We start from the raw sequence: 56,939 nt of genomic DNA on the forward strand, positions 1-56,939 counted from the left end.
CTGTTCGTCGGAAAAACGCTTCTTCATGGGGATGTCCTCATGTGGCTTATGAAGACATTACTAACATCGGGGTGTACTAATCAACGGGGAGCAGGTCACACGCACAGAGTTACGCTCCATATGACTCATCTGCCTTTCAACCGCATCCCTCGACCACAATCCCGATTCTATCAATGAACTACATGCCATGGTCCTGAAACCATGCCCACAAACCTCTACCTTTGTGTCATAACCCATAACGCGCAGCGCCTTGTTCACCGTATTTTCACTCATCGGTTTACGATGGTCGTGATCGCCAATGAAAACAAAATCGCGATCCCCACTAAGTTTGTGTACCTGTTTAAGGATTGCTAACGCCTGACGAGATAACGGCACCAAATGAGGTGTACGCATTTTTGAGCCGCGCTGGGAGTGCTTTATCCCTTCAATAGCCTCGCGCTCTGCGGGTATGGTCCACATTGATGTTTCAAAATCGATCTCAGACCAACGAGCAAAACGCAATTCGCTGGAGCGGATGAAGACAAGAAGAGTTAGCTCAACGGCGAGACGAGTCAAAGGCCTGCCGGTATAGCTATCAATGCGCTGAAGCAGTTCGGGAGTACGTCTCAACTCTAACGCAGGCCTATGCTGCCGGTTACTTGAAGCAACGGCACCGGCCATCTCCTGTGCTGGGTTGTAATCAAGCAAACCACTCTGTACCGCATAGCGCATAATTGCGGTAGTACGCTGCTGTAAGCGGGATGCCACCTCAAGTCGCCCCGACATCTCTACCGCTTTGATTGGGGTCAGCAGGTCTCTAGTTTTAAGGTCAGCAATATTCCGCTTACCAATGGCGGGAAAGAGATTGTCCTCCAGGCTTTTCAGCACCCGACGACTATGTTCTTCCGACCACTTTTTATTTGTGGCATGCCACTCAATAGCAAGTTGTTCGAAAGTACGTGCTTCTTCCTGCTCAACTTTATCATTTTTCTTTTTATCTCCCGGATCAATGCTGTTTGCCAAAAGCTTACGAGCTTCATCACGGCGAGCCCTTGCATCAGCGAGAGACACATCAGGGTAAACACCCAGAGCCAGCATCTTTTGCTTTCCGCTAAATCGGTACTGCAAACGCCAGTACTTAGAGCCATTTGGATGAACAAGAAGGTGCATACCGTTGCCATCAGTCAGCTTATATTGCTTATCCGTTGGCCTAGCTGTTCTGACTTTGATATCTGTTAGAGCCATGCTTATCCCCTCCCTGTTGGTACAAGCATTATCGAACCGGAAATACCATCATCTGTACCAACATCTGTTGGTAGATGTACGTTGAAGTCGGTTGACCTTGGGAGAACTAATATAGCGGGAAAGGTAGGTAAATACTGGGTTTCAGGCACAAAAAAAGACGTCCGTTGACGTCTATTGATGTTCCGATGGTGCCGAAGGCCGGACTCGAACCGGCACGTATTTCTACGGTTGATTTTGAATCAACTGCGTCTACCGATTTCGCCACTTCGGCACTGAAGGGGATGCGGAAACGTTGTGGATTATACCTGTCGCGCGCCGCCATGCAAGCGACGACGCGCTAAACCCGCGCTAAGTGCCCAAAAAACCAGCGTCCTTCGTCACTCCAGCTCAGACACCGCCAGCCGAATCACTCCCGCCGCCTTCTGCTCCGGCAGCGCCAGCACCTTCGCCCACATCTCCTGAACCATATCGCAGGAGAGCTTCTCTTTGCCCGCCGCCTTCTCCGGCATCTGCAGCAGCTGGATGTCCTCGCCGTACTTATCGGCAAGTGCCTTCATAATCGGCCGCACGTCCTCGACAGCGGCCTCGCGTTCGGCCTGGGTCACGGTGTGGCGGTTTTTGCCGTAGGCCGCGCGCATCATGTCCGCGTCGGCCTGCATGCGCCGCGCCATCAGGTCTTTATCCAGCATGCGCATCGGGTTTACGCCGCCCTTCACCGTCGGGTAGAGGAAGCGGAAGCAGGCGTCGTCGCTCACCTTCTGGATGGCGGCGGTCTGCTCCATGTTGATGGTCATGTAGTTCACCACGTTGGCGTCCGGGGCGTTTTGCAGGCGCGACATCTGCAGATGCAGGATCTGCGGCTGAATGGTATCGATAATCTGCTGCTCCGGCTCGCCCGCTTTTTGCAGGGCGGCCATCTGGTCGAGGATGCGCTGATGCAGCGCGGGCTCCTGCTCCTTAATCACCTGCCAGGCGGGCATCGCGTTAAGGGCGGAATCCATCTGCCGTTCCGGAGCGCGCTGCCTGTCGAAGAACACCCAGAACGCCACGGCGGCGGCCACCACAACAACCATCACGGTACGGGTCCACGTTTTATTCATCTCGCATCCTTATCCTTGAGTTATGCCGGTTTACACCGGCACGCCGCTGTGGAAGCGAAACTCGTTGTCCGGTGTCGAGATAAGTGTGGCTTCAATTTCGCCAAAAAGCTTTATGCGCGGTGAGATATCGTCGTCGCTCACCTGCTGAGCCAGCGTCAGGTAGTCCTGATAGTGGCGCGCTTCCGAGCGCAGCAGCGAGAGATAGAACTTTTGTAAGTCGTCGTCGAGGAACGGGGCCAGCGCGGCGAAGCGTTCGCAGGAGCGGGCTTCGATGTAGGCGCCGCAGATGAGCTTGTCGATCAGCGTTAGCGGTTCGTGGGTGCGCACGTCCTTCAGCATCCCTTTGGCGTAGCGGCTGGCGGTGATTTTGACGTACGGAATGTCGCGGGCCAGCATCGCCTCGCGCACCTGCCAGAAGTGGTGCAGCTCCTCTTTAATCAGCAGCACCATGCTGTCGATCAGCGCCTGGCCCCACGGGTCGTCGGTTTTGGGCATCACGCTTTTGCCAATCTGCCTGTGCAGGGCGATGAAGTCCGGCTCCGGGCCGTCGCGGAAGGTGAACTGTTCGTAGGGCTTGAGCCAGTCGAGCAGCGCGTCGGCACCGCTTTCGTCGGCGACGTATTTACGCACCAGCAGCAGCGCGGTCTGGGCGGCCTTGAGCTCGCACACCATGTGGTCGGTGAGCAGCAGCGGCAGGTTCGCCGGATCGCGGGCTTTATCAATCCATGCTTGCGGGGTCGGGCACTGGAGGAAGTTGAGTACGGGGGCGAGTATCTGCGGGTAATCCATGGTTCTGCCTTGAAAAAGCGGTGGCGCGCGCCACCGCCTGAAACGCTTAGTGACGCACGCCGTCGTCGTCTTCGTCGACGTAATCTTCATCGTCGCCTTCTTCGCCGTCTTCACCGTTCGGATCTTCGAAGTAGGTTCCCCAGCCGTCGTATTCCACTTCAAACTTCTCCGCCAGGTTCATCAGCTGTTCTACCTGCGCGTCGATAAGCTCCGCCTTCAGCGCGCCTTCACTCAGGATGTCGCAGCAGATGACGGTGTCGCCCTCTTCCACTTCCAGCTCTTCCGGCTCGGTCACTTCGTAACCCAGCTTGAAGGCTTCAACGGCCAGTTTTTCCAGCGCGTCGAAATCATCCGCAGAGAAATGGTGCTCGATGGTGTACAGCGCGTCCGGATCGCTACCGTCTTCCAGCAGTTCTTCAATAATCAGACGCGTCTCTTCGCGTTGCTCTTCCAGGTGTTCCGGGTTTGCCATGGCTCAATCCTCTTTAAAGTGCGGCAGATACTTCTATTTTCACACACGGACGGGTTTGCCTCCACCTTTGTAAGAAAGATTTGTGAAACGGGGTTGCAAATGAATAATTACACATATAAAGTGAATTTTAATTCAATAGGTGGCGTTCGCCATGCGAGGATAAAATGTCCGATTTATACAAGAAACACTTTCTGAAACTGCTCGACTTTACCCCTGCACAGTTCACTTCTCTGCTGGCCCTTGCCGCACAGCTCAAAGCCGATAAAAAAAATGGCAAGGAAGTACAGAAGCTTACCGGTAAAAACATCGCGCTCATCTTCGAAAAAGACTCGACCCGTACACGTTGCTCTTTCGAAGTTGCCGCATTTGACCAGGGCGCGCGCGTCACCTATTTAGGGCCGAGCGGCAGCCAGATTGGGCATAAAGAGTCAATTAAGGACACCGCGCGGGTTCTCGGGCGGATGTACGACGGCATTCAGTATCGCGGCCACGGCCAGGAAGTCGTCGAAACGCTGGCGCAGTATGCGGGCGTGCCGGTGTGGAACGGGCTGACCAACGAGTTCCACCCGACGCAGCTGCTGGCGGACCTGCTGACCATGCAGGAGCACCTGCCGGGCAAGGCGTTTAACGAGATGACGCTGGTCTACGCGGGCGACGCGCGCAACAACATGGGCAACTCGATGCTGGAAGCGGCGGCGCTGACCGGGCTGGATCTGCGCCTGGTGGCCCCGAAAGCCTGCTGGCCGGAAGAGAGCCTGGTGGCGGAGTGCAGCGCGCTGGCGGAGAAGCACGGCGGGAAAATTACCCTGACGGAAGACGTGGCGGCGGGCGTGAAGGGCGCGGACTTTATCTATACCGACGTGTGGGTGTCGATGGGCGAAGCCAAAGAGAAGTGGGCGGAGCGGATTGCGCTGCTGCGCGGGTATCAGGTGAACGCGCAGATGATGACGCTGACCGGCAACCCAAACGTGAAGTTCCTGCACTGTCTGCCGGCGTTCCATGACGACCAGACCACGCTCGGCAAGCAGATGGCGAAGGAGTTCGATCTGCACGGCGGGATGGAAGTGACGGACGAGGTGTTTGAGTCGGCGGCGAGCATCGTGTTTGACCAGGCGGAAAACCGGATGCATACGATTAAGGCGGTGATGGTGGCGACGCTTGGGGAGTGATTGACTCCTCTGCGGTCTGGTGCCCTCACCCCGGCCCTCTCCCACGGGGAGAGGGAGAACACCCTAAAAACGACAACAGAGTTATCGTCAGGCAGAAAAATTCATTTTACTGACGCTTTCTCAGATACGCATTAACCATAATAGGTATTTATCTTTTTATTAACCATTATTTACTGAGTAGATAATGGTTAATATCAGGTCATTATCAATTACAAAACACCTTATATTATCGGCGTAATATTTCCTTATTGCTGCATTTCATTAATAAGGATTGTTTATGTCATGGAATAAACATGAAGCTGTGTCATACGCCCGTAGCCACGCACTAACCCATACTGGACACTATTGCGCTCGAGCAATCGCCGCCGCCATTCGAGCCGGAGGGCTTAAAATCGAAGGGGCAAACGCTAAGGATTTCTGGCGTTCTTTTGAAAAAGCAGGGTTCACAAAAGTCTATGGCCCCCCCATAGAGGGGGATATCGCGGTGATTGATGCCTTGCCCGGCCCGAATCAGTACGGGCATGTCTGTATTTATGATGGCGCTGGAACCTGGTATTCAGATTTTAAACAGAGAACACTGTACCCGGGGCCAACCTATCGCCAACTCCAGCCAGCCGTAACCTTATACAGGCATTATTAATATGAATAAGCTCATCTTAATTGTGTTATTCAGCACAGCCGCATTGGGGGCCGAAGATTTTCAGATACCGATGCAGCGCGCCCTTGAATTCAATCGCTGGTACGTCAAACAGGTGAACAACGATCGTTATCCCATCCAAGAGGGAAATGAAATCGATAAGTTCGTTACGGCCAGCACCATGAAAAAATTACGTCATGCAGACGATCCCCGTTATGCCGACGCTGAATTTTACGAGGCTGATTTTTTTATGAAATCGCAGTATATCGGCGAGGACTGGGCTGAGAATGTGGCTATTGATTCGTATGTTTCAGACCCGGTCTGTGTAAACGTGAATATCACGTTTGGCAAAAAGACCCAGCACACAGTCATTGATTGCATGGTTAAAGAAGATGGGGTCTGGAAAATCCAGTCTGTTGCCGCCCGGGATAATAATTGATGCCCCCCGCTAACAATAATGTAGCCGCCTTTGTTGCCGGGTGGCACTGCGCTTACCCGGCCTACACAACCCGTAGGCCCGTGCAAGCGTAGCGCCGCCGGGCAAATCAGGCAGCCCCTCTCCCACGGGCAGAGGGAGAACATCGGCGCCATTTCATTGATTTTTCACCCCGAAAAAGGTACGTTTTCGCCTTAATTCCAGCGTGGACATGCCAGCATTATGCCGATTATTCAGTCTGTTGAACGTGCGTTGCAGATCCTCGACCTGTTCAACGAGCAGGCCACCGAGCTTAAGATCACCGACATCAGCAAACTGATGGGGCTGAGCAAGAGTACCCTCCACTCGCTGCTGAAAACCCTGCAGCTTCACGGCTATATCGATCAGAACCCGGAGAACGGTAAGTATCGCCTCGGCATGAAGCTGGTCGAGCGCGGCCATTTTGTCGTGGGCTCCATCGATATTCGGCAGAAGGCAAAAGGCTGGCTGACGGAGCTGTCCCGGCGGACCGGGCAGACCACCCATCTGGGGATCCTGGACGGGCGTGAAGGGGTTTATATCGAGAAAATTGAAGGCAAGCTGGCTGCCATCGCCTATTCGCGCATTGGCCGCCGCCTGCCGGTTCACGCCACCGCTATCGGCAAGGTGCTGATTGCCTGGCTGGGCGAGACCGAGCTGAACGCCCTGCTGGAGGGCTATCAGTACACCACCTTTACGCCCGCGACCCTCGCCTCTCGCGAAGCCTTAGTGGCCGCCCTGGCGCAGACCCGCGAGCAAGGCTACGCCCTGGACAGCGAAGAGAACGAGCAGGGCGTGCGCTGCGTGGCGGTGCCGGTGTGGAACCACGAATCCCGCGTGATTGCAGCCCTGAGCCTGTCGACGCTGACCTCCCGCGTGGACGACGCCGAGCTGGCCCGCTTCCGCGAGCAGCTTCAGCAGGCCGGGCTCGAGCTGTCACGCGCGCTGGGCTACCCGGCCTGAGCCGTTAAACCGGCTCGTAGGTGAAGTAGTCGAAGTCTGCGTGGCAGCCATCTCCGCTGATGTCCTCGCAGTGCAGCCCCACAAACGCGCCGGTAAAGAAGCCGCGCCCGCCGATGTAGTCGTCCGACAGTTTCCACGCCTCATACGTTACCGGCACGGTGTGCCACGTCTCGCCGTCGAACGAGTAGCTGTAGCGGTAAACCAGCGTATCCACGTCCACCCGCAGCCAGACGCTCTCCGCATGTTCCGGCACCGGAATCGGCTGCTCGTGCAGCGGCCATGACGGTACGTTGTGGTCGAGCTGGATCACTTTGATGGTTCTCCCCTGCCCCTCCTCGTAGTCCACAAAGCAGTAGCTCCAGTTTTTGCTGTTGTAGTAGCAGGTCAGCCCCGCGCTCTGCTGGAAGTGGACCGGCGAAAATTGCATCCGCGTTTCTGAACGGAAGGCGAAGTGCTGCCAGCGGCGCGCCACGGTCGACTGGGTAAAGGTCGAGTTGAGCGAGTCGTTGCCGTAGAGCCGTAAATAGCCCGGGCGCGCGGTGAGCGAGCCGAGGGTGTCGTCGAACGGAATGCGCAGGGTCTGTAGTTCCGGGTCGAGCGAACTGGCGTCGAAATCGTCCCGCCAGCGGCCCTGAACGGCAGCGTGCTGCTCGGCAATTTGCGGGCCTTTCACGGTCAGCTGCGCGTGCTTGCCGCCTTCCACGTACGGCCAGCCGTCGCGCCATTCAATGCGGGCGATGCCGGTCTCGCGCCCCAGCGGGCAGTAGCCGCGCCCGCCGGAGGCCAGCAGCGGCACGCCAGGCAGGCGCAGCGGGCGGCTGGTGAGGTAGGCCATGTACCACTCCCCCGTGTGGGTCTGCAGCAGCGAGCCGTGGCCGCTCTTCTGCAGCGGGTTCTCCGGCAGGTGCCAGCTGGTCATCATCGTCACGTCCGGGTGCAGCTCGTACGGCCCGTCGATGGTTTTTGAACGCAGCACCACGACGGCGTGCTCGTAGCTGGTGCCGCCTTCGGCCACCATCAGGTAGTACCATCCCGCGTGGCGATAAAGATGCGCCCCCTCGGTGTAGCAGAGCGGCGTGCCGGTAAACAGGGTTTTGCGCTCGGGCGAGAGCGTGCCGGTCTGCGGGTCAAACTCCTGCATCACGATGGTGTTGTGTGGGTTGCTGTGGTGGCGCGGCCCCCACGGTCGGTAGAGGTAATATTTGCGGCCATCGTCGTCGTGGAACAGGGACGGGTCAAACCCGCCGTTGCCCATCGGGATCGGCTCGCTCCACGGCCCCTTGATGGAGGGCGCGGTGACGAGGAAGTTGCGGCCGTTTTTCCACGGCGAGTCGACAATCTTTACGTCGGTGTAGAGCAGCCAGAACCTGCCGTCGGCGTAGCTCAGGCACGGCGCCCAGATGCCGCCGGAGTCCGGGTTGCCCTTCATGTCCAGCATCGACACGCGGTCCAGCGGGGTGCTGACCAGCGACCAGTTTTTCAGGTCGCGGGAGTGGTAGATGCGCACGCCGGGGAACCACTCGAAGGTCGAGGTGGCGATGTAGTAGTCCTCGCCCTGGCGGCACAGGGACGGGTCCGGGTTGAAGCCGGTAAGTATCGGGTTGGTGATTTCCATATTGCCTCCGGTTAATGGGATGCGGCTGTCGCTGCGTCGGGAATGGCCTCGCCCTGCGCCGCGCGGTGCTTGATCAGCTGCTGGCTGATGGCCTCCACGCGGGCGTCGGTGAGCTTGTAGAACGACAGCATGATGAACATGCCCGCGTAGAGCACCACCGGCACCACGCAGAACAGAATTTTGATGGTGGTGAGCACCTCGACCGGCTGCACGCTGCTGCTGGCGGAGTAGTTCACATACGCCAGGATCCAGCCCACCACCGCCCCGCCAATCGCCAGGCCAATCTTCAGGCTGAACAGGTAGGTGGAGAACACCAGCCCGTCGAGGCGGCGACCGCTGCGGCTCTCCTCGTAGTCCACTACGTCAGAGGCCATCAGCCACTGCAGCGGCGTGGTGGTGTTGAAGACGAACAGGAACAGAATGTTGAGGGCAAAAATCAGCGCGATATGCTCGGCCGGGGTGACGAAAATCAGCAGGCTGATCAGCGAGTAGGCGACGATGATCCACTTGAAGGCGGTGACGCGGTCAAAGCGGCCCAGCAGGCGGGAAGAGCAGAGCGAGCCGAACATGGTGGCGAGGCTGCCGTAGAGTAAGAACTGGGTCGCCATCTCCGGATGATCCATCACGTATTTCACGAAGTAGAGCGTCGCCCCGCCGCGCACCACGTTGGAGCAGGTCGCCATCATCTTGAACGCGCACATGATCCGCCACTGGCCGTTGCCCAGCAGCAGCCTGAGATCTTTCGCCACCGACGAGCCCGGCTGCACCTCAAAGGTGTAGCGCTCTTTGGTGGTAAAGAAGCATACGTAAAGCAGCACCACGCCGCTCAGCCCCAGCACGCACATGGCGCCGAAGTAGCCCACCTGCTCGTCCCCTTTGCCGATGATGCTCACCAGCGGCAGCGCGATGCCGCTGATGGCGAGCGAGCCCGCCGCAGCCAGGAAGAAGCGCCAGGACTGCAGGGCGTGACGCTCTTTCGGGTCGGCGGTGATGACGCCCGGCATGGCGCAGTACGGCACGTTAACGAAGGTGTAGACCAGAGTCAGGAGAATGTAGGTCACGCAGGCGTAGATGATCTTGCCCTGCGCGGAGAAGTCCGGCGTGTAGAAGGTCAGCACGCAGACGATACCGAACGGGATGGCGCCCCACAGCAGGAACGGGCGGAACTGGCCGTGCCGCGTGCGGGTGCGGTCTACCAGCAGCCCCATCAGCGGGTCGGTGACGGCGTCGAGCACGCGGGAGACCAAAAACAGCGTGCCCATAATGCCCGCCGACAGGCCGAAGACGTCGGTGTAGAAGTAGGCCAGCAGGAACATCGTGGCCTGCCAGACGAAGCCGCAGGCGGTGTCACCCAGCCCGTAGCCAATTTTGTCTTTCATGGTTAATTGCGTCATCAGAATTACACCCTTATGTAGTGTGCTGAATTACAACATCGTGTTAATGGAGTGTAATGAGCTGTTCAATTAACCAGCAATGGTCATATCTTATTTCGGAATTACGTTATTTTGCTTTTGTGACGCCGACGATATATCTCAACCTATTGTTTATATTATTAAATAACAGAAATAGAAAAGCCGTCCGCGGAATATTTCCCGCAGACGGTTTTATCTCTGAAAATAATTAAATGCCGAGTGCTTTTTTACCGGCGTTAATTACCTCAATGATTTTATCGGTGTCATAAATACAGCCTTTCCAGGTGCCGCCGCTCACCGACTGCAGCGCAGCCCACAGCCGGGTATCGTCCGGCAAAAAGTCGTGGGCGTGCAGATCCGGGTGCGTCTGCCGCCGCGCCAGCTCGCGCGCGCCCTCTTCCGGCGTCAGCGGGTTGTCCGCGGTGCCGATAAAGTTCACGCAGCCCGTTAACGTCAGGCGGTCGACGGCGATCTCGATGATGTCGTTATCGCGCAGCTTGCCAATCGGCCCGCCCGCCAGCGCCTCCGGCGACACGTGGCCGAAGCAGGCGCCCGTCGACACGCCCGAGAAGCGCGCATCGGTGATTAACGACACCGTTTTGCCCCACGAAATATGCTTCAGCGCGGAGGTGAGCTGGTAGGTCTCTTCCATGCCGGTGCCGGACGGTCCGCCGCCGATGACCACCATGATATCGCCCTGCGCAATCTCTTCCCGCTTGATGGCCTTGATTGCCTGCGCTTCCGAGACAAACACCCGCACCCGGCCGGTGTGGCGGTACACGCCATCTTCGCCCACCACCGACGGGTCGATCGCCGTGGCCTTGATCACCGACCCTTCGGGCGCGATGTTGCCCGTCGGGAAGCAGACCGTCGAGGTCAGCCCTTTCGCTTTTGCCTTCTTCGGCGGCAGGATCACGTCATCCGGATCCACGCCGTCCTGCTCGTGCAGGCACTGGCGGAAGCGCGCCCGGCGCTCGGACGCCTGCCACCAGTCAAGGTTCTCGCCCACCGTCTGGCCAGTCACGGTCATGGCGTCCAGGTGCAGCAGGCCGAGATCGCGCAGGTGGAGCATTACCTCCGGCACGCCGCCCGCGAGGAAGGCGCGCACGGTCGGATGATAGTCCGGGCCGTTGGGCAGCACGCTCACCAGGCGCGGCACTTTACGGTTGACACGCGTCCAGTGCTCAACGTCCGGGATCGTGCAGCCCGCCGCGTGGGCGATGGCCGGAATGTGTAGCAGTAAGTTGGTGGAGCCGCCGAACGCCGCGTGGATCACCATCGCGTTTTCGATGGCTTTGTCGGTGAGGATATCGCGCGTGGTGATGCCGCGGTTATCCAGCTCGCTGACCGCGCGCGCCGACTGGCGGGCGATCTCCAGCCACACCGCCTGCCCGGACGGCGCCAGCGCGGAATGCGGCAGCGCCAGGCCCAGCGCCTCCGCGACCACCTGCGAGGTGCCCGCCGTGCCGAGGAACTGACACCCGCCGCCCGGCGAGGCGCAGGCGCGACAGCCCAGCTCGGCGGCCTCCTGCAGGGAGAGTTCGTGATTGGCGAAGCGCGCGCCGATGGTCTGCACCTTACCCGCGTCTTCCCCGACGGTCGGCGGCAGCGTCGCCCCGCCCGGCACCAGAATGGTCGGCAGGTCGTGCATCGAGGCCAGGGCAATCATGGTGGCGGGCAGTCCTTTATCACAGGTGGCGACGCCAATCACCGCCCGACGCGTCGGGAGGGAACGGATCAGGCGGCGAAACACGATCGCCGCGTCGTTGCGGTACGGCAGGGAATCGAACATGCCGTGCGTGCCCTGCGAGCGTCCGTCGCACGGATCGCTGACGAAGGCCGCAAACGGGATCCCGCCGCTGCGGGTGATCTCCTTCGCCGCCGCCTGCATCTGCATGCCAATCTCCCAGTGCCCGGTGTGGTAGCCCAGCGCGACCGGGCGTCCGTCCCCGGCGCGGATGCCGCCCTGGGTGCCGATGATCAGCACCTCTTTCCCGGTCAGCCTGTTGGCGTCCCAGCCCATCCCGGCGTTCTGCGTCATGCCGAACAGGTTGCCGCTGGGAGATTCCATCAGCATCTGCGGGGTCAGCGGCAGCGCGCCCTGCGGCCCCGCCGCGTGGGTGATCACCGCATAAAACGCGTCGTCCTGTGGGGTGAAAATTTTCTCAATGGTCATCGTTATCATCCGGCTCAGCAGAGCTTGAGCTGTTGCAGCAGGGTTTTCAGCTGCGCCTTGCGCGGCGCGTCCAGCGGGGAGGCGGGCGGCAGCACGTGCGTGGAGACAGGGCGACCGCAGAGCACGATCGCCTCTTTAATCACGTTAACAAACGGCGTATCCAGCTGATACATTTGCGGAATTTGCAGCAGGGTCTGATGATACTCAGCCGCTTTCGCCACGTCCCCGTCGCGCCAGGCTTTCAGAAGATTCACCGACACCTGCGGGGCAAAGTTACCGCTCGCCGAGATCGCCCCGTCGCCGCCGAGCAGCAGGGTATTAAAGAGGTGATCGTCGTAGCCGCAGAGCACCGTGAAGTGCGGATGGGCGCCTTTGACGGTATGGATCATGCTGCGCAGGTGGGCGACGGAGTCGATGGTGTCTTTGATGCCGATAATATTGTTGCGCGAGTCGGCAAGGGTTTTCACCAGCGCCGGGGTCAGATCCTGCCCGGTCAGCGCCGGGAAGTTATAGAGCATCACCGGCAGCGTGACGCTGTCGGCCACCTGCTCGAAATAGCGGATCAAGTTCGCTTCCGACACTTTCCAGTAGTAGGGGTTGATCACCACGATGCCGTCCGCGCCCGCCTGCTGCGCGTGCTGGCTCAGTTCAATGGTTTCCCGGGCGTTGGTGCCGCCGGTGCCGATCAGGACCGGCACGCGACGATCGACGTGATCGATAGCAAAGCGGGCAATTGCTTTACGCTCTTCGGCGCCGAGCTGGGAGAACTCGCCGCCGCTGCCCAGGAAGAACAGGCCGTCAACGCCTGCCGCGATCAGATCGTCGATCAGCGCGGCGGTGCCCTGCTTATCGAGCTGGCCATCGGCGGTAAAAATGGTGGAGACAGGGGGAATGATTCCCGTAAACAACGCGGACTGCGGCATGAGATCTCCTTGCTGAATCATTTTGTTCTACATTATAGAACAGCGTTCATTAAATTAACGATCATACTATGACGCAGGAAAAGCGCAGGTAAATGAGAGATGCAGAGGGAGTGCGGGAAGTTTAAGCTGGATCACATATTGCGTGGGTGCGGTCTGGTGCCCTCACCCCGGCCCTCACCCACGGGGAGAGGGTGTAAAAGTTCCCTCTCCCCGTGGGAGAGGGTTAGGGTGAGGGGTCAGGGTTACTCCACCAGCATTTTAACAACCACTTTCCTGACCTTCGCAGGCGCGCCCACCGCGCACAGCGGCTTGTGCACCTCACCCGGCCAGAACACCACAAAATCCCCTTCGCTAAGCACCACGGTTTTCTCCTGCTCGCCTTCCGGCAGGAACGCGATGTCTTTGTCCGCCAGCCAGTCGGTGTCGGGCGTACCGTGCGGCAGGGTGCTGAAGGTCATCCCCTCCTGGCCCTTCATGATTATCTGGATGTCCAGATAGCGCGCGTGGTACTCGGCGCGGCGCTCGGCGAACGGCTGGGTCATGTCTTCCGAGACCAGATAAAAGAGGCTGCTGCCGTTGATGTCGTGCTTGCCGAGCGGCGTGGCGTCGGTAACGTGGGCTTTAACGTGCTCGATGGCCTGACGCAGATCGTCAGGCAGCCAGGAGTGCAGATGGTGGATGTTGCCGATAATCATGTGAAATCTCTCTATGTAAAACAACGTTTCATTTTTATCTCTTATACGAGAGTTAAGGCTGCCATACCAGCGCTTTTTAGACGGGTTTTGCGCGAACGCATGTTTATCGGGAATGGTGTTAATTTGCTGTTAAGCCCTCGCAGGCATTTATGCAGTCATTATGCATATCTTCAGCTCTTCGTTATCACGCCCTTGCGCTAACTCATTGATCGCCAGGCCTTAACAACAAAACTCGCTACCGCTTCACATTTTATCACTTTGATAATTTGCTATTAAATTCAATAAATATTTATTGATTTTCCTTAAGCCAAAAATAGTTAATTAGCAATAATGCATAGTCATTCCACAAAAACTATAAAAACAATTAAAATCAATACCTTAACAAAATATTTCAAAGCATTAAATTCTACAAAACACTAACAAGTGAAAATAATGACAACGGATAGTGCTTAGCTATTCACCTCGCCAGAATAATCAATTAATCATTATCTGATGCGAATCATGCAAATGAAAACAAACCGCTTAATATCCATTTTCGCGTGAGCAATATCACAATACGGATTATTTAACCCCCTAGTATGAATCACGAAATCAATTGAGCTTAGCCGCCATGAAATTAAACACATCACATGGCGCATGCCCTTTTTATTCTGAAAAACAGTTAAAGGAATAATTATGGAAAAGCATTACGTCGGTTCTGAAATTGGTCAATTGCGTAGCGTTATGCTGCACCGTCCTAATTTAAGTCTGAAACGTTTAACGCCATCAAACTGTCAGGAGCTGCTTTTCGATGACGTGCTCTCGGTTGAGCGGGCGGGTGAGGAGCATGACATCTTCGCCAACACGCTGCGCGAGCAGGGTGTGGAAGTCCTGCTGTTGACCGACCTTCTGACGCAATCCCTTGATATTGCAGAAGCGAAAGCCTGGCTGCTGGATACCCAAATCTCCGACTATCGCCTCGGCCCAACCTTTGCCGGCGACGTGCGCGGCTGGCTGGCAGATATGCCGCACCGGGAACTGGCGCGCAGGCTGAGCGGCGGATTAACCTACGGCGAAATTCCGGCGGCCATTAAAAATATGGTGGTGGATACCCACACGGCGAATGATTTTATTATGAAGCCGCTGCCGAACCATTTATTTACCCGCGATACCTCATGCTGGATTTATAACGGCGTCTCCATTAACCCGATGGCCAAACCGGCCCGTCAGCGCGAAACCAATAACCTGCGGGCAATATATCGCTGGCACCCGGCGTTTGCCGACGGCGATTTTATTAAGTATTTCGGCGACGAGAATATTAATTACGACCACGCCACCTTAGAAGGCGGCGACGTACTGGTGATTGGCCGCGGGGCGGTACTGATCGGCATGTCCGAGCGCACGACGCCGCAGGGCGTGGAGTTCCTCGCTAACAGCCTGTTTAAGCACCGCCAGGCCGAGCGCGTGATTGCCGTTGAGCTGCCCAAACACCGCTCCTGTATGCACCTCGACACCGTCATGACCCACATCGACGTGGACACCTTCTCCGTCTACCCGGAAGTGGTGCGCAAGGACGCCCAGTGCTGGACGCTTACCCCGGACGGACGCGGCGGCCTGCTGCGCACTCAGGAAACCGACCTGCTGCACGCCATCGAGAAAGCGCTCGGCATTAACCAGGTGCGCCTGATCACCACCGGCGGCGACGCCTTTGAAGCCGAACGCGAGCAGTGGAACGACGCCAACAACGTGCTGACCATCCGCCCGGGCGTGGTGATTGGCTACGAGCGCAACGTCTGGACCAACGAGAAGTACGACAAAGCGGGCATCACCGTGCTGCCCATCCCTGGCGACGAGCTCGGACGCGGTCGCGGCGGCGCGCGCTGCATGAGCTGCCCGCTGGAACGCGACGGAATTTAAAGGAGCCATCATGGAACGAAAACCCACTCTGGTTGTGGCCCTTGGCGGCAACGCGCTGCTCAAGCGCGGCGAGCCGCTGGAAGCCGAAATCCAGCGCCAGAACATCGAGCAGGCCGCGCGCACCATCGCCGGATTAACAGAACAGTGGCGCGTGGTGCTGGTGCACGGCAACGGGCCGCAGGTCGGGCTGCTGGCGCTGCAGAACAGCGCCTACGACAAAGTCACACCCTACCCGCTGGACGTTCTCGGTGCCGAAAGCCAGGGAATGATCGGCTACATGCTCCAGCAGGCGCTGAAAAACAATCTGCCGCAGCGCGAGGTGAGCGTCCTGCTCACGCAGGTGGAAGTGGACGCCGCCGACCCGGCCTTCAGCAACCCCACCAAGTACATCGGCCCGGTGTACAGCGAAGCCCAGGCAAAAATGCTGGCCGCGGAAAAAGGCTGGGTATTTAAGGCCGACGGCAGCTACTTCCGCCGCGTGGTGCCGTCACCGCAGCCGAAGCGCATCGTCGAGAGCGACGCCATCACGGCGCTGATCCAGCGCGATCACCTGGTGATCTGCAACGGCGGAGGCGGCGTGCCGGTAGTGGAGAACGCCAACGGCTATCGCGGCATTGAGGCGGTGATCGACAAAGACCTCTCTGCCGCCCTGCTGGCGCGCCAGATCGAGGCCGATGCCCTGCTGATCCTGACCGATGCCGATGCGGTGTACCTCGACTGGGGCAAGCCGACCCAGCGCCCGCTGGCGCAGGTGACGCCGGAGCTGCTCAGAGGCATGCAGTTCGACGCCGGATCGATGGGGCCGAAAGTGGCCGCCTGCCGCGAGTTCGTCGAGGCCTGCAACGGTATTGCCGGGATCGGCGCGCTGGGCGACGGCGCGGAGATCCTCGCGGGCGAGAAAGGCACGTTGATTCGTAACTGAGTCGTTTTCCCCTCACCCTAACCCTCTCCCTAATGGAGAGGGGGACGATTACACCCTCTCCCCGTGGAAGAGGGCCGGGGTGAGGGCATCAAACAGCAAATTTTAAAAAGGATTTACCCATGACCATCAATCTGAAAAACCGTAACTTCCTGAAACTGCTGGACTACACTCCGGCGGAGATCCAGTACCTGATCGACCTCGCCATCGAGCTGAAGGCCGCCAAAAAAGCCGGACGTGAAAAGCAAACCCTGGTCGGGAAAAACATCGCCCTGATCTTTGAAAAAACCTCCACCCGCACCCGCTGCGCCTTCGAAGTGGGCGCGTTCGACCAAGGCGCGCAGGTGACCTACCTCGGCCCAAGCGGCTCGCAGATCGGCCATAAGGAGTCGATGAAAGACACCGCCCGCGTGCTGGGCCGCATGTATGACGGTATCGAATACCGCGGCTACGGCCAGGCCATCGTTGAGGAGCTGGGCGAGTACGCGGGCGTGCCGGTGTGGAACGGCCTGACCGACGAGTTTCACCCAACGCAGATCCTCGCCGACCTGATGACCATGCTGGAGCACGCGCCGGGCAAAACCCTGCCGGAGCTGAGCTTTGCCTATCTCGGCGACGCGCGCAACAACATGGGCAACTCGCTGATGGTCGGCGCGGCCAAGATGGGGATGGATATCCGCCTCGTCGCGCCGAAATCCTTCTGGCCGGAAGCCGGGCTGGTTGAGCAGTGCCGCGCCATCGCGAAAGAGACGGGCGCGCGCATCACCCTCACCGACGACGTGGAAGAAGGCGTGCGGGGGACCGATTTCCTCTACACCGATGTGTGGGTCTCCATGGGCGAGCCGAAGGAAGCCTGGGCCGAGCGCGTCAGCCTGATGAAGCCGTATCAAATCAACGCGGACGTGATGAAGGCCACAGGCAACCCGAACGTCAAGTTTATGCACTGCCTGCCGGCGTTCCATAACGAACACACCAAAGTGGGCCGCGAGATCGAGATGGCGTACGGCCTGAAGGGGCTGGAGGTGACGGAAGAGGTCTTCGAATCGCCGAACTCCATCGTCTTCGACGAAGCAGAGAACCGCATGCACACCATTAAAGCGGTCATGGTGGCGACACTCGGCGACTAATCACCGCCCGGCGCGCCAAGGGGTGCGCCGGGTTTAAGGAGAACATCATGGGCAAGTTTAAGTTTCCCTCCGCTTACACCATTCTCTTTTTCCTGATTGCCGTTGTGGCGGCGCTGAGCTGGGTCGTCCCCGCCGGTCAGTACCAGATGGCGATGAACGAAACCCTCGGTAAAGAAGTCCCGATTGCCGGAACGTACGCGCACGTGGCGGCACATCCGCAGGGGCTGGTTTCCGTCCTGATGGCGCCCATCGCCGGGCTGTACGATCCGGTCTCGGGCCAGGCCGGGGCGATCGACGTCGCGCTGTTTATCCTGATCATCGGCGGTTTTCTCGGGATCGTCACCAAAACCGGGGCGATTGATGCCGGGATCGAACGCGTCACTACGCGACTACGCGGGCGCGAGGAGTGGATGATCCCGATCCTGATGGCGCTGTTTGCCGCGGGCGGCACGATTTACGGCATGGCCGAAGAGTCGCTGCCGTTCTACACCCTGCTGGTGCCGGTGATGCTGGCCGCCCGGTTCGATCCGGTTGTCGCCGCCTCTACCGTGCTGCTCGGGGCGGGGATCGGCACGCTTGGCTCTACCATTAACCCGTTTGCCACGGTGATCGCCGCCAACGCCGCCGGGATCCCCTTCACTAACGGTATCGCCCTGCGCGTGGCGCTGCTGGTCATCGGCTGGATCATCTGCGTGGCGTGGGTGATGCGCTACGCCCGCAAGGTGCGCCAGGATCCGTCGCTGTCGATCGTTGCGGATAAGCAGGAAGAGAACCTCGCCCATTTCCTTGGCAATAAGGGTGAGCAGACCCTGGAATTCACCCTGGTGCGCAAAATCATCCTGGTGATTTTCGCCCTCGCCTTCGCGGTGATGATCTACGGCGTGGCGGTGCTGGGCTGGTGGATGGCGGAGATCTCGGCGGTGTTTCTCGCCAGCGCGATCATCGTCGGCCTGATTGCCCGCATGAGCGAAGAGGAGCTGACGTCGACGTTTATCAACGGCGCGCGAGATTTGCTGGGCGTCGCGCTGATTATCGGCATCGCGCGCGGTATCGTAGTCATCATGGATAAGGGCATGATTACCCACACCATTTTGCACAGCGCGGAAGGGCTGGTCAGCGGGTTGTCCACGGTAGCGTTTATCAACGTGATGTACTGGCTGGAGGTCGTGCTGTCGTTTCTTGTGCCTTCTTCATCCGGCCTGGCCGTTCTGACGATGCCGATCATGGCGCCGCTTGCCGATTTCGCTAACGTCAACCGCGACCTGGTGGTGACGGCTTACCAGTCGGCCTCCGGCATCGTTAACCTCGTCACGCCCACTTCTGCCGTCGTGATGGGCGGGCTGGCTATCGCCCGCGTGCCCTACGTGCGTTATCTGAAATGGGTGGCGCCGCTGCTGGGCATTTTAACGGTGGTGATTATGGTGGCGTTAAGTCTGGGTGCCTTGTTGTGATTTGCCGGATGGCGCTGCGCTTATCCGGCCTACGGTTCGGTGCGGTGCCACCGGTTATTTCAGGAACTGATATGGGAACTATGATGGATTACGAAGAGTACTCTCCCAAAGAGCAACTACAGCTGACGGTCTGCCAGCGCCTGATCGCAGAAAAGAGCTATCTTTCTCAGGAGGAGATCCGCCGGGATTTGCAGGAGCGTGGTTTTGAAACCATCAGCCAGTCCACCGTTTCACGTCTGCTTAAATTGCTCGGCGTCATAAAAATTCGAAATGCCAAAGGGCTTAAGATTTATTCGCTGAATCCCCAGCTGCGCCCTGCCCCCGACGCCGCGCGTACCGTGTCCGAAATGGTGGTCAGCGTCGAGCACAATAGCGAGTTTATCCTTGTTCATACCGTCGCCGGATATGGCCGCGCGGTGGCGCGTATTCTGGATTATCACCAGCTACCGGAAATTTTAGGCGTGGTGGCTGGCAGCAGTATCGTCTGGGTCGCTCCCCGGGTCGTGAAGCGCACCGCACTGGTGCATAAGCAAATTAATTATTTACTCAGAACGCATTAATATTCATAAAGAACCGTTTGCATTGAGTAAAGCGTGCATTAAATCGCTTGATCCGAAAAGCGAGCTGCGTATAATGCCCGACAATTTGCCGGGAGGAAGCATGGTCAAGCGTGTACGACATAACGTCTTACCGCGTCTGAAATCAGACGCTGGCCTGCCGTTTTTCTTCCCGTTGCTAAACCTATTCCCAGAGCCCCTCATTTGAGGGGCTTTTTTTTGCCCGGCGTCAGGAGATAAACATGAATCCGCTTTATCAAAAACACATCATTTCCATAAACGACCTCAGCCGCGAAGAGCTGGAACTGGTTCTGGAAACCGCGGCAAAACTGAAGGCCAATCCGCAACCGGAGCTGCTGAAGCACAAGGTGATTGCGAGCTGCTTCTTCGAAGCCTCGACCCGCACCCGCCTCTCCTTTGAAACCTCCATGCACCGCCTGGGCGCGAGCGTGGTGGGCTTCTCGGACAGCAGCAACACGTCGCTGGGTAAAAAAGGCGAGACCCTGGCGGATACCATTTCAGTGATTAGCACCTACGTCGACGCGATTGTGATGCGTCACCCGCAGGAGGGCGCGGCGCGCCTGGCGACCGAGTTTTCCGGCGGCATTCCGGTGCTGAACGCCGGTGACGGTGCCAACCAGCACCCGACGCAGACCCTGCTGGATCTGTTCACCATTCAGGAGACGCAGGGCAAGCTCGAGAACCTGAACATCGCCATGGTCGGCGACCTGAAATATGGCCGCACCGTCCACTCCCTGACCCAGGCGCTGGCGAAATTTAACGGCAACCGCTTCTTCTTCATCGCGCCGGACGCGCTGGCGATGCCGCAGTACATTCTCGACATGCTGGATGAGAAAGGCATTCAGTGGAGCCTGCACGCCAGCATCGAAGAGGTGATGAGCCACGTGGATATACTGTACATGACCCGCGTGCAGAAAGAGCGTCTGGATCCGTCCGAATACGCCAACGTGAAGGCACAGTTCGTGCTGCGCGCCAGCGACCTCGAGGGCGCACGCGACAACATGAAGGTCCTGCATCCGCTGCCGCGCATCGATGAGATCACCACAGACGTGGACAAAACGCCGCACGCCTGGTACTTCCAGCAGGCAGGAAACGGCATCTTCGCCCGCCAGGCGTTACTGGCACTGGTTCTGAATCGCGAATTAGCTCTGTAAGGGGAGACGACCATGACGCACGATAACAAACTCCAGGTTGAAGCCATCAAGCGTGGCACCGTGATTGACCACATCCCTGCGCAGGTGGGCTTTAAGCTGCTGACGCTGTTCAAACTGACCGAAACGGACCAGCGCATCACCATCGGCCTGAACCTGCCGTCCGGCGAGATGGGCCGCAAGGACCTGATTAAAATCGAGAACACGTTCCTGACCGACGAGCAGGTCAACCAGCTGTCGCTGTACGCGCCGGACGCCACCGTCAACCGCATCGACGAGTATGAAGTGGTCGGCAAATCCCGCCCGAGCCTGCCGGATCGCATCGAAAGCGTACTGGTCTGCCCGAACAGCAACTGCATCAGTCACGCTGAGCCGGTTTCTTCCAGCTTTGCAGTGAAAAAACGCGCCGATGACATCGCGCTCAAATGCAAATACTGCGAAAAAGAGTTTTCTCATTATGTGGTGCTGTCCAACTAATTGAGGTTGGTAATGAAATCCCGGCTGTTATAATGGCCGGGAACATTCTTAACGCTGTAATTCTGGAGAAAACATGAGCAAAGTACTCGCGACGGAAAATGCACCCGCGGCTATCGGCCCTTACGTTCAGGGCGTTGATCTGGGTAGTATGATCATCACTTCCGGTCAGATCCCGGTGAACCCAAAAACCGGCGCGGTGCCGGAAGACGTCGCGGCACAGGCGCGTCAGTCGCTGGAAAACGTGCAGGCTATCGTTGAATCTGCCGGTCTGAAAGTGGGCGATATCGTGAAAACCACCGTTTTCGTGAAGGATCTGAACGATTTCGCGACCGTTAACGCCACTTACGAAGCGTTCTTCACAGAGCACAACGCCACCTTCCCGGCGCGCTCCTGCGTGGAAGTGGCCCGTCTGCCAAAAGACGTGAAAATTGAAATCGAAGCGATTGCGGTACGTCGCTAATTCATTTTGGCGATAAAAAAGGCAGCCCGGGCTGCCTTTTTTGTTGCTTGCTACTGATTCCTCGTCGCCCTGAGCAGCGTCTCCAGCGGATAGACCGCCGCAATCACCACCTCGTCCTGAACCTTCGCCGCGTTATCCAGCTCGCTCTGAATCGAGGCTATCTCTTTATCATCCAGCGTGCCCTGGCGCGCCACCAGATCCGTCAGCCTCAGGCCAATGGAGGCCAGCTTATCCACCTCCTGGATCACCGGCTTCATCGCCTTCAGCTGATAGCTGTTTTCGCTTAACGCCAGCGCGTCGCTGGTGTTGCTCTGCCAGCGGTTAAAGACGTGGCGCAGGGCGTCGGCGCTTTCCGTGTCTTCCGCATCGCTCACCAGACGGTCCGCCCATTTGTGCATCTGGCGCACGGTGGCGCTTTCCGCGTTCAGCGCATCCGCAAAGCGGTTGAGCGGCTCGAACTGATGATAGTTTCCGGCCTGGAACTTCAGGTGCTGGCGGGTGTAATACTGAGCCGGTTCTATCGCCTGAGCGAGGATCTGCAACGGCAGGGTGTCGGCATTACCGGCGAGGCGCGTGAACTGCACCTGCTGCTGGGTATGCTGCTGCAGCCCGACCGACACCGTCGACCAGCTGTCCATCGCCTGCAGGCGAGTGTACATGTTATCGACGTCGTTGACGTCCTGCGCGGACCACAGCCTCTCCGCCACCGCGAAGGTGCGCGGCCACAGGCGGATATCCAGCACCGGCGCCCCCACGTTTTCCGCCCACAGCGCGGCTTCCCCGCCGAGCAGGTTGGCCTGATTCGCCACGTCCGGCACGACGGGAGGAATGCCTTTCGGCACCGCGTCCAGACGCGTGCCGCTGATTGGGTAACGCGTATTCCCCACCAGGAAATAGCCGGTAAGCTTGTCGTTATCAACGGAAACCACCGGGCGCGTCTCGCCCATCCACGTATCGACGGTAAAGGTCACCTGGCTGTCATTGCGCCATTCAATATCCTGCACCGCGCGGCGGGATTTCCCGGCAAAATCAATAAATCCGCGCCAGCCTGCGTCCCCTTTCACCAGCGTAAAGCTCCCCTCCACCGGCTTGCCCTTCAGGCGCGGCATGGAAAAGGCCCAGCTCTGGACGCTGTCGGTGTCTGCAATCACGTCCACGCCGTTCAGGCCCTGCGGGACAATTTCGTTGCGGTAGTGATAGGCGGTGGACTGGGGCTGGTCGAGATAGAAACCGGTGGAGAGAATGCCCTTGTAGCCGTTCTGCGCCACCTGCCCCAGCGCGTCCTGGCCCTGCCAGGACTGGATCAGAATGCTTTTCGGCAGGTCGGGATGGTAGATCTCGTCCCAGCCGACCATCTGCCGGTGATGCTTCTCAAGGATCGTCTCCAGTTTACGGTTGAAGTACGCCTGCAGCGCGTGGCTGTCCGCCAGCCTGTTGTCGCGCATGAAATTCTGGATCGCGGTATTCGCTTTCCACTGGCTGTCGTCGACCTCGTCACCGCCGATATGCAGATACGGATCGGGGAAGATCGCCGCCAGTTCGCTGACCATTGCGTCGGCAAAAGCGTAAGTTGCGTCTTTTGTCGGATCCAGCACCGGCTTCAGCACGCCCCAGTGGCGTTCCATGGCGTACGGTCCCGGCGCGCTCATCAGCTCCGGGTAGGCCACGGCAATCGCCGAGGCGTGGCCCGGCATGTCGATCTCCGGCACCACGCGAATGCCGCGCTCGGCGGCGTAACGCACCACCTCGCGCATCTGTTCAGGCGTGTAGTACAGCCCGTCGCTGGCAAGCTGCGTCAGCTTAGGGTAGCGCTTCGAGCTGAAGCGCCAGCCCTGATCGTCGGTCAGGTGCCAGTGCAGGACGTTGAGCTTCGCCGCGGCCATGCCGTCGATCTGGCGCTTGATATCCGGCAGCGGAATAAAGTGACGCGCCGAGTCGAGCAGCAGCCCGCGCCACGGGAAGCGCGGCGAATCTTCAATGGTGACCCACGGCAGCGAGGTGTTTTCCGCGCCGTTCTGCATCAGCTGGAGCAGCGTTTCCATGGCGCGCAGCGCGCCGAAGCGGGTGTTGGCGGAGATATCGACGCCGCTGGCGTCCACCGTCAGCCTGTAGCTTTCATCGCTGTCCGGCAGAGGCTGCGGCTTCACCTTTTTGGCAATCGCGATGCGGATGGTCGGTTTGTCTGGCTTTTCAGCCTGCGGCTGCAGCGTCCAGCCGGTTTGCAGGGCGATGCGCTGGCGCAGGCTGCTGACGGCATCACCGAGATCGTCCCCGCTGACGCTAATGGATACGTTGTTGCTGAGCACCAGCGCGCCCTGGGTCGTCGGGCGTTCGACCTTGGCAGGCCAGGGCATCAAAGGGAGATCGCCTGCCGGGGCGGCATACGCAGAGGCGCCGAGCATCAGCCCGGCGGTTAAGAGACTGTACCGTAACATGAATGTTCCTTATCTGACGGGCCAAATAAAGGCAAAACATTCTGTTAACATGCGCTCAATTTGTCGTCAAGCGAATGCGCCGACAGAGATCACAGGTTGTTGAATTTGGGAGGAAAGCCAGTCCCCTCTCCCCCAATGGGCGAGGGTGAAAGGCGGCACCGAGCGGTCCCCTCTCCCTTCTAGGGAGAGGGTTAGGGTGAGGGTATCTTTTTACTGCCATCCATACCGACGCGCATAGAATCCTTTCACCATCTGCGTCAGCACCATGTAGCCCGCGAGGATAGCCACCAGCCACGGGAAGTAGCCCAGCGGCAGCGCCTGAAGCTGCAGGTAGCCTGCCAGCGGCGAGAACGGCAGCGCGATGCCGAGCGCCATCACAATCCCCGTCATCACAATCAGCGGCCATGCGGCACAGCTCTGGATGAACGGAATGCGGCGGGTGCGGATCATATGAACAATCAGCGTCTGCGACAGCAGACCTACCACAAACCAGCCGGACTGGAACAGCGTCTGGTGTTCCGGGGTGTTGGCGTGGAACACAAACCACATCAGGCAGAAGGTCAGGATGTCGAAGATGGAGCTGATCGGCCCAAAGAACAGCATAAAGCGCCCGAGATCCGCCGGGTTCCAGTGCTGCGGCTTCTGGATCTGCTCGTCGTCCACGTTATCAAACGGGATCGCCACCTGAGACACGTCGTACATCAGGTTCTGGATCAGCAGGTGCAGCGGCAGCATCGGCAGGAACGGCAGAAACGCGCTCGCCACCAGCACGCTGAAGACGTTACCGAAGTTGGAGCTGGCGGTCATTTTGATGTACTTGAGCATGTTGGCGAAGGTGCGGCGCCCTTCGATCACGCCCTCCTCCAGCACCATCAGGCTCTTTTCCAGCAGAATGATATCCGCCGCTTCGCGGGCGATATCCACCGCGCCATCGACGGAGATACCGATGTCCGCCGCACGCAGCGCGGGCGCGTCGTTGATGCCGTCTCCCATAAAGCCCACCACGTGTCCTTCGCGCTTAAGCAGGGTGACGATGCGCTCTTTGTGCATCGGCGTCAGGCGGGCAAACAGCGTGGTACGCTGGGCAAGCTTCGCCAGCTCGTCATCAGAGAGATGTTCAATATCGCTCCCCACCACCACGTCGCCCGCGTCCAGCCCCACTTCATGGCACACTTTGGCCGCCACCAGTTCGCTGTCGCCGGTGAGAATTTTGACGGTAATACCGCTCGCCTTCAGCGCCTTCAGCGCCGGCGCGGTGGTCTCTTTCGGCGGATCGAGGAAGGCGATGTAGCCCTCGAGGATCAGATCGGATTCATCGATACGCTGATAGTCACCCTCGCGCGCGGGCAGGAACTTGCTCGCGACCGCCACCACGCGCAGCCCCTGACGGTTCAGGTTGTCGGTGACGCGCTTGATGCGGCGCAGCATGGTGTCGTCCAGCGGCACGATGTCGCCGTTATAGCGAACCTGCGTCGACACGTTGAGGATCTCCTGCAGCGCCCCTTTGCAGATCAGCTGGTGCACGTCCGTCTGCTCGCTCACCACCACCGACATGCGGCGGCGCTCGAAGTCGAACGGGATCTCATCCACCTTCTGCCAGCGGCCGGAGAGCGTGCGGGCGGATTCCTCGTCCACCCCTTCCAGCACCGCGACGTCGAGCAGATTTTTCAGCCCGGTCTGGTAATGGCTGTTCAGCCACGCGCTGTGCAGGACGCGCTCGCTGGTTTTGCCGGAGATATCGGTGTGGTTCTCCAGCACGATTTTGTCCTGCGTCAGGGTGCCGGTTTTATCGGTGCAGAGGATGTCCATTGCGCCAAAGTTCTGGATGGCGTCGAGGTGTTTAACGATCACTTTCTGTTTAGAGAGCTTCACCGCACCGCGCGCCAGCGTGGAGGTGACAATCATCGGCAGCATTTCCGGCGTCAGGCCAACGGCCACGGAGAGCGCAAACAGGGCCGCTTCCCACCAGTCGCCTTTGGTGTAGCCGTTGATCAGCAGCACGATCGGCGTCATCACCATCATAAAGCGGATCAGCAGCATGCTGACGCGGCCAATCCCTTTCTGGAAGGCGTTTGGCTCGCTCTCCTGCTCGCTGACGCGCCCGGCAAGCTGTCCAAACCAGGTGTTGCCCCCGGTGGCGGTGACAATCGCCTGCGCGGTGCCGCTGACCACCGTGGTACCCATAAAGCACAGGGTGTCACACTCGAGCGGGTTCATCTGCTGCGGGTCGCGGCTGCGCGCTACCTTTTCAACGGGCAGGGATTCCCCGGTCAGCGAGGCCTGCGCCACGAACAAATCGCGCGCCTGGATGATGCGTAAATCCGCCGGGATCATGTCTCCCGCGGCCAGCTTCACCAGATCGCCCGGCACCAGCTGGTCGATAGGCAGCTCCACCCAGGCGTTTTCGCCGAGATCGTTAATCACGCGCGAGACGGTCGCGGTGTTGCTGACCATCGCCTTCAGGGCGTCCGCCGCTTTGGTGGAGCGGGCCTCCTGAATAAAGTTCAGCAGCGTGGAGATACCCACCATCAGGGCAATCACCCCTGCGGCAAACAGATCTTCCGTCGCGTAGGAGATGAGGCCGAGCACGGTCAGCAGCAGGTTGAACGGGTTGCGGTAGCAGAGCCACAGGTGCACCCACCACGGAGACGGCTTTTGCGCCGGGATCTGGTTATCGCCGTGCACGGCGCGGATTTTTTCCACTTCGGCCGCGTTGAGCCCTTCCGGGTGTCCGCCGAACGCGCGCCAGACTTCGTTTTCATCCATCGCCGCCACGTTCAGGCAGCGTTCGGTCAGGGACGCGGGGATCGCCGCCCCCGCCATGTTTTTGGCGTTTGGCAGCGGGTCGCGCTGAACAAGACGGTGTGGCAGGTGGCGGCTCAGCAGCGCCTGCAGCTGCCGGGTGATATTTTTAAACATAGTCATTCCTCCGCATCCGCGAATGCGGACGCAGCAATTCCTTCAGGCGTGGCAAGGCCGTACCTGAGAGGCACTTAATTTTTTAAGCAGGAACGTTTAAGACGTTGCTGCCTCACGCCGGTGAGACAGCAAAAGCTGGCTTACCGGAAAGAACGCATTCTCCCGTTCAGGAGAGGTGTGGGATCGGGATCCATGAAGCCTCCGGTAAGTAAAAAAAACAGGGTGTTGCCGCGCAGTCCAGGGATTTAGGCATACCCTTTATGACGATTCGGGCGGTATTATACCCCCCTGCAAATAAACCAAACGTAAACCAGACTTTGCCCATAGCGAAATCGCGCTATAGCATTAGGCTCAATTCACTACATCGTCGTTGTTACAGGGAATACAGCATGCAGAACCGCCTTACGATTAAAGACATCGCGCGTTTAAGCGGCGTGGGAAAATCGACCGTCTCACGCGTGCTGAACAACGAAAGCGGCGTCAGCGAACGCACCCGCGAGCGCGTTGAGGCGGTCATGAATCAGCACGGTTTTTCCCCTTCCCGATCCGCGCGCGCCATGCGCGGGCAGAGTGACAAAGTCGTCGCCATTATTGTCTCGCGTCTAGATTCTCTGTCTGAAAACCTCGCCGTGCAGACCATGCTGCCCGCCTTCTACGAGCAGGGGTATGATCCGATCATGATGGAGAGCCAGTTCTCTGTGCAGCTGGTTGAAGAGCACCTGGGCATGCTCCAGCGGCGCAACATTGACGGTGTGGTGCTGTTTGGCTTTACCGGCATCAAAGACGAGATGCTGAAACCCTGGCAGCCTTCGCTGGTGCTGCTGGCGCGCGATGCCCACGGGTTTGCCTCCGTCTGCTACGACGACGAGGGCGCGATTATCACCCTGATGCAGCGCCTGTTTGACGAAGGCCATCGCCACATCAGCTTCCTCGGCGTCCCGCACGCGGACGTCACCACCGGCAAGCGTCGGCATGAGGCCTACCTGGCTTTTTGCAAAAAGCACAATCTCTCCGCCGTGGCCTCCCTGCCGGGGCTGGGCATGAAGCAGGGCTACGAGCAGGCCGCCAGCGTTCTGACGCCGCAGACCACCGCGCTGGTGTGCGCCACGGATACCCTGGCGCTGGGTGCGAGCAAATATCTGCAGGAGCAGCGCATCGAGAACCTGCAGGTGGCGAGCGTTGGCAGCACGCCGCTTATGAAGTTCCTGCACCCGGAGATCATCACCGTCGATCCGGGCTACGCCGAGTCCGGCAGACAGGCCGCCGCGCAGCTGATCGAGCAGATAAACGGGCGTTCAGAGCCCCGTCAGATCGTCATTCCCGCTCACCTTTCGTAACCCCTCTAAAACAGATTATTGTGATCTTCGCCTGATTTCGGGAACGTTCCCATTTTCGCCGTCACGCTGAAGGAGTAGGCTTGCGCTCAGGTCATTACACCCCTCACCATCTGTCATGAGGTTTCATGATGAGTAAAGTCAAACAAGCAGATATCGATCGGCTGATCGTCCTGGTCGGTGGCCGCGAAAACATCGCTACCGTCAGCCATTGCATTACCCGCCTGCGCTTCGTGCTGAACGATCCGGCCAAAGCCAACCCGAAGGCCATTGAAGAACTTTCCATGGTCAAAGGCTGCTTCACCAACGCCGGGCAGTTCCAGGTCGTTATTGGTACCGAAGTGGGCGATTACTATCAGGCTCTGCTGGCGACAACCGGGCACTCCTCCGCCGATAAAGAGCAGGCGAAGAAGGCCGCGCGCCAGAATATGAAGTGGCACGAGCAGCTGATTTCCCACTTCGCGGAAATTTTCTTCCCGCTGCTGCCGGCGCTGATCAGCGGGGGCTTAATCTTAGGCTTCCGTAACGTCATCGGCGATGTACCGATGAGCGACGGCAAAACCCTGGCGCAGATGTATCCGGCGCTGAAAACCGTTTACGATTTCCTGTGGCTGATTGGCGAGGCGATCTTCTTCTATCTGCCGGTCGGGATTTGCTGGTCCGCGGTGCGCAAGATGGGCGGCACGCCGATTCTCGGTATCGTGCTGGGCGTCACGCTGGTCTCTCCACAGTTAATGAACGCTTACTTACTTGGTCAGCAGGTGCCTGAGGTGTGGAACTTCGGCCTGTTTACTATCGCCAAAGTGGGCTATCAGGCGCAGGTCATTCCGGCCCTGCTGGCGGGTCTGGCGCTGGGCTTTATTGAAACGCGCCTGAAGCGCATCGTGCCGGATTACCTCTATCTGGTGGTGGTGCCGGTCTGCTCGCTGATTCTGGCGGTGTTCCTGGCGCACGCCTTTATCGGTCCGTTTGGCCGCATGATCGGCGACGGCGTGGCCTTCGCGGTGCGTCACCTGATGACCGGCAGCTTCGCGCCGATTGGAGCCGCACTGTTTGGCTTCCTGTACGCCCCGCTGGTGATCACCGGCGTGCACCAGACCACGCTGGCCATTGATATGCAGATGATCCAGAGCCTCGGCGGCACGCCGGTCTGGCCGATTATCGCCCTGTCTAACATTGCCCAGGCGTCAGCGGTTACCGGCATCATCATCGTCAGCCGCAAGCACAACGAGCGTGAGATCTCCGTTCCGGCGGCCATCTCTGCCTACCTCGGCGTCACCGAACCGGCGATGTACGGTATCAACCTGAAGTACCGCTTCCCGATGCTCTGCGCGATGATCGGTTCCGGTCTGGCTGGCCTGGTGTGCGGTCTGAACGGCGTGATGGCGAACGGGATTGGCGTCGGCGGCCTGCCGGGCATTCTCTCCATCCAGCCCGCTTACTGGCAGGTGTTTGCCCTGGCGATGGCCATCGCGATTATCGTCCCAATGGCGCTCACCACCGTGGTTTACCAGCGTAAGTTCCGTCAGGGCTCGCTGCAGATTGTTTAACTTTTTCTTTCGGGGCGCAGTTGCGCCCCTTCGCATTTGCAGGAACGCATTATGAATACCCTTCCTCACTGGTGGCAGAACGGCGTCATCTATCAGATTTACCCAAAGAGTTTCCAGGACACCACCGGCAGCGGCACCGGCGATCTGCGCGGCGTGACGAAGCGTCTGGACTACCTGAAAACCCTCGGCATCGACGCCATCTGGCTGACGCCATTTTATATCTCCCCGCAGGTGGATAACGGCTACGACGTGGCGAATTACACCGCCATCGACCCGGCCTACGGCACGCTGGATGATTTCGACGAGCTGGTTGCCCGGGCGCACGAGCGCGGCATCCGCATCGTGCTGGATATGGTGTTTAACCACACCTCCACGCAGCACGCCTGGTTCCGCGAGTCGCTGAACAAAGCGAGCCCGTACCGCCAGTTCTACATCTGGCGCGACGGCACGCCGGAGCAGCTTCCCAACAACTGGCGCTCCAAGTTTGGCGGCAACGCCTGGCGCTGGCACGCCGAGAGCGAGCAGTACTATCTGCACCTGTTCGCCCCGGAGCAGGCGGACCTCAACTGGGAAAACCCTGAAGTGCGCGCCGAGCTGAAAAAGGTGTGCGAGTTCTGGGCCGATCGCGGCGTGGACGGCTTGCGTCTCGACGTGATTAACCTGATTTCAAAAGATCAGGATTTCCCGGACGACAACACCGGAGACGGCCGCCGCTTCTATACCGACGGGCCGCGCGTTCACGAATATCTGCAGGAGATGAGCCGGGACGTCTTCACCCCGCGCAACCTGATGACGGTGGGCGAGATGTCCTCGACCTCGCTGGAGAACTGCCAGCAGTACGCCTCGCTCGACGGAAGCGAGCTGTCGATGACCTTTAACTTCCATCACCTGAAGGTGGACTACCCCGGCGGCGAAAAGTGGACGAAGGCAAAGCCGGACTTCGTGGCGCTGAAAACCCTCTTCCGCCACTGGCAGCAGGGCATGCACAACAGGGCCTGGAACGCGCTGTTCTGGTGTAACCACGATCAGCCGCGCATCGTGTCGCGCTTTGGTGACGAAGGAGAATACCGCGTACAGGCCGCGAAGATGCTCGGCATGGTGCTGCACGGCATGCAGGGCACGCCGTATATCTACCAGGGCGAAGAGCTGGGGATGACCAACCCGCACTTCAGCCGCATCACCGATTACCGCGACGTGGAGAGCCTGAACATGTTCGCCGAACTGCGCGCCAACGGCCGCGAGCCGGATGAATTACTGGCGATTCTGGCGAGTAAGTCCCGTGATAACGGACGAACCCCAATGCAGTGGGACGCGTCGCACAATGCGGGCTTTACCGAGGGCGAGCCGTGGATTGGCGTCTGCGATAACTACGAGACGGTGAACGCCCGCGCCGCGCTCGACGACCCGGATTCGGTGTTCTACACCTACCAGTCGCTGATTAGCCTGCGCAAAACCCTGCCTGTGCTGACGTGGGGAGATTATGAGGATCTCCTGCCGGAGCATCCTTATCTCTGGTGTTACCGTCGTCAGTGGCAGGGGCAGACGCTGATGGTAGCGGCGAACCTGAGTCCTAGGCCGCAGGAATGGCAGACAGAGGCTCTCAGCGATAAGTCGCAGGCGCTGATGAGTAACTACCCGGCACCGCAAACGACGTCACTCCGTCCGTTTGAAGCCGTCTGGTGGTTGCAGCAGTAACTTTCCCTGCCGGGTGCGCCTCAGCACCCGGCTTACTTTACTGTTTTTGTTGAATAATTAATCAGATTTTTCTCGCGCGCCTTTACAATCGCTGAAGCGCCCGTCGTTTGTACTCTCGTCTTTTTACTTTGTTCTGCATCAAATAAATCGCAAACATGTTTGATGCAAATCACTATATGTAGCACTTAAAATGCACTCTGACCCAACATCTTGTATTTATCGTCTACTATTCCAACAACAAGACGGCGCTTACGCTGGCCGGAATTGTGGATAACACGAGCTGGGAACGCGGGAAGTCTTTGGCCCGGCGGGGAATACGCCCGGTTATTACTTCTCCACCTCTGTGGATAACCTGTTTTCAAAAAATGGAGTGATCATGACACCGCATGTGATGAAACGTGATGGCTGTAAAGTGCCGTTTAAATCAGAGCGCATCCAGGAAGCCATTCTGCGTGCAGCTAAAGCAGCGGGAGTCGATGACGCAGATTACTGCGCCACCGTCGCAGAAGTCGTTAGCAGCCAGATGAACGAACGCAGCCAGGTCGATATCAACGAGATACAGACCGCGGTTGAGAACCAGCTGATGGCGGGGCCTTACAAGCAGCTGGCGCGTGCCTACATTGAGTACCGTCACGATCGTGACGTGCAGCGTGAGAAGCGCGGTCGTCTGAACCAGGAGATCCGTGGCCTGGTGGAGCAGACCAACTCCGCCCTGCTCAATGAAAACGCCAACAAAGACAGCAAAGTGATCCCGACCCAGCGCGACCTGCTGGCCGGTATCGTCGCCAAACACTATGCCCGTCAGCACCTGCTGCCGCGCGACGTGGTGTCGGCGCACGAGCGCGGTGAAATTCACTACCACGATCTCGACTATTCGCCGTTCTTCCCTATGTTCAACTGCATGCTGATCGACCTGAAGGGCATGCTGACCCACGGTTTTAAAATGGGTAACGCCGAGATTGAACCGCCTAAATCAATCTCCACGGCCACTGCCGTCACCGCGCAGATTATCGCTCAGGTCGCCAGCCATATTTATGGCGGCACCACGATTAACCGCATTGATGAAGTGCTGGCCCCGTTCGTGACGGCAAGCTTCAACAAGCATCGTAAAACGGCCGAAGAGTGGCAGATCCCGGACGCCGACGGCTACGCGCACTCCCGCACCGAGAAAGAGTGCTACGACGCCTTCCAGTCGCTGGAGTATGAGGTGAACACGCTGCACACCGCCAACGGCCAGACGCCGTTTGTAACCTTCGGGTTTGGTCTGGGCACCAGCTGGGAATCGCGCCAGATCCAGCAGTCCATCCTGCGCAACCGCATTTCCGGCCTCGGCAAGAACCGCAAAACGGCGGTGTTCCCGAAACTGGTCTTTGCCATTCGCGACGGCCTGAACCACAAGTTTGGCGATCCAAACTACGACATCAAACAGCTGGCGCTGGAGTGCGCGAGCAAGCGCATGTACCCGGACATCCTGAACTACGATCAGGTCGTCAAAGTGACCGGTTCGTTTAAAACGCCAATGGGCTGCCGCAGCTTCCTCGGCGTGTACGAAGATGAAAACGGCGAGCAGATCCACGACGGGCGCAACAACCTGGGCGTCATCAGCCTGAACCTGCCGCGCATCGCGCTGGAGGCGAAAGGCAATGAAGCGGAATTCTGGACGCTGCTGGACGAGCGTCTGCAGCTGGCGCGTAAGGCGCTGATGACCCGCATTGCGCGCCTTGAAGGGGTCAAAGCCCGCGTCGCGCCGATCCTCTATATGGAAGGAGCCTGCGGAGTGCGCCTGAAAGCGGACGATGACGTGTCTGAGATCTTCAAAAACGGTCGCGCGTCGATTTCGCTGGGCTATATCGGTATTCACGAGACCATCAACGCATTGGCTGGCGATACGCATATGTACGACAGCGAGGCCCTGCGCGAAAAAGGCATTGCGATTGTTCAGCGCCTGCGCGACGCGGTTGACCAGTGGAAAGAGGAAACCGGCTACGGGTTTAGCCTCTACAGCACCCCGAGCGAGAACCTGTGCGACCGCTTCTGCCGTCTGGACACCGCCGAGTTCGGGATTGTGGAAGGCGTGACCGACAAAGGGTATTACACCAACAGCTTCCACCTCGACGTGGAGAAGAGGGTGAACCCGTACGACAAGATCGACTTCGAAGCGGCGTATCCGCCGATCGCCAGCGGCGGCTTCATCTGCTACGGCGAGTACCCGAACATTCAGCACAACCTGAAGGCGCTGGAAGACGTGTGGGATTACAGCTATCAGCACGTGCCGTATTACGGGACCAACACGCCAATCGACGAGTGCTACGAGTGCGGCTTTACCGGCGAGTTCGAGTGTACGAGCAAAGGCTTTACCTGCCCGAAATGCGGCAACCACGATGCGGCTCGCGTCTCCGTGACCCGTCGCGTGTGCGGCTATCTCGGCAGCCCGGATGCGCGTCCGTTTAACGCCGGGAAGCAGGAAGAGGTGAAGCGTCGCGTGAAGCATTTGGGGAATGGGCAGATCGGGTAAGTTCTGCGCAGGGTTCTACCCCTCTTCCTCAAGGGAGAGGGGACCGATCGAGCACATTGTTATTCCGGCCGCCGGTTTTCTCCCTCTCCCTGTGGGAGAGGGTCGGGGTGAGGGCATCAGCGCGCACAAATTCTCTGGACATTTTCTATGCGATATCATCAATACTACCCCGTCGACATCGTTAACGGTCCCGGCACCCGCTGCACCCTGTTCGTCTCAGGCTGCGTCCACGAATGCCCCGGCTGCTATAACAAAAGCACCTGGCGCTTACATTCCGGCATGCCGTTCACTGCGGAGATGGAAGAGAAAATCATCAGCGACCTGAACGATACGCGAATTCACCGTCAGGGAATTTCGCTTTCCGGCGGCGATCCGCTGCATCCGCAAAACGTGCCGGATATCCTGAAGCTGGTGAAGCGCATTCGGGGAGAGTGTCCGGGAAAAGATATCTGGGTCTGGACAGGCTACAGGCTGGATGAGCTGAACGCGCAGCAAATGGAAGTGGTGGATCTGATTAACGTCCTGGTTGACGGCAAGTTCGTGCAGGATTTAAAAGACCCGGCGCTGATTTGGCGCGGCAGCAGCAACCAGGTTGTGCACCATTTACGATGATCGCTAAAGCCGTTTGTTTGCATCATGATAAACGGCTGATTTCTCTCGCTTACCGATAGCGATAACAAATACCGTTACAACGTTGTCCTGAACCTGATAGACCAAACGATAACCCTGCGTTCTGAGTTTTATTTTGTAGCAATCCGGCAGACCATGCAGGCGGGCCGATTCGACCCTGGGGTTCACCAGCACGTCCGCAAGTTTCTTCTTAAACTGGTCTTTTACAGTCTGCCCCAGCTTGCTCCACTCCTTTAACGCCCTCGGGTCAAATGCCAGTTCATAAGTCATCCAGACTAACCTTGATTCCCTTTTGCGGATTCGCCAGTCGCTCCCGGACCGTCTGTATCAGCGCATCTTCACTGTCGCTAATCGTGACCGTTTTCACCGGCATACGTCCCGTCTCCGCGACGTACTGAAACAGTAATCGCACGGCTTCCGTTGGGGTGATATTGAGTTTTTCCAGCACGGCATAAGCCTCGTTTTTGAGTTTGTCATCCAGACGGACGTTCAGCGTGGCCATTATGCCTCCGGTAAAATCGAATGTGTAATGCAGTTTAGCATTACATTCGCATTACATCGAATTCTGGATAACGCCTCTCAAAACCGACTCAAACTCTCCATTGCCACCGCCTTAAATTCGGCAAAGTCACTGCAGCTACAGAGTCGCGACATCGCCCGTTCACGCAGGAAGGTGACGAAAATATCGTAAATCGCCATCGCCTCTTCGTATTCGCTTTTGCTGATGGCGAGCAGGAAGATGACGTGCGCGGTTTCGTCTCCCCACTGCACGCCGTGCGGGGCGAGCACGGTATAGACCACGGTTTTCTGCGCTAAAAGGCCGAGGGAGTGCGGCAGCGCGATGCCGTCGCCGAGCATGGTGCTGACGATGGCTTCACGCTCAACGACCGAATCCAGGAACTCCGCGCCGACAAACCCCTCGCCTTCAAGCTGCGCGCACAGCTCGCGAAACAGCGTTTGCTGGTCAACGGGCTTGTCGATAATGCGGAAATGGGCCGCGTCGAAGTATTTATCCAGCATCCACGGGCGGGTGCGGTCCACCAGCACCAGCTTGCCGATCTGCTCTAACTGGTAATCGGTCGGGAACGGGGCGATCGTCACCACCGGTTTGGACTTTTCGCTGACGCGGGCGGTGGCGATCACAAAGTCTTCGCTAATCGTTTCCGCCAGCTCGTACTCGCGCAGGGTGAGCGTGCGGGCCACCTCAATTTGCGGGTACTTGCGCTGCAGCACCGCTTCAATCATGCGGACCATGGCATTACCTGCGTCGCACACCAGCAGTACGCGCGGCTGACGCTGGTAGCCGATGTTGTAGTGGCGCTCCAGCCCGACGCCGATATGCAGCACCAGGAAACCAATCTCGTTTTCGCTGATCACATAAGGCGTGTATTTTCCCCAGCTCGACACCGCCGCCAGGGTCATATCCCACGCCATCGGGTAGTGCTGCTTGATGTTATCCAGCAGCGGATTGGGGATCATGATTTGATACCGCACGCGGGTGATCATGGTTTTGATGTGCGTGAGCAGGTCCGCGTGCAGCTGCGCGTCGCTCAGCAGGTTGTAGTTATAGTGGGTGTTGATATAGCGCAGGATGTAGTTGACCAGCGCTTCGTCGTCATCCGCGTTAATTGCGCTCGGGGCAATCTCCTGAATCTGCCGCGCCGCAATGTGCACGCACAGCCAGCTCTCCTCCGAAGGTGAAAGCGCTTTGCCCGCCAGCTGCTGGATAGTGACGGCGATATCCTTCGCCGCCTCGCGCACGTTCTCTTCCACGTCTTCGGCGTGGAATTCCGGCAGCGGATAGCCCTCGCTGATGCGCCGTACCGATACCGCACAGTACAGGCGCAGGAACAGCTCGCCTTCATCGGTCAGACGGATGTGATGACGCGTCAGCGCCTCGTGCAGCACGGGCACCATCTGCTCCGCCACGCCTGCATTCAGCGCCACGTCGGTCACCAGCGGGTTCAGGCTGTCCTGCTGCGCAAGCTCCCAGAGCAGATCGGTCAGGCAGGCGCGGGTCGACATCTCGCTGCCAAACAGCTTCATGCCGTGGCGAGGACGCGTTTCCAGCGTCAGGTTATAGCGGTGGAACCACTCGCGGACTTCGGCCATGTCGCTTTGCAGCGTGGCGCGGCTGACGAACCACTCGTCCGCCAGATCCTCAAGCTTAAGAGAAAACGCCGAGGTGAGAAAACGCACCACCAGATAGTGCACGCGCTCCGGCCCGGTCCGGGGAATACGCAGCGCGCGCGGGTGGGATGCCTGCAGCTGCTGGTAGCGCTGGGCATCATCAATTTTGAGCTGATAGCCGTTGCCACGGCTCAATATAAACTGCGCGCCGTGGCCTGCCAGCAGCGCGTTCAGGGCGGTGATATCGGCACGGACGGTTCGCGTGGAGACCGACAGCCGCTGCGCCAGCTCGTCCTGCGGCAGCGTCTCGTTTTGCAACAGATCGAACAGTTGCGCTAAACGTTGGTTCGGAAATCGCACGGGCTTGTCCTCTTATTACAGCTTAAGGTGAAATGACCATCTGGGATGGGCTGCCGACCGGGGTATAGTCTGGCTCGAAGCTCAATTTCCCGTCCTGCGCCACGCGGAAACGGGTGATGTTGTCGCTGCGCTGGTTCATGACGTACAGCCAGCGCCCCTGCTTATCGAGCGTCAGGGTGCGCGGGTAGTCGCCGCGCGTCCAGACGTCGTCCTGATGCGTCAGCGTTCCCTCCGCTGTTACGGTAAAGTGCCCGATGCTGTTATGCAAACGGTTAGCCACATACAGCTGTTTACCGTCGGCGCTTAATGCTAGCCCGGCAGCAAAGCTGGTGCCTTTGTAGCCTTCCGGCAGGGCTGAAAGCGTTTTGCCCTCTTTTAAGGTGCCGTTGGTGCTCACGGTATAATGGGTGAGCGTAGACGCCTCTTCGTTAATCAGCCACAGGGCATCGCCTTTTGGCGTAAAGACAAAGTGGCGCGGCCCGGCGCCTTTTGAGGAGGCGTTGATAAACGGCGGATCGTTCGGCGTCAGCTTTCCTGTTCGATCGTCAAAACGGTACTGGTAGAGGCGATCCAGCCCAAGATCGGTGGAAAAGACGTATTTCCCGCTCGGATCGGCGGCGATCATGTGCGCGTGTGGGCCGTTATGATCGCTGATGGCAAAGCTGCCCTCCGCTGCCGCTTCCGGCTTCGCCGCGCCCGGCTCGCCCTGATCCTGATGCTTATCCGTAGCCTCACCCAGGCTGCCGTCTGCTTTAACGGGCAGCACTGCGATAGATCCGCTGACGTAGTTCGCCACCAGAAGATGGCGACCGTTCGGCGTCAGCGACAGGTAAACCGGCCCCGCGCCGCCGGAGGCCACCTGATTCAGCTCGCTCAGTTGGCCGTTATCCCCCACCCGCAGCGCCTGCACCACGCCCTGCTCCACTTCGCTTGCCAGATACAGCGTTTTGCCGTCGTGCGAGACGGCCAGCTGCGCGGCGTTCGGCAGCCTGCTCACCAGCGTTTTATTCGCCAGCGCGCCGCTTTGCGGGTCAACGGTGAAGCGGTACAGCCCTTCGCCGTTGGGGTTGTAGGTGCCCACCCAGGCATATTGCGTCTGGGCGATAGCGGCGGTGGCGAACATTGAGAGTGAAGCAACAAGCAGGGTACGGGTATGCATGGTGGCTCCTTCAGGTTTGTGCGGTGTGTTTTCCCTCACCCCGGCCCTCTCCCAAAGGGAGAGGGGACGAAAATTTCCCTCTCCCTTTGGGAGAGGGTTAGGGTGAGGGCAGATACTACTTCACCAGCTTCTTCGTCATTTCCAGCAGCGTACGCACGTCTTCCGGGCGCGTGTCGCCGCTGGCTTTGTCGATAATCGAGCTGTAGATATGCGGGATGATTTTGCTCACGCCCGCGTCGAGGGCGATCTGCAGGATCTCCTCATAGTTTTCCAGATCGATACCTCCGGTCGGCTCCAGCCAGAAGTCGTGACGGGCGCAGGCTTCCGCCACCGCGTTGTACTCGTCACGGCACTTCAGGCCGCCCATCGGGAAGTATTTGATGGAGCTGCCGCCGAAATCCTTCAGCAGGGCAATCGCGGTTTCAACCGGCACAATGCCGTCCGGAGCGTTGCTGCTCAGCGGTCCGGTGGAGATTTTGACCATCCCGACGGTGCCGGTTGGAGAGACCAGACCGTTGACCACCGACTCATTCTGCCCCAGCAGCGCGCGGCTGGTGGCCACGCCGGTAAAGACCTGGTTAACGTGCTGCGGCTGCACCTGACGGGAGATCTCGCTCACCATCGCCGACTGGTTCGGATCCCCCGCGCCGAGGCCGACGGAGAGCGCGTTATCAATCAGCGCGGCGTATTCGCGCATGTCGGCAACGGCGCTCGCCACGTCCGGGTAATTTTTGGAGAGCACGCCCACCAGCACGTGACCTTCCGCCGCCTCGTAAATGGCGCTGGCGTTGGCTTTCGATCCTGCCAGCACGTTCAGGCAGACGCGGTCACGGTAAAAGTTAGGGGTCAGTTTCATGCTTTTTTCTCCTGTCCTAATACTTCGCTAATGCGGCGGTAGACGATGTTCAGCTGGTCAGCGTTCACGCTGCGCACGTCCGCCTCGATAATCCCTTCATTGGCCTTGTAGCCACGGAAGTAAATGGCGTATTCGCCCTGCTTGAGCTTCGCCACCAGATCGCCCGTGCCGACGCCGGTCGTGGCTTCGTCGAACTTAATCTCGGTACGGGCGATATCGCGACCGGCGCTGTCCCAGACCACGCGCGCGGTCACGCCGTTCAGGGTGTTGAGCGCCTCGATAAACGGCGTCATCTTCGCCACCATCTCGGCCCCGCTCTCTTTGGTCGCGGTAAGGTAGTGTTCGATGGCGCAGGTCAGGCCGAGGATCCCCTCTTTGCCCACCTTCATCGCGCGGCCAATGCCCGCGGTCTGACGCTTCACCCACTCAACGTACTGGGTTTTGCCGATCACCAGCCCGCTGGTTGGGCCTTCAATCGCCTTCGCGCCGCTGTAGATCACCAGATCGGCGCCGGATCGGTAGTACGCGTGCAAATCTTCTTCCGCCGCCGCATCGACGATCAGCGGGAGATCGTGCTTGCGCGCCACCACCGCCGCCTGCCCGACGCTGAGCATGCTTTTCTGCACGCAGTGGTGAGATTTGATGTAGAGGATCGCCGCCGTGCGCGGAGTGATCGCCGCCGCCAGCTGATCGGCAGAGCATTCGTTGGCGTAGCCCGCCTCCACCAGCTTGCCGCCGCCCAGCGCCACCATGGTGCCCACCGGCGCGCCAAAGTTTACGTTGTGGCCTTTCGGCAGGACGATTTCGTTGTTCTCAATCGGGGTCACGTGCAGGTTTTCCAGCAGCCAGTCGCTGTCTTTTACCAGCACCGCCGCCACCGACTGGGCTATGCCCGCCGACGCGCAGGAAACTACCGTCGCGCCTTCCACATCCAGCAGCTTCGCAATGTATTCCCCGGTTTTATTGACCAGATCCTTCATCTCGAAATAGTGATTCATGCCGTCCATCGCCGCCTGCACCACTTCCGGGCGCGGCGTGGAGACGCCCAGCGCCGTCATGCGGCCGGAGGTATTGATCACCTGCTTTAAGTTGTACTTCTCATAAATCGAAGGCATGTTCCGTGCTCCCTTGTTCGGTCATGTAGCCCTTGCCCGCGCGAATCGCGGCAAGCGGCACCAGAATGTGTTCAGCCTGCAGGCTGTCGTTTTCGGCATCCGTCAGCACCGTCGGCTGGCGCTTAAGCGTAAACAGCGTCAGGTCGGCGTCGAGACCCGGCTGGATGCGCCCCTTGCGCGCCAGGCGCAGGCCGTCGGCGGCGTTCGCAGTCACGCAGTCAATCACCTGCGGCAGCGACATGCCGATGGCGAGAAACTTCGACATCACGCTTGCCAGCGAGCCGACCGGGCCGTTGATGCGGTTGCGGCAGTAGATGTCCGAGCTGATGGTGTGCGGCAGAATGCCCATCGCGATGGCGCGTTTTGCCACCTCAAAGCTAAAGCTCGCCGTGCCGTGCCCCACGTCCAGACGTACGCCGCGCTTCAGAGCGGAGGTGATGGAGGCGCGCAGCTCGCCGGAGGGCGTCAGAATGCGGTTGGGCTTGCCGTTGTAGCAGTGGGTGATGATGTCTCCGGAGCTCAGCAGCTCGGCAATTTCGTCGAGGTTCGGCGGGTTGTTGCCGATGTGCACCATCAGCGGCAGGTCGCCGTTCTCTTTCTGAATGGCTTTGGCGCGCTCCAGCGGCGTAATGCCGTTTTCACCGACCACGCTGCTGCTCATGCGCGCCTTCAGGCCGACGATAAAATCAGGGTGGCGCTTTACCGCCTGCTTCACCGCGTCGGCGTCGATATTCGCCATGTTGGCCAGCTCGTTCTGGGCAATCAGCCCCACGCGGGAGATGTTCAGCAGGGCAAATACCTCGGTGGAGGCGCTGCGGGTGATTTTATAGAAATCATCCACGTCGTCGGCACCGGTACTGCCCGCGTCCACTACGGAGGTGACGCCGGTGGCAATACCCACGCTGTCCGGCTCGTCGTGGTAAATCGGGGAGTTCGGGTAACAGTGAACGTGGGAGTCAATCCAGCCTGCGCTGACGAACACGTCGCCGTTCAGCTCAACCGTTTTATGCGCGGGAGCGTCAATCTCGCCCAGCGCCGCGATCTTCCCGTCCTGAATGGCGATATCGGTCAGGGTATCGTCGGCGAGGCGCGCACGGCGCAGGAGTAAATCAAACATGAGGATCTCCTGATAAGGCGGGCGCCTTAGCGCCCGCGGGTATTAAAGGGCGACCGGGAACAGCCAGCCCAACAGCATCGCGCCGAGAATGGCGCCACCAGTGATCGGCTTCTGCCAGATGTAGAACACCAGCGCCCCCAGCAGGGAACCGACGCCGATAGGAATGGAGGCGGTCATGGCGCTGAGGATAATCAACGGTCCGAGGAAGCGGCCGGAGGCGTTGCCCGCGCCCATCATCACGTCTGCGCCGTAGGTGGAGTTGCTCTGGTTGATGGTGAACTTACGCGCCAGGATGATGACGTAGCCAATCGCCAGACCAATCACCAGGCCGGTAATCAGCGCGGCAATGAAGTTGGTCACCGGGAACATGATGCCCGCTCCCAGCAGCAGCGCTGGAACGCCGAGGCCTACGCCGGTCTGGATCGCCCCGCCGATGTCGAGAATACCGACCAGCGACCCTTCGATAATACGGGCGAACAGGAAGCTCGCGCCGAACGCTGCCACCGCGCCGTAGACGCCGGTATCGATCCCCGCTTTTAGCATCGCTACGAAGGCCACTTCGTTAAACGCGCCGATGCCGTAGAGGTAGTACATGTGCGTCCCGGCGAAAACGCCGGAGGAGAGCAGGCCAACGAAGATCGGGAACGACCAGTCGGCATACCAAAAACCTTTATTCTGTTCCATTTAGAGGCTCCTGTTATTTACCGCTGAGCGAGTTGTGGATCATGTCGAGCCAGTTCGGCACGGTCAGATGGAAGGATTCGATCATCTTCATGTCGAAGCCGCGGAAGAAGCCGCTCAGCACGAAGAGCAGAACGATAGCCGCCATCATCACTTTGGTGACGTGGTTCCAGCCGCTCTCTTCCACGCCTTTCCCGATCAGGATCCCCAGCACCAGGCCCGGTACGGCGTTGCCCATGATCAGCTGCGCCGCGCCGCCGAAGATGGTGGCCCAGAAGCCCGATTTTTTACCCGCGTCGATGGCCGCCAGCCAGAAGATCACCGGCATCACGGTGTTCACCAGCAGGTTTGCCGCCGGTACCAGCACCTTCACGGCGGTGACCTGAAGCGCTGCCGGAACGGAGGAGGCGGTCAGGTTCAGGAAGGTGACGACGAGCATGCCAATCACGCCGCAGGCAATCGCCATTTTGCGGGGATCGTGCAGCGTTTCGCCGACGTTACGGTTTTTGATCATCAGTGCAGCCGCACCCCAGTTCGGGATGATGCGATGGTCAACGTCCTGTGTGAAAGCCCCTGCGGCCACGGAAGAGGCCCAGGCGTTAAAGAAGAAACCTAACCCAAAGGAGAAGTGGGACGCCGGATCCCCTTCACAGGAGTTCAGTTCCCCCAACGTACGAAACGCGCCCATACCCTGAGTGGTAGGCGCATGAAACATGCGTGCAGCCCCGGCTCCGACACCGACGCCAACCAGGCCGCCAATGATGAGCGATTTTATTAATATAATTAAGAACATCAGTCTGCCCTTTTATGAATAATCAGCGTTGCGTGACGAAATCCACCTGGTCAAGATTGATGGCGGTCACGTTGACGGTCACATCCAGCTCCACGCTGTAGGTGCGTCTTTCCCGGCGCAGAAAGAAGAACAGAAACGCTTCTTTTCGCACCGCTTCTTGCGCCTGAACGACCTGCACATCCTGTGGCTCAATACGCAGTAAGATATGCGGTGAGGCTTTCATCACCGCGGCCTGAACGTGGTTGAGCGCGTCGGCAAAGGCGCGCGCTTTGGCGTCGCCTTTGCCCTTCACTCTCACCGTGGTTGTGAACTGTTCTTTCATGCTTATGCGCCGTATTTCTTCTGCCACGCCTGCACCAGACGCTCGCCCAGCTCTTCTTTATCCATAAAGCCGAAGCCCAGCACGTTGCAGCCTTCGTTAATGGCGGTCATGCCCTCTTCCACGGAACGCATGCCGTATTTGGCCTTGTAGCCATATTTGGTTTGGGCAGTGATGGCACCCGCGCCGCCGCTGCCGCAGAAGGAGATGCCGAAGGTGGCGTTTTCCGCTTTCATCACGTCGCCGAGCTTCATGTCCGCCGCCATGCCCGGTACGACCACCGCGCGTCCACCTGCTTTTTCCACACCGGCAGCCACTTTCTGACCTTTACCCAGGCGATCGCCAATCACGACTGTAATCTGTTCCATGTGTTGCTCCTTAAAGGTTGTCTTTCGCGACTTCAAAGTGAACGGAGAGCAGCCAGGCTTCTTCATCAGGAAGGTTGCCAAACTGCGCGACCACTTCACGGGCGAGCCGCATTGAATCCGGTGAAATTTCGTCAAACAGCTCTGCTTCAACCTCCGGCAGCGGCTCGCCGGTCACGGACCGGTGCGCCATGGCGCGCACGTGGGAGGTGAGCATCTGCTCCTGTACCGCATTGGGGATGATGTTGTTCCGGGCCAGCAGGGCATAAACCTGCTGCAGCATGGTGTTCGCGAGCTGTTCTGTTTGCTCCGCCTGTTCCCCAACGTCGTTCATTACCGCTCCGTTAATCACTGGTCTTACCCCGTTAATGGCTCTGGAATAAAACTAACGTTGGGGGGGAATTGTTTGTAGCGAGTTGTTTTCCACTTCGAAGTGGAAAGGCGAGCCGCAGCAGTGATCTGTGCCACATAAATGCGGTGAATCTGAATTAATCCCGGTATTTACGTGATGAATATCACGTATTCCAGCGGCAAAACGCGCGCCGGGGAAACGAAACGTTCAGGCGTGGTGACGCAAAAATGTGATGGCGATAGGGTTTACTTATTACCGCGCAAAAAAAACGGGAGCCACTGGCCCCCGCTGGTTGTTTGTTAGATGCGCGATCGGTTAACGGTATTTCTTGTGATACGTGTTACGGGTCGTCACAAACTGCTCGGCCGCCGCCTGGGCTTCCTTCACTTTGCCTTCGTTAGCCAGCTTCAGCGCGCCGTCGATCTGGCCGACCAGCACGTCAAAGCCGTGGCGGTAGTCTTTCATCTCTGCGCTGTCTGCCGCTTTGCTTTCCAGCTTAGGAGGCGTCGCTTTTTGTGCGTCCAGCGCCGCTTCACGCATTTTGGTCAGCGCGTCTTTCATTTCCGCCGCATTGTCGGTTTTCTGCACCACCTTCAGGTTTTGCCCGAGGATGCCCATGTCGTCTTCAAGATCGGCAGCAAACGCAGAAGAGCCAAGAACCAGCGTTGAAGCCGCGACGATCGCTAACAGATGTTTACGCATTGCTCACTTCCTTTTTTATTATTAAAACGCCTTTACGGATATTACTGACCGGCGATTTTCATTTCCGGCAGAAGTACAGAACCACACTGTATATTGCTACGTGTTTCAATATCGTTACCGACCGTAACGATATTGCGCCACATGTCCTTCAGGTTGCCGGCGATAGTAATTTCGCTCACCGGATACTGGATTTCGCCGTTTTCCACCCAGAAGCCCGCCGCGCCGCGCGAGTAGTCTCCAGTGATGCCGCTTACGCCCTGACCCATCAGCTCGGTGACTACCAGACCGGTGCCCATCTCTTTCAGCATCTGCTCAAAGTTCAGGCCCTGTCCGGCAATGCGCCAGTTGTGGATGCCGCCAGCGTGTCCGGTGCTTTTCAGCCCCAGCTTGCGCGCGGAGTAGTTGGTCAGCAGCCACTGGGTCAGAATACCGTCTTTGATGATATCGCGACGTTCGGTGCGCACGCCTTCGCTGTCGAACGGCGTGGAGGCCAGCCCTTTCAGCAGGTGCGGATGTTCTTCAATGGTGAGCCATTCCGGCAGGATCTGCTTGCCCAGCGAGTCGAGCAGGAAGGTCGATTTACGGTAAACCGAGCCGCCCGCGATAGCGCCCACCAGATGGCCAAACAGACCGGTTGCCACTTCGTTGGCAAAAATGACCGGGGCCTTCATGGTGGAGAGTTTACGCGGCGACAGGCGTGACAGCGTGCGTTCGGCACACTCTTTACCCACCCACTCAGGAGACTGCAAGTCGCCCAGCGCGCGGCCAATGGTGTAGGCGTAGTCACGCTCCATGTCACCGTTCTCTTCGGCGATCACGCAGCTGGAGAGCGAATGACGGGTGGAGCAGTAGCCCTGCAGCATGCCGTGGCTGTTGCCGAAGACTTTGATGCCGTAATGGCTGTTAAAGCTGCCGCCTTCGGTATTGGTGATGCGCTTATCGGCCTGCAGGGAAGCCTGCTCGGCGCGCGCGGCCAGTTCAATGGCTTCGTCCGGGGAAACCTCCGCCGGGTGGAAAAGATCGAGATCCGGCGCATCAAACGCCAGCAGGTCTTTATCCGCCACGCCTGCGTAAGGATCCGGGGAGGTATAACGGGCGATATCCAGCGCCGCCTGCACCGTGCGGGCAATGGCATCCGGGCTGAGATCGGTGGATGACGCGCTGCCTTTGCGGTTCTGGTGATACACCGTGATCCCAAGCGCGCCATCGCTGTTGAATTCTACGTTCTCCACTTCACCATAGCGGGTACTTACGCTGATGCCGGTGGTTTTGCTGACCGCCACTTCGGCGCCATCTGATTTTTCTGAAGCAAGCATCAGCGCGGTGGAGACGGCTTCTTCCAGAATCTTACGCTGCGCTTCAACTTGTGAGGTTACTTTCATCGCAAATGCCATACTGTAAGAGAGAGTTAACTGAAGTCTAACAGAGAACCGTTTTTCAGTGCGCGTCTTAACTGGTAACATTAGCCTCTTTTTTTAAGGAGCCTGACATGACTAAGCAGCCCGAAGACTGGCTCGACGACGTTCCCGGTGATGACATCGAAGACGAAGATGATGAGATCATCTGGGTCAGTAAAAGTGAAATTAAACGTGACGCCGAAGAGTTAAAACAGCTTGGCGCGGAAATGGTAGAACTGGGTAAAAACGCGCTGGACAAGATCCCGCTCGACCAGGATCTGCGCGATGCCATTGAACTGGCACAGAAAATCAAGAAAGAAGGCCGTCGTCGCCAGCTTCAGCTTATCGGGAAAATGCTGCGTCAGCGCGACGTCGATCCGATCCGCCAGGCGCTGGACAAGCTGAAAAACCGCCACAACCAGCAGGTTGCGCTGTTCCATAAGCTGGAGCAGATCCGCGATCGTCTGATTGAACAGGGTGATGACGCCGTGCCGGAAGTGCTAAACCTGTGGCCGGATGCCGACCGCCAGCAGCTGCGTTCCTTGATCCGCAACGCGAAGAAAGAGAAAGAAGGGAATAAGCCGCCGAAGTCTGCGCGCCTGATTTTCCAGTATCTGCGCGAGCTTTCTGAGAACGAAGAGTAATCTCTTCCCCCTCACCCCGGCCCTCTCCCCGGAAGGGCGAAGGAGGAAACACGGGAAAGTAGGCCCGGTAAGCGTAAGCGCCACCGGGCTTTTTTTTACTCTGCGGCTGCCGCTTCCGCTTTCTTCGCCAGACCGTCCAGCAGCTTCTGATGGATCCCACCAAAACCGCCGTTGCTCATCACCAGAATGTGGTCGCCTGGCTGAGCGGCTTTCACCACCATATCCGCGAGCGCATCCACATCCGCACTCCAGTGCGCAGGCTGAATGCAGGCATCGGCCACTTCCGCCACCTGCCACGGAATATGCTGCGGCTGCAGCAGGAAGACCTCATCGGCGCGTCCTAATGACGGCGCGAGATCGTCTTTGCAGATGCCCATCTTCATGGTGTTCGAGCGCGGTTCCAGCACCGCCAGAATGCGGGCCGTCCCGCCGACCTTGCCACGCAGGGCGGCAAGCGTCGCCAGAATGGCCGTTGGGTGGTGCGCGAAATCGTCATACACGCTAACGCCGTGGGCTTCACCGCGCAGCTCCAGGCGGCGACGGGCATTGATAAACGAACCCAGCGCATTGGCCGCATCCGCAGGCTGAACGCCCACGTGACGCGCCGCAGCAATGGCCATCAGGCCGTTGTGCATGTTGTGCTCGCCCACCAGGCCCCACTTCACCTCACCCACTTTTTCACCGTCGAGCAGCACTTCCCACTCGGAGGCATCGGCGTTGAGCTTCTTCGCCTGCCAGTGGCCCTGCTCGCCCACCAGCTCCTGCTCGCTCCAGCAGCCCATCGCCATCGTCTGCTTCAGGTTGATGTCGTTTTCCGGCAGGATGATGCGCCCCTGGCCCGGAACAATGCGCACCAGGTGGTGGAACTGTTTCTGGATCGCTTTCAGGTCGTCAAAAATATCCGCGTGGTCGAACTCAAGGTTGTTGAGGATCAGCGTGCGCGGGCAGTAATGCACGAACTTGGAGCGCTTGTCGAAGAACGCGCAGTCGTATTCGTCGGCTTCGATCACGAAGAACGGGCTGTCGCCCAGACGTGCGGAGACGTCGAAATTTCCAGGTACGCCGCCAATCACGAAGCCCGGCTTGTAGCCGCAGGCTTCGAGGATCCAGGTCGCCATGCCCGCGGTCGTGGTTTTGCCATGGGTACCGGCAACGGCAACCACCCAGCGGTCACGCAGGACGAAGTCATGCAGCCACTGCGGACCGGACATGAACGGAATATTGCGTTCCAGTACCGCCTCAACGCACGGGTTACCGCGGGTCATAGCGTTGCCGATGATCACCAGGTCCGGCTCGGGATCCAGCTGGCTGGCATCGTAGCCCTGAATTAACGAGATGCCCTGTTTCTCCAGAAGTGTGCTCATTGGCGGATACACATTGGCGTCCGAACCCGTCACTTCATGGCCCAGCGAGCGCGCCAGCATTGCCAGTCCGCCCATGAAAGTGCCACAAATCCCCAATATATGAATGCGCATACGTCACTATCCTTCTTCAATGTGGCGCACATTTTACTCACATGTTAGCGGGTGTGAAACGCATTTCAGGAAAATCCGTATCCTGCTGGCGCGATTCACCTCTGCGCTACTATTTGAATATTTGTTAAGATTGTTGGGCTTTAGTCGTTTTAGTGAACATACAATCGCTCTACTCACAAAGATGCAGGGAAAGTGTTATGAAAACGTTAGGTGAATTTATTGTCGAAAAGCAGCACGAGTTCTCTCATGCTACCGGTGAACTCACTGCTTTGCTGTCGGCAATAAAGCTGGGCGCTAAGATCATCCACCGCGATATCAACAAGGCCGGTCTGGTCGATATCCTGGGTGCCAGCGGTGCCGAGAACGTTCAGGGCGAGGTTCAACAGAAGCTCGATCTGTTCGCAAATGAAAAATTGAAAGCTGCACTGCGCGCGCGCGACATCGTTGCGGGTATCGCCTCCGAAGAAGAAGATGAAATTGTTGTTTTCGAAGGGTGTGAACACGCTAAATACGTTGTTCTGATGGATCCGCTCGACGGTTCCTCAAACATCGACGTTAACGTTTCTGTCGGTACCATTTTCTCCATCTACCGCCGCGTCACGCCTGTCGGTACGCCGGTAACCGAAGAAGATTTCCTGCAGCCGGGCATTAACCAGGTTGCTGCCGGTTACGTCGTTTATGGCTCCTCCACCATGCTGGTGTACACCACCGGTTGCGGAGTTCACGCCTTTACGTACGATCCTTCACTCGGCGTTTTCTGCCTGAGCCAGGAACGCATGCGCTTCCCGGAGAAGGGCAACACCTACTCCATCAACGAAGGCAACTACATCCGATTCCCGAACGGCGTGAAGAAGTACATTAAATTCTGCCAGGAAGAAGATAAAGCGACCCAGCGCCCGTACACGTCCCGCTATATTGGCTCTCTGGTCGCGGATTTCCACCGTAACCTGCTGAAAGGCGGTATCTACCTCTACCCAAGCACCGCCAGCCACCCGGACGGGAAGCTGCGTCTGCTGTACGAGTGCAACCCGATGGCGTTCCTCGCCGAACAGGCGGGCGGCAAGGCGAGCGACGGTAAAGAGCGTATTCTGGATATCGTGCCGGAAAGCCTTCACCAGCGCCGTTCATTCTTCGTCGGCAACAACCACATGGTTGAAGACGTTGAACGTTTTATCCGTGAGTACCCGGACGCGTAATGCCTCTCTACAGGGGAGCCGTTCTGGCTCCCCTGGTCATTTATATATTTTACCGTATAAGTGTTTATAAAAAACATGCTTTAATATTCACCACTGCTCCTGCATTATTTCCATAACAGTTTGACAGATATTTCGTGGAGCAGAATCGCAATGAAAAATTATTCCCGTGCTAATACCGGCATTGATTTAAATCTTATCCCTGTATTTATTGAAGTCGTCCGCTGCGGCAGCATGGCAAAAGCCTCTTTGCGTCTGGAGATGTCACGTCCGGCGGTGAGCCTGGCCTTAAAGCGTTTTAATCAACTCTTTGATGAACCGTTATTTTTCCGCAAAGGTTTATACCTTGAACCGACGGAAAAAGCGTTAGCCTTAACCAGTTCGCTGGAAATATTAATGGGTGATATTCACGATAATATTGCGGCAGTTAATTCCGGAAAAAATAAAACCCCGGAACAGAACGTACCGGGGCTGGGTAATATTATGCAGCGGTCTGAGTCGTCACTTTGAATGATGACATGGCTTCCATCAGCTGACGCGACTGCTCCTCAAGGGAGCGGGTCGCGGCGGAGGATTGCTGCACCAGCGCCGCATTCTGCTGCGCGGTTTCGTCCATCTGATTCACCGCAATATTCACCTGCTCAATACCACGGCTCTGCTCCTGAGACGCGGTCGCAATCTCACGCATCAATTTGGTCATGCGCAGCACTTCTGTTGCGATTTCGTCCATGGTTTCGCCAGCCTGCTGGGCCAGCTCGCTGCCCTCGTTAACGTGGGTCTGCGAATCGCTGATAAGCGATCGGATCTCTTTCGCCGCGTCGGCGCTGCGGCTGGCAAGGTTTCGCACTTCGCCCGCGACGACGGCAAACCCGCGCCCCTGCTCGCCCGCGCGCGCCGCTTCCACGGAGGCGTTAAGCGCCAGAATATTGGTCTGGAAGGCAATACCGTCGATCACGCTCAGGATGTCGGCGATGCGCGCCGAGCTGCCCGAGATATCGCGCATTTTTTCAATTACGTAGCAGACCATTTCGCTGCCGTGATCGGCCGTGTCGGACACCGACTTCGCCAGCTGGTGCGCCTGCTCGGCGTTATCGGCGTTGAGCTTCACCGTCGCGGTGATCTGTTCCATGCTGGCCGCCGTCTGCTCCAGCGACGTGGCGGTGGATTCCGTACGCTCGGCAAGATCGCGGTTCCCCAGCGTCAGCTCGCGGCTGCCGGTGTCAATCTGCGCGCTGGCATCGCGTACCCGCATAACCGAGTTCATCAGCGACTGTCGCATCTGCTCTATCACCGCGTTGAGGCGGTTAAATTCCTGGCTCGCGGGGGCATTCAGCGTATGGGTTAAATCCCCCGCCGCCACGCTCTCCAGCTGGGCGATCGAGGCCGAAAGCGGCTTGAGCAGCATATGGCGCAGCGCCAGCCACGCGAGCACGATAATGCCCGCCGTCAGCAGCGCGGCGACGATAATCAGGATCAGGACGCGGGTTTTGCTCGCCTGCACGGCACTCACTTCCGCCTGACCACGCGCTTCGCTCCATTTCTGAAACGCCTGCATATCGTTATCAAACTGCTTCGCCACCGGAATCAGCGTCTTCTCCAGCAGATCGTAATACCCGTCCGCGCTCTGGTCATTCAGGGTTTTCAGCATCGGGTTGATCCCCTGCTGGCTATAGGTCGCCAGGCTGGCCGCCACTTTATCGAGCAGCTGTTGCCCCTGCTCGTCAGCCACGCCGCCGTCGATCACGCCTTTCAGCGTTTTCTGGGCCAGGGCAACTTCCTGATTGATGTTTTTTACCGCTTTGGCCGCATCGTCCAGCATGCCGATTTCCATCATGCGGACGGCCTGGCCCGCCTCATTGCGCGCGCGCAGGATCAGCGTATAGCCTGAATTAAGCTGCACCATCTGCTCACCCTGAAGGTGATTAATACGCTGCAGTGAAGAAGAACTCTGTGTGAGGGCATAAATGCCAATGCCGCTGACAATCAGCAGCAGAAGGGTCATAACGGCCAGTAAAGAGAGCAAGCCGGTACGAATCGATAGCGTTTTAAGCATGATATTATTTCCGGTAGCGAGATATTTCTGGGCATAAAAAAAGAGTATCGGCCGCTACCGGAAAATGTTTAGACTTTAAGCAAATTCAGCGTGTTATCGCTCTGTTACCGATGTGTTTACGCGGGTAACAGGTGAGCTTTGGCGGTTCTCCCAGAGCACCGTAAGACCGCGCTGCAGGGCAATAAAAATAAACAACAGAATGCCGATGGCGATTTTCGTCCACCAGGAGCTGAGCGTGCCGTCAAAGTTGATATAGGTTTGTATCAGCCCCTGGATAGCCACGCCGAACAGCGTTCCCAGCACGGTACCGACCCCACCGCTCAGCAGCGTGCCGCCGATAACCACAGAAGCAATCGCATCCAGCTCCACGCCCACGCCTGCAAGGGCATAGCCCGCCTGGGTATACACCGAGAAGACGATACCCGCCAGCGTCGCCAGGCCGGTCGAGAGCATATAGATGCGGATGGTGGTGCTGCGGGTGGAGATCCCCATCAGGTTTGCCGACGTGGCGTTACCGCCGATGGCGTACACCTGATTGCCAAACCGGGTACGATGGGCGAGGAAGATACCAATTACCACCACGCCCAGCATCAGCAGCCCCATCGCGCTCAGGCGGCCGCCGCCGGGAATTTTCCACGCAAGGCTGGAGAGCGTGTCGTACACCGGATGGTTAATCGGAATCGACTCTTCCGACACCAGATAGCTCACTCCACGGAGGAAGAACATTCCCGCGAGGGTAATGATAAACGCCGGGATTTTTAACGCGTCGATCAGCAGCCCCATAAAGGCGCCAAATGCGCAGCCCATCGCCAGCACCAGCGGAAACGCCACCAGCGGAGAGATCCCCCAGAAGCCGATCGCCTTCGCGAGGAACACGCCCGTGAACGCGATCACCGACCCGACGGAGAGATCGATCCCGCCGGAGAGGATCACAAAGGTCATCCCGACGGCGATGATGCCTAAAAAGGCGTTATCGGTCAGGATATTGCAAATCACGCGCGTCGACGCAAAACCGGGGAACTGCGTCAGACAGTAGAGATACCCCAGCACAAATACGCCCAGCGTGATCATCAACGGTAAATTACGTTTTATCATGGCCACGGATCCCCTTAATGATGCTGACAAAGCGCGGCGACTGGACGATCAGCACGCAAAGCACGACCACCGCTTTCACCACCTGGTTGAGTTCCGGCTGGAACCCCGAAAGCAGGATCCCGGTGTTCATTCCCTGAATGATCAGCGCGCCAATTACCGAGAGCAGCAGGTTAAAGCGCCCGCCCATCAGCAATCCACCGCCGATCACTACCGCGAGGATCGCGTCCAGCTCCAGCCAGAGTCCCGCGTTGTTGGCATCGGCCCCGCGAATATCCGCCGCGACGATGACCCCGGCGATGGCGGCGCAGACGCCGCTCAGCACGTAGGTCAGCATCACCATCAGGCGGGTGTTGACCCCGGCGTTGCGCGCGGCGCGGATGTTGATCCCGACGGCTTCAATGAACATGCCCAGCGCCGTTTTGCGGGTGAAAAGCCAGAAGACAATGAGCGTGACCAGGGCAACGATCACCGGCGTCGGGAAGAACAGCAGGTTGCCGCTCCCGATCCACGCCAGGCTCGGCGAGTTAAAGGTGACAATCTGCCCGGAGGTAATCAGCTGCGCCACGCCGCGCCCGGCCACCATTAAGATAAGGGTGGCGACAAAGGGCTGAATTTTCAGCACCGCCACCAGAATGCCGTTCCATAATCCGGCCAGCACGCCGGTGCCTAAGGCCGCCAGCAGTACCACCGGCAGGCTGTGTCCGGATACGGTCATGGAGGCTGCCGTGGCCCCGGCGATGGCCATCACCGCGCCGACGGAAAGGTCAATCCCGCCGGTGGCGATGACCAGCGTCATCCCGATGGCCAGCAGCGCCACCGGCGCGGCACGGTTTAGAATGTCTATCGGGCTGCCAAACAGGCGACCATCCTGCACGATAATCTGGAAGAAATGCGGCGCGACGAGGCTATCAACCAGCAGAACAACCAGCAGCGCTGCGATTTGCGGCGTGCCGGTTGGCCAGCTGAATCGGCGCTTTGACTCACCGGTTTGCGAAAGCGAACGGGGCATCACGATTTACTCCTTATGCCGCGATGGCATTCATGATCGCCGGAACGGACAGCTTATCCAGCGGGATCTCTGCCACCTGTTTGCGATCGCGCATGATGATGACGCGATCGGCATAGCCCACCAGCTCTTCCAGCTCGGACGAAATAACCAGCAGCGCCAGACCGTCCGCGCACAGGGTTTCGATAAGCCGGATAATTTCGGCGTGCGCCCCCACGTCAATGCCGCGGGTTGGTTCATCGAGGATCAGGAACTGGGGTTTGGTCAGCAGCCAACGAGACAGCAGCACCTTCTGCTGGTTGCCGCCGGAGAGGAACTCGATGGGCTGTTCCGCGCTCGGCGTGCGGATACCCAACTGACGGATAAAGCGCTCGGCGATGGCGTTTTGCTCTTTACGAGGGATCGGGCGCAGCCAGCCGCGCTGGGCCTGCAGCGCCAGGATGATATTTTCCCGCACCGAGGCCGCGGCAATAATGCCGTCCGTTTTCCGATCCTCCGGGCAGAAGCCGACGCCCAGACAGGAGGCCTGATGCGGCGATCGTAAGGTTTGCGGTTTGCCCTTGATCAGCGCACTGCCGCTGTCGGCCGGCTTGATCCCGAAGAACACCTCGGCGGTTTCGGTTCGTCCGGAGCCTAGCAGGCCCGCCAGCCCGACAATTTCGCCCGGGCGGACTTCCAGATTAAACGGCGATATCACGCCTTTCTTGCCGTAATCGCTGAACGCGGCGACCGGTTTCTCGCTCAGCAGCGTGCGCCCGGCGCGCTGAAGGGCATTGGTTTCCAGCTCGCGGCCCAGCATCATTTTCACCAGTTCGATCTGCGGCAGCTCGCGGGTTTCGCGGCAGCCGACAAAGCTGCCGTTGCGCAGCACCGTGATGCGATCGCTTACCTCATATACCTGATCGAGGAAGTGGGTAACGAAGATCAGGCTGACGCCCTGATCGCGCAGCTGGCGCATCAGGGTAAAGAGCATCTCCACCTCCTGGGTATCGAGGCTGGCGGTGGGTTCGTCGAGGATGAGTACCTTCGCGGAGAGATCGATCGCGCGACAGATGGCGACGATCTGCTGCATCGCCACGGAAAAGCGGTTCAGCGGCTCGCGGACGTCGAGGGAGAAGCCGTACGATTCCATCAGCTTTGTCGCCCGCGCCTCCATCTCTTTGCGGCGCAGCAGGCCAAAACGTCGCGGCTCACGGCCAATAAACAGATTATCCGCCACCGACATATTCGGCAGCAGGTTTACTTCCTGGTACACCGTCCCGATCCCCAGCTGCTGGGCATGGGCGGTATTTTTCGGCGAAATGGCGTTGCCTTCCAGCCAGATGGTGCCGCGATCGGCGTGATAAACGCCGGTGAGGGATTTAATCAGCGTCGATTTTCCCGCGCCGTTCTCGCCCAGCAGCGCCATGATCTCCCCACGCCGCAGGCTGAAATCAACGTTATCCAGCGCTTTTACGCCGGGGAAGAATTTGCTCAAGCCCTCTGTGCGGAGGATTTCCTGGTGTTGTTCAGTGGTCATGGTTTCCCCCTGCATCAAGCCGGATGGCGCAGCGCCACCCGGCATGTTCAGACAGGCTTAGTAGCCCATATTTTTCTTCTTCTCTAACTCTTCTTTCGCCGTGTCAGGCAGGTAGAGCGTGGACTTGGTGACCGTCACCTTCTCAGGCATCGTGCCGTCTTTCTTGAATTTCTCCAGCGCGTCGAATGCCGGGCCCGCCATGTTTGGCGTCAGCTCCACGCTGGCGTTGGCTTCGCCGTCGATCATTGCTTTATAGATGTCCGGCACGCCGTCGATAGAGCCGGTGAGGATATCTTTGCCCGGCTTCAGGCCCGCTTCTTTAATGGCCTGAATCGCACCGATCGCCATGTCATCGTTGTGGGCGTAAACCATGCAGATGTTCTTGCCGTTGTTTTCAGCCTTAATGAAGCTCTCCATGACCTCTTTACCTTTACTGCGCGTAAAGTCGCCGGACTGAGAGCGGATAATCTTGATGTTTGGCGCTTTAGCAATGGCCTCAGCAAAGCCTTTTTTACGGTCGATGGCCACGCTCGCGCCGACAGTGCCCTGCAGTTCAACGACGTTACACGGCTTGCCGTCGACCTGTTTCACCAGCCAGTCGCCAATCAATTGCCCTTCAAGCACGTTGTTGGCGGTCACGGTGGTCATATAGAGGGATTTGTCTTTGACGTCGATGGAACGGTCGAGCAGGAAGACCGGGATCTCAGCGTCTTTCGCTTCCTTCAGGACGGGTTCCCAGCCGGTCGCCACGACGGGTGCAATAAAGATGGCATCCACGCCCTGGGCGATAAAGGAGCGCACGGCTTTGATCTGATTCTCTTGTTTTTGCTGACCATCGGCGATTTTCAGGGTAATACCGCGTTTCTGAGCTTCGCTTTTCGCCACGTTGGTTTCTGCCGCTCGCCAGCCAGATTCAGAGCCGACTTGCGAAAAACCTACGGTTAAGGGAGCGGCCATCGCCATAGACGACATGGCTGCCGAAACGGCTGTGACCAGGAGTAAGCGCTTCCACATATGAACGTCCTCGTAGGGTGAGTTATTGTTGGTTAAAAGATGTTCTGCGGAATGACTATAGCCCATGAAATATGTAACGAATTGCGTTACATCACACTTCAGAAAAGTGAATAAAACGTTAATCACAAGTTTGTAATCGCTTTCATTTCTCCATGAAAAATGCGGCTGAGTTTATGGATTTTTCTGTCATGGAAACGGTCTGAAAAGTGGGAAGAACGTGGAGAGAAGGCGAAAACAGGCGGAGACATTCAGCGCGAGTTGGCTATAATACCTGCCACTTGTTTACCATCCATTTTAAAGGACACCGACATGAGCTTACTCAACGTCCCAGCGGGTAAAGAACTGCCAGAAGACATCTACGTAGTTATCGAAATCCCGGCTAACGCAGATCCGATCAAATACGAAGTGGACAAAGAGAGCGGCGCCCTGTTCGTAGACCGTTTCATGTCTACCGCGATGTTCTATCCGTGCAACTACGGTTACATCAACCACACCCTGTCTCTGGACGGTGACCCGGTTGACGTGCTGGTCCCAACGCCATACCCACTGCAGCCAGGCGCAGTGATTCGCTGCCGTCCCGTTGGCGTGCTGAAAATGACCGACGAATCCGGTGAAGATGCGAAGCTGGTTGCGGTACCGCACACCAAGCTGAGCAAAGAATACGATCACATCAAAGATGTGAACGACCTGCCAGAACTGCTGAAAGCGCAGATCACTCACTTCTTCGAGCACTACAAAGATCTCGAAAAAGGCAAGTGGGTTAAAGTTGACGGCTGGGACAACGCAGAAGCGGCGAAAGCAGAAATCATCGCCTCTTTCGAACGCGCT

General features: G+C 58.4%; 53 protein-coding genes, 1 tRNA gene and 2 pseudogenes (1 of these 56 running past the window's edge). 23 read left to right on the forward strand and 33 right to left on the reverse strand.

Features of this window, described 5'->3' with window-relative positions; all coding sequences use genetic code 11:
* Positions 1–99: 99 nt before the first annotated feature.
* The 5 genes and pseudogenes from ACMWLG_RS15755 to rraB all read right to left on the reverse strand — a co-directional run.
* Positions 100–1,224 (reverse strand): annotated as a pseudogene (locus ACMWLG_RS15755) (tyrosine-type recombinase/integrase); the annotation flags it as partial.
* A gap of 186 nt (positions 1,225–1,410) precedes the next feature.
* A tRNA-Leu gene (locus ACMWLG_RS15760) sits at positions 1,411–1,495 on the reverse strand.
* A gap of 106 nt (positions 1,496–1,601) precedes the next feature.
* On the reverse strand, positions 1,602–2,324 hold the full coding sequence (locus ACMWLG_RS15765; protein WP_045402381.1) for a hypothetical protein: 723 nt from the start codon (positions 2,322–2,324) through the stop codon (positions 1,602–1,604).
* Between the two features lie 30 nt (positions 2,325–2,354).
* Positions 2,355–3,113: a tRNA isopentenyl-2-thiomethyl-A-37 hydroxylase MiaE gene (gene miaE / locus ACMWLG_RS15770; RefSeq protein ID WP_038981673.1), complete on the reverse strand. Its 759-nt coding sequence runs from the start codon at positions 3,111–3,113 to the stop codon at positions 2,355–2,357.
* Positions 3,114–3,159: 46 nt separating this feature from the next.
* Complete coding sequence (rraB, locus tag ACMWLG_RS15775) at positions 3,160–3,585, reverse strand: ribonuclease E inhibitor RraB (RefSeq protein ID WP_029739283.1); 426 nt, start codon at positions 3,583–3,585, stop codon at positions 3,160–3,162.
* Between the two features lie 99 nt (positions 3,586–3,684).
* Between rraB and argL the strand changes: the two genes are divergently transcribed.
* The 5 genes from argL (at position 3,685) to xynR (ending at position 6,808) form a co-directional block, all read left to right on the forward strand.
* Positions 3,685–3,780, forward strand: coding sequence for a putative translational regulatory protein ArgL (gene argL / locus ACMWLG_RS15780; protein ID WP_213333342.1), 96 nt, complete (start codon positions 3,685–3,687; stop codon positions 3,778–3,780).
* Complete coding sequence (gene argF, locus ACMWLG_RS15785; protein ID WP_045402376.1) at positions 3,750–4,754, forward strand: ornithine carbamoyltransferase; 1,005 nt, start codon at positions 3,750–3,752, stop codon at positions 4,752–4,754. Before argL ends, argF (ACMWLG_RS15785) begins: the two co-directional genes overlap by 31 nt.
* Before the next feature lie 277 nt (positions 4,755–5,031).
* Positions 5,032–5,394, forward strand: a complete 363-nt coding sequence (locus ACMWLG_RS15790; RefSeq protein WP_045402374.1) for a hypothetical protein — start codon at positions 5,032–5,034, stop codon at positions 5,392–5,394.
* 1 nt (position 5,395) lies between these two features.
* Positions 5,396–5,830, forward strand: a complete 435-nt coding sequence (locus ACMWLG_RS15795) for a DUF3828 domain-containing protein (RefSeq protein ID WP_023310210.1) — start codon at positions 5,396–5,398, stop codon at positions 5,828–5,830.
* Positions 5,831–6,049: 219 nt separating this feature from the next.
* The gene (gene xynR / locus ACMWLG_RS15800) at positions 6,050–6,808 is read left to right on the forward strand and encodes a DNA-binding transcriptional repressor XynR (protein WP_045402371.1); all 759 of its coding nucleotides are present in this window, start codon (positions 6,050–6,052) and stop codon (positions 6,806–6,808) included.
* A gap of 4 nt (positions 6,809–6,812) precedes the next feature.
* Here xynR and ACMWLG_RS15805 read toward each other — a convergent pair whose 3' ends face one another.
* The 5 genes from ACMWLG_RS15805 to ACMWLG_RS15825 all read right to left on the reverse strand — a co-directional run bounded on the left by ACMWLG_RS15805 (position 6,813) and on the right by ACMWLG_RS15825 (position 13,629).
* On the reverse strand, positions 6,813–8,423 hold the full coding sequence (locus ACMWLG_RS15805) for a glycoside hydrolase family 43 protein (RefSeq protein WP_045402368.1): 1,611 nt from the start codon (positions 8,421–8,423) through the stop codon (positions 6,813–6,815).
* Between the two features lie 11 nt (positions 8,424–8,434).
* On the reverse strand, positions 8,435–9,817 hold the full coding sequence (locus tag ACMWLG_RS15810; protein ID WP_045402365.1) for an MFS transporter: 1,383 nt from the start codon (positions 9,815–9,817) through the stop codon (positions 8,435–8,437).
* A gap of 226 nt (positions 9,818–10,043) precedes the next feature.
* A complete protein-coding gene (gene yagF, locus ACMWLG_RS15815) occupies positions 10,044–12,011 on the reverse strand; it encodes a xylonate dehydratase YagF (RefSeq protein WP_045402361.1) in 1,968 nt (655 codons plus the stop codon).
* Positions 12,012–12,025: 14 nt separating this feature from the next.
* Positions 12,026–12,934, reverse strand: coding sequence for a 2-keto-3-deoxygluconate aldolase (gene yagE / locus ACMWLG_RS15820; RefSeq protein WP_045402357.1), 909 nt, complete (start codon positions 12,932–12,934; stop codon positions 12,026–12,028).
* Between the two features lie 242 nt (positions 12,935–13,176).
* Complete coding sequence (locus tag ACMWLG_RS15825; protein ID WP_023310204.1) at positions 13,177–13,629, reverse strand: YhcH/YjgK/YiaL family protein; 453 nt, start codon at positions 13,627–13,629, stop codon at positions 13,177–13,179.
* A gap of 675 nt (positions 13,630–14,304) precedes the next feature.
* On the opposite strand from ACMWLG_RS15825, the gene arcA reads away from it, so the two are divergent.
* From arcA to ACMWLG_RS15850, 5 genes are all read left to right on the forward strand, one after another.
* A complete protein-coding gene (gene arcA / locus ACMWLG_RS15830; protein WP_045355667.1) occupies positions 14,305–15,525 on the forward strand; it encodes an arginine deiminase in 1,221 nt (406 codons plus the stop codon).
* A 10-nt stretch (positions 15,526–15,535) separates the two neighbouring features.
* Positions 15,536–16,447 carry a carbamate kinase gene (gene arcC, locus ACMWLG_RS15835; protein ID WP_045402354.1) on the forward strand — a complete coding sequence of 304 codons (912 nt, stop codon included), beginning with the start codon at positions 15,536–15,538 and terminating at the stop codon, positions 16,445–16,447.
* A gap of 119 nt (positions 16,448–16,566) precedes the next feature.
* Positions 16,567–17,571 (forward strand): ornithine carbamoyltransferase, encoded by a 1,005-nt coding sequence (argF, locus tag ACMWLG_RS15840; RefSeq protein ID WP_023310201.1) that lies wholly within the window; start codon positions 16,567–16,569, stop codon positions 17,569–17,571.
* A 47-nt stretch (positions 17,572–17,618) separates the two neighbouring features.
* On the forward strand, positions 17,619–19,022 hold the full coding sequence (locus ACMWLG_RS15845; protein WP_045402352.1) for a YfcC family protein: 1,404 nt from the start codon (positions 17,619–17,621) through the stop codon (positions 19,020–19,022).
* 80 nt (positions 19,023–19,102) lie between these two features.
* Positions 19,103–19,582, forward strand: coding sequence for an arginine repressor (locus ACMWLG_RS15850; protein WP_029739272.1), 480 nt, complete (start codon positions 19,103–19,105; stop codon positions 19,580–19,582).
* Between the two features lie 3 nt (positions 19,583–19,585).
* On the opposite strand, the pseudogene ACMWLG_RS15855 reads toward ACMWLG_RS15850, so the two are convergent.
* Positions 19,586–19,703: pseudogene (locus ACMWLG_RS15855) on the reverse strand (hypothetical protein).
* On the opposite strand from ACMWLG_RS15855, the gene ACMWLG_RS15860 reads away from it, so the two are divergent.
* The 4 genes from ACMWLG_RS15860 to ridA all read left to right on the forward strand — a co-directional run bounded on the left by ACMWLG_RS15860 (position 19,683) and on the right by ridA (position 21,688).
* Positions 19,683–19,787 carry a pyrBI operon leader peptide gene (locus tag ACMWLG_RS15860; protein ID WP_022646880.1) on the forward strand — a complete coding sequence of 35 codons (105 nt, stop codon included), beginning with the start codon at positions 19,683–19,685 and terminating at the stop codon, positions 19,785–19,787. The pseudogene ACMWLG_RS15855 and the gene ACMWLG_RS15860 sit on opposite strands and share 21 nt — an antisense overlap.
* A gap of 34 nt (positions 19,788–19,821) precedes the next feature.
* The gene (pyrB, locus tag ACMWLG_RS15865; RefSeq protein ID WP_023310198.1) at positions 19,822–20,754 is read left to right on the forward strand and encodes an aspartate carbamoyltransferase; all 933 of its coding nucleotides are present in this window, start codon (positions 19,822–19,824) and stop codon (positions 20,752–20,754) included.
* Positions 20,755–20,766: 12 nt separating this feature from the next.
* On the forward strand, positions 20,767–21,228 hold the full coding sequence (gene pyrI / locus ACMWLG_RS15870; RefSeq protein WP_045619964.1) for an aspartate carbamoyltransferase regulatory subunit: 462 nt from the start codon (positions 20,767–20,769) through the stop codon (positions 21,226–21,228).
* A 73-nt stretch (positions 21,229–21,301) separates the two neighbouring features.
* A complete protein-coding gene (gene ridA, locus ACMWLG_RS15875) occupies positions 21,302–21,688 on the forward strand; it encodes a 2-iminobutanoate/2-iminopropanoate deaminase (RefSeq protein WP_008501391.1) in 387 nt (128 codons plus the stop codon).
* A gap of 50 nt (positions 21,689–21,738) precedes the next feature.
* On the opposite strand, the gene ACMWLG_RS15880 is transcribed toward ridA, so the two are convergent.
* Both ACMWLG_RS15880 and mgtA read right to left on the reverse strand, forming a co-directional pair.
* Entirely contained in the window at positions 21,739–24,123 is a 2,385-nt protein-coding gene (locus ACMWLG_RS15880; protein ID WP_045619966.1) for a beta-N-acetylhexosaminidase, read from the reverse strand.
* Between the two features lie 210 nt (positions 24,124–24,333).
* On the reverse strand, positions 24,334–27,042 hold the full coding sequence (gene mgtA, locus ACMWLG_RS15885; protein WP_045402349.1) for a magnesium-translocating P-type ATPase: 2,709 nt from the start codon (positions 27,040–27,042) through the stop codon (positions 24,334–24,336).
* A 389-nt stretch (positions 27,043–27,431) separates the two neighbouring features.
* On the opposite strand from mgtA, the gene treR reads away from it, so the two are divergent.
* The 5 genes from treR to nrdG all read left to right on the forward strand — a co-directional run bounded on the left by treR (position 27,432) and on the right by nrdG (position 34,748).
* The gene (treR, locus tag ACMWLG_RS15890; RefSeq protein ID WP_045402345.1) at positions 27,432–28,379 is read left to right on the forward strand and encodes a trehalose operon repressor TreR; all 948 of its coding nucleotides are present in this window, start codon (positions 27,432–27,434) and stop codon (positions 28,377–28,379) included.
* 128 nt (positions 28,380–28,507) lie between these two features.
* On the forward strand, positions 28,508–29,926 hold the full coding sequence (gene treB / locus ACMWLG_RS15895; protein ID WP_029739268.1) for a PTS trehalose transporter subunit IIBC: 1,419 nt from the start codon (positions 28,508–28,510) through the stop codon (positions 29,924–29,926).
* Between the two features lie 51 nt (positions 29,927–29,977).
* Positions 29,978–31,621, forward strand: a complete 1,644-nt coding sequence (gene treC, locus ACMWLG_RS15900) for an alpha,alpha-phosphotrehalase (RefSeq protein WP_045402342.1) — start codon at positions 29,978–29,980, stop codon at positions 31,619–31,621.
* 376 nt (positions 31,622–31,997) lie between these two features.
* A complete protein-coding gene (gene nrdD, locus ACMWLG_RS15905; RefSeq protein WP_045402340.1) occupies positions 31,998–34,136 on the forward strand; it encodes an anaerobic ribonucleoside-triphosphate reductase in 2,139 nt (712 codons plus the stop codon).
* Positions 34,137–34,283: 147 nt separating this feature from the next.
* Positions 34,284–34,748, forward strand: a complete 465-nt coding sequence (gene nrdG / locus ACMWLG_RS15910) for an anaerobic ribonucleoside-triphosphate reductase-activating protein (RefSeq protein ID WP_045402338.1) — start codon at positions 34,284–34,286, stop codon at positions 34,746–34,748.
* Between the two features lie 3 nt (positions 34,749–34,751).
* Here nrdG and ACMWLG_RS15915 read toward each other — a convergent pair whose 3' ends face one another.
* From ACMWLG_RS15915 to pmbA, 14 genes are all read right to left on the reverse strand, one after another.
* Complete coding sequence (locus ACMWLG_RS15915; RefSeq protein ID WP_045402335.1) at positions 34,752–35,036, reverse strand: type II toxin-antitoxin system RelE family toxin; 285 nt, start codon at positions 35,034–35,036, stop codon at positions 34,752–34,754.
* Positions 35,026–35,268, reverse strand: a complete 243-nt coding sequence (locus ACMWLG_RS15920) for a type II toxin-antitoxin system RelB/DinJ family antitoxin (protein ID WP_008501400.1) — start codon at positions 35,266–35,268, stop codon at positions 35,026–35,028. Before ACMWLG_RS15920 ends, ACMWLG_RS15915 begins: the two co-directional genes overlap by 11 nt.
* 77 nt (positions 35,269–35,345) lie before the next feature.
* Positions 35,346–37,256, reverse strand: coding sequence for a BglG family transcription antiterminator (locus ACMWLG_RS15925; RefSeq protein WP_023310188.1), 1,911 nt, complete (start codon positions 37,254–37,256; stop codon positions 35,346–35,348).
* Between the two features lie 22 nt (positions 37,257–37,278).
* Complete coding sequence (locus ACMWLG_RS15930; protein ID WP_045402331.1) at positions 37,279–38,415, reverse strand: lactonase family protein; 1,137 nt, start codon at positions 38,413–38,415, stop codon at positions 37,279–37,281.
* 115 nt (positions 38,416–38,530) lie between these two features.
* A complete protein-coding gene (gene dagF / locus ACMWLG_RS15935; RefSeq protein WP_045355655.1) occupies positions 38,531–39,271 on the reverse strand; it encodes a 2-dehydro-3-deoxy-phosphogluconate aldolase in 741 nt (246 codons plus the stop codon).
* Complete coding sequence (locus tag ACMWLG_RS15940) at positions 39,268–40,386, reverse strand: DgaE family pyridoxal phosphate-dependent ammonia lyase (RefSeq protein WP_045355654.1); 1,119 nt, start codon at positions 40,384–40,386, stop codon at positions 39,268–39,270. The genes dagF and ACMWLG_RS15940 overlap by 4 nt, the downstream gene beginning before the upstream one ends.
* Positions 40,370–41,503 carry an amidohydrolase/deacetylase family metallohydrolase gene (locus ACMWLG_RS15945; protein ID WP_045402328.1) on the reverse strand — a complete coding sequence of 378 codons (1,134 nt, stop codon included), beginning with the start codon at positions 41,501–41,503 and terminating at the stop codon, positions 40,370–40,372. Before ACMWLG_RS15945 ends, ACMWLG_RS15940 begins: the two co-directional genes overlap by 17 nt.
* Positions 41,504–41,545: 42 nt before the next feature.
* Positions 41,546–42,187 (reverse strand): DUF4310 family protein, encoded by a 642-nt coding sequence (locus ACMWLG_RS15950; RefSeq protein ID WP_023310183.1) that lies wholly within the window; start codon positions 42,185–42,187, stop codon positions 41,546–41,548.
* Positions 42,188–42,200: 13 nt separating this feature from the next.
* Positions 42,201–42,977, reverse strand: a complete 777-nt coding sequence (locus ACMWLG_RS15955; RefSeq protein ID WP_023310182.1) for a DUF4311 domain-containing protein — start codon at positions 42,975–42,977, stop codon at positions 42,201–42,203.
* Positions 42,978–42,999: 22 nt separating this feature from the next.
* The gene (locus tag ACMWLG_RS15960) at positions 43,000–43,299 is read right to left on the reverse strand and encodes a DUF4312 family protein (RefSeq protein ID WP_006810338.1); all 300 of its coding nucleotides are present in this window, start codon (positions 43,297–43,299) and stop codon (positions 43,000–43,002) included.
* A gap of 2 nt (positions 43,300–43,301) precedes the next feature.
* A complete protein-coding gene (locus tag ACMWLG_RS15965) occupies positions 43,302–43,664 on the reverse strand; it encodes an SFCGS family glycine-rich protein (RefSeq protein WP_045402325.1) in 363 nt (120 codons plus the stop codon).
* A gap of 10 nt (positions 43,665–43,674) precedes the next feature.
* Complete coding sequence (locus tag ACMWLG_RS15970; protein ID WP_025911967.1) at positions 43,675–44,013, reverse strand: glycine dehydrogenase; 339 nt, start codon at positions 44,011–44,013, stop codon at positions 43,675–43,677.
* A 315-nt stretch (positions 44,014–44,328) separates the two neighbouring features.
* Positions 44,329–44,715: a cytochrome b562 gene (gene cybC / locus ACMWLG_RS15975; protein ID WP_008501412.1), complete on the reverse strand. Its 387-nt coding sequence runs from the start codon at positions 44,713–44,715 to the stop codon at positions 44,329–44,331.
* Positions 44,716–44,756: 41 nt separating this feature from the next.
* The gene (gene pmbA / locus ACMWLG_RS15980) at positions 44,757–46,109 is read right to left on the reverse strand and encodes a metalloprotease PmbA (protein ID WP_045402321.1); all 1,353 of its coding nucleotides are present in this window, start codon (positions 46,107–46,109) and stop codon (positions 44,757–44,759) included.
* A 95-nt stretch (positions 46,110–46,204) separates the two neighbouring features.
* On the opposite strand from pmbA, the gene yjgA reads away from it, so the two are divergent.
* Positions 46,205–46,756 carry a ribosome biogenesis factor YjgA gene (gene yjgA / locus ACMWLG_RS15985; RefSeq protein ID WP_008501414.1) on the forward strand — a complete coding sequence of 184 codons (552 nt, stop codon included), beginning with the start codon at positions 46,205–46,207 and terminating at the stop codon, positions 46,754–46,756.
* 95 nt (positions 46,757–46,851) lie between these two features.
* Here the strand turns inward: yjgA and mpl are convergent, their stop codons facing one another.
* A complete protein-coding gene (gene mpl / locus ACMWLG_RS15990; RefSeq protein WP_023310179.1) occupies positions 46,852–48,231 on the reverse strand; it encodes a UDP-N-acetylmuramate:L-alanyl-gamma-D-glutamyl-meso-diaminopimelate ligase in 1,380 nt (459 codons plus the stop codon).
* 197 nt (positions 48,232–48,428) lie between these two features.
* On the opposite strand from mpl, the gene fbp reads away from it, so the two are divergent.
* Positions 48,429–49,427 (forward strand): class 1 fructose-bisphosphatase, encoded by a 999-nt coding sequence (gene fbp / locus ACMWLG_RS15995; protein WP_023310178.1) that lies wholly within the window; start codon positions 48,429–48,431, stop codon positions 49,425–49,427.
* A gap of 150 nt (positions 49,428–49,577) precedes the next feature.
* Entirely contained in the window at positions 49,578–49,934 is a 357-nt protein-coding gene (locus ACMWLG_RS16000; protein ID WP_023310177.1) for a helix-turn-helix domain-containing protein, read from the forward strand.
* On the opposite strand, the gene ACMWLG_RS16005 is transcribed toward ACMWLG_RS16000, so the two are convergent.
* From ACMWLG_RS16005 to ytfQ, 5 genes are all read right to left on the reverse strand, one after another.
* Entirely contained in the window at positions 49,906–51,477 is a 1,572-nt protein-coding gene (locus ACMWLG_RS16005; RefSeq protein WP_045402320.1) for a methyl-accepting chemotaxis protein, read from the reverse strand. The genes ACMWLG_RS16000 and ACMWLG_RS16005 overlap by 29 nt on opposite strands.
* A gap of 93 nt (positions 51,478–51,570) precedes the next feature.
* A complete protein-coding gene (gene yjfF / locus ACMWLG_RS16010; protein ID WP_023293434.1) occupies positions 51,571–52,572 on the reverse strand; it encodes a galactofuranose ABC transporter, permease protein YjfF in 1,002 nt (333 codons plus the stop codon).
* Positions 52,559–53,584 (reverse strand): galactofuranose ABC transporter, ATP-binding protein YtfT, encoded by a 1,026-nt coding sequence (gene ytfT / locus ACMWLG_RS16015; protein ID WP_162467374.1) that lies wholly within the window; start codon positions 53,582–53,584, stop codon positions 52,559–52,561. The genes yjfF and ytfT overlap by 14 nt, the downstream gene beginning before the upstream one ends.
* Before the next feature lie 10 nt (positions 53,585–53,594).
* The gene (ytfR, locus tag ACMWLG_RS16020) at positions 53,595–55,097 is read right to left on the reverse strand and encodes a galactofuranose ABC transporter, ATP-binding protein YtfR (protein ID WP_414763003.1); all 1,503 of its coding nucleotides are present in this window, start codon (positions 55,095–55,097) and stop codon (positions 53,595–53,597) included.
* 57 nt (positions 55,098–55,154) lie between these two features.
* Positions 55,155–56,111 (reverse strand): galactofuranose ABC transporter substrate-binding protein YtfQ, encoded by a 957-nt coding sequence (gene ytfQ / locus ACMWLG_RS16025; protein WP_045402315.1) that lies wholly within the window; start codon positions 56,109–56,111, stop codon positions 55,155–55,157.
* A gap of 309 nt (positions 56,112–56,420) precedes the next feature.
* Here ytfQ and ppa point away from each other — a divergent pair, with 309 nt between their 5' ends.
* Positions 56,421–56,939, forward strand: the 5' portion of a protein-coding gene (ppa, locus tag ACMWLG_RS16030) for an inorganic diphosphatase (RefSeq protein WP_008501423.1). The gene runs 12 nt beyond the window's last position; the window shows 519 of its 531 coding nt (coding positions 1–519); it begins with the start codon at positions 56,421–56,423; its stop codon lies off the right edge, out of view.

This window comes from Enterobacter sp. 01-M-02-SI-ECC (assembly GCF_047530595.1).
GTDB classification, from domain to species: domain Bacteria; phylum Pseudomonadota; class Gammaproteobacteria; order Enterobacterales; family Enterobacteriaceae; genus Enterobacter; species Enterobacter cloacae_M.

Coding starts and splice junctions, on each gene's coding strand:
- ACMWLG_RS15765 (WP_045402381.1), bottom strand. CDS start 2,324: ATGAATAAAACGTGGACCCGTACCGTGATGGTTGTTGTGGTGGCCGCC.
- miaE (WP_038981673.1), bottom strand. CDS start 3,113: ATGGATTACCCGCAGATACTCGCCCCCGTACTCAACTTCCTCCAGTGC.
- rraB (WP_029739283.1), bottom strand. CDS start 3,585: ATGGCAAACCCGGAACACCTGGAAGAGCAACGCGAAGAGACGCGTCTG.
- argL (WP_213333342.1), top strand. CDS start 3,685: ATGAATAATTACACATATAAAGTGAATTTTAATTCAATAGGTGGCGTT.
- argF (WP_045402376.1), top strand. CDS start 3,750: ATGTCCGATTTATACAAGAAACACTTTCTGAAACTGCTCGACTTTACC.
- ACMWLG_RS15790 (WP_045402374.1), top strand. CDS start 5,032: ATGTCATGGAATAAACATGAAGCTGTGTCATACGCCCGTAGCCACGCA.
- ACMWLG_RS15795 (WP_023310210.1), top strand. CDS start 5,396: ATGAATAAGCTCATCTTAATTGTGTTATTCAGCACAGCCGCATTGGGG.
- xynR (WP_045402371.1), top strand. CDS start 6,050: ATGCCGATTATTCAGTCTGTTGAACGTGCGTTGCAGATCCTCGACCTG.
- ACMWLG_RS15805 (WP_045402368.1), bottom strand. CDS start 8,423: ATGGAAATCACCAACCCGATACTTACCGGCTTCAACCCGGACCCGTCC.
- ACMWLG_RS15810 (WP_045402365.1), bottom strand. CDS start 9,817: ATGACGCAATTAACCATGAAAGACAAAATTGGCTACGGGCTGGGTGAC.
- yagF (WP_045402361.1), bottom strand. CDS start 12,011: ATGACCATTGAGAAAATTTTCACCCCACAGGACGACGCGTTTTATGCG.
- yagE (WP_045402357.1), bottom strand. CDS start 12,934: ATGCCGCAGTCCGCGTTGTTTACGGGAATCATTCCCCCTGTCTCCACC.
- ACMWLG_RS15825 (WP_023310204.1), bottom strand. CDS start 13,629: ATGATTATCGGCAACATCCACCATCTGCACTCCTGGCTGCCTGACGAT.
- arcA (WP_045355667.1), top strand. CDS start 14,305: ATGGAAAAGCATTACGTCGGTTCTGAAATTGGTCAATTGCGTAGCGTT.
- arcC (WP_045402354.1), top strand. CDS start 15,536: ATGGAACGAAAACCCACTCTGGTTGTGGCCCTTGGCGGCAACGCGCTG.
- argF (WP_023310201.1), top strand. CDS start 16,567: ATGACCATCAATCTGAAAAACCGTAACTTCCTGAAACTGCTGGACTAC.
- ACMWLG_RS15845 (WP_045402352.1), top strand. CDS start 17,619: ATGGGCAAGTTTAAGTTTCCCTCCGCTTACACCATTCTCTTTTTCCTG.
- ACMWLG_RS15850 (WP_029739272.1), top strand. CDS start 19,103: ATGATGGATTACGAAGAGTACTCTCCCAAAGAGCAACTACAGCTGACG.
- ACMWLG_RS15860 (WP_022646880.1), top strand. CDS start 19,683: ATGGTCAAGCGTGTACGACATAACGTCTTACCGCGTCTGAAATCAGAC.
- pyrB (WP_023310198.1), top strand. CDS start 19,822: ATGAATCCGCTTTATCAAAAACACATCATTTCCATAAACGACCTCAGC.
- pyrI (WP_045619964.1), top strand. CDS start 20,767: ATGACGCACGATAACAAACTCCAGGTTGAAGCCATCAAGCGTGGCACC.
- ridA (WP_008501391.1), top strand. CDS start 21,302: ATGAGCAAAGTACTCGCGACGGAAAATGCACCCGCGGCTATCGGCCCT.
- ACMWLG_RS15880 (WP_045619966.1), bottom strand. CDS start 24,123: ATGTTACGGTACAGTCTCTTAACCGCCGGGCTGATGCTCGGCGCCTCT.
- mgtA (WP_045402349.1), bottom strand. CDS start 27,042: ATGTTTAAAAATATCACCCGGCAGCTGCAGGCGCTGCTGAGCCGCCAC.
- treR (WP_045402345.1), top strand. CDS start 27,432: ATGCAGAACCGCCTTACGATTAAAGACATCGCGCGTTTAAGCGGCGTG.
- treB (WP_029739268.1), top strand. CDS start 28,508: ATGAGTAAAGTCAAACAAGCAGATATCGATCGGCTGATCGTCCTGGTC.
- treC (WP_045402342.1), top strand. CDS start 29,978: ATGAATACCCTTCCTCACTGGTGGCAGAACGGCGTCATCTATCAGATT.
- nrdD (WP_045402340.1), top strand. CDS start 31,998: ATGACACCGCATGTGATGAAACGTGATGGCTGTAAAGTGCCGTTTAAA.
- nrdG (WP_045402338.1), top strand. CDS start 34,284: ATGCGATATCATCAATACTACCCCGTCGACATCGTTAACGGTCCCGGC.
- ACMWLG_RS15915 (WP_045402335.1), bottom strand. CDS start 35,036: ATGACTTATGAACTGGCATTTGACCCGAGGGCGTTAAAGGAGTGGAGC.
- ACMWLG_RS15920 (WP_008501400.1), bottom strand. CDS start 35,268: ATGGCCACGCTGAACGTCCGTCTGGATGACAAACTCAAAAACGAGGCT.
- ACMWLG_RS15930 (WP_045402331.1), bottom strand. CDS start 38,415: ATGCATACCCGTACCCTGCTTGTTGCTTCACTCTCAATGTTCGCCACC.
- dagF (WP_045355655.1), bottom strand. CDS start 39,271: ATGAAACTGACCCCTAACTTTTACCGTGACCGCGTCTGCCTGAACGTG.
- ACMWLG_RS15940 (WP_045355654.1), bottom strand. CDS start 40,386: ATGCCTTCGATTTATGAGAAGTACAACTTAAAGCAGGTGATCAATACC.
- ACMWLG_RS15945 (WP_045402328.1), bottom strand. CDS start 41,503: ATGTTTGATTTACTCCTGCGCCGTGCGCGCCTCGCCGACGATACCCTG.
- ACMWLG_RS15950 (WP_023310183.1), bottom strand. CDS start 42,187: ATGGAACAGAATAAAGGTTTTTGGTATGCCGACTGGTCGTTCCCGATC.
- ACMWLG_RS15955 (WP_023310182.1), bottom strand. CDS start 42,977: ATGTTCTTAATTATATTAATAAAATCGCTCATCATTGGCGGCCTGGTT.
- ACMWLG_RS15960 (WP_006810338.1), bottom strand. CDS start 43,299: ATGAAAGAACAGTTCACAACCACGGTGAGAGTGAAGGGCAAAGGCGAC.
- ACMWLG_RS15965 (WP_045402325.1), bottom strand. CDS start 43,664: ATGGAACAGATTACAGTCGTGATTGGCGATCGCCTGGGTAAAGGTCAG.
- cybC (WP_008501412.1), bottom strand. CDS start 44,715: ATGCGTAAACATCTGTTAGCGATCGTCGCGGCTTCAACGCTGGTTCTT.
- pmbA (WP_045402321.1), bottom strand. CDS start 46,109: ATGGCATTTGCGATGAAAGTAACCTCACAAGTTGAAGCGCAGCGTAAG.
- yjgA (WP_008501414.1), top strand. CDS start 46,205: ATGACTAAGCAGCCCGAAGACTGGCTCGACGACGTTCCCGGTGATGAC.
- mpl (WP_023310179.1), bottom strand. CDS start 48,231: ATGCGCATTCATATATTGGGGATTTGTGGCACTTTCATGGGCGGACTG.
- fbp (WP_023310178.1), top strand. CDS start 48,429: ATGAAAACGTTAGGTGAATTTATTGTCGAAAAGCAGCACGAGTTCTCT.
- ACMWLG_RS16000 (WP_023310177.1), top strand. CDS start 49,578: ATGAAAAATTATTCCCGTGCTAATACCGGCATTGATTTAAATCTTATC.
- ACMWLG_RS16005 (WP_045402320.1), bottom strand. CDS start 51,477: ATGCTTAAAACGCTATCGATTCGTACCGGCTTGCTCTCTTTACTGGCC.
- yjfF (WP_023293434.1), bottom strand. CDS start 52,572: ATGATAAAACGTAATTTACCGTTGATGATCACGCTGGGCGTATTTGTG.
- ytfR (WP_414763003.1), bottom strand. CDS start 55,097: ATGACCACTGAACAACACCAGGAAATCCTCCGCACAGAGGGCTTGAGC.
- ytfQ (WP_045402315.1), bottom strand. CDS start 56,111: ATGTGGAAGCGCTTACTCCTGGTCACAGCCGTTTCGGCAGCCATGTCG.